At 65.2% G+C, this 56,199-nt stretch carries 55 protein-coding genes and 1 pseudogene; 14 read left to right on the forward strand and 42 right to left on the reverse strand.

Going from position 1 to position 56,199, the window contains the following annotated elements; all coding sequences use genetic code 11:
• Window positions 1-9: 9 nt before the first annotated feature.
• The 20 genes and pseudogenes from MTR62_RS00175 to MTR62_RS00270 all read right to left on the reverse strand — a co-directional run bounded on the left by MTR62_RS00175 (window position 10) and on the right by MTR62_RS00270 (window position 18,411).
• Window positions 10-297: a DUF1467 family protein gene (locus MTR62_RS00175; protein ID WP_244016148.1), complete on the reverse strand. Its 288-nt coding sequence runs from the start codon at window positions 295-297 to the stop codon at window positions 10-12.
• An 82-nt stretch (window positions 298-379) separates the two neighbouring features.
• Entirely contained in the window at window positions 380-2,011 is a 1,632-nt protein-coding gene (locus MTR62_RS00180; protein WP_244016150.1) for a ribonuclease J, read from the reverse strand.
• Window positions 2,008-2,787 (reverse strand): type III pantothenate kinase, encoded by a 780-nt coding sequence (locus MTR62_RS00185; RefSeq protein WP_244016152.1) that lies wholly within the window; start codon window positions 2,785-2,787, stop codon window positions 2,008-2,010. The genes MTR62_RS00180 and MTR62_RS00185 overlap by 4 nt, the downstream gene beginning before the upstream one ends.
• Window positions 2,788-2,805: 18 nt before the next feature.
• Window positions 2,806-3,543, reverse strand: a complete 738-nt coding sequence (locus MTR62_RS00190) for a biotin--[acetyl-CoA-carboxylase] ligase (RefSeq protein WP_244016154.1) — start codon at window positions 3,541-3,543, stop codon at window positions 2,806-2,808.
• Window positions 3,544-3,556: 13 nt separating this feature from the next.
• Window positions 3,557-5,020: an NADH-quinone oxidoreductase subunit NuoN gene (gene nuoN / locus MTR62_RS00195; protein WP_244016156.1), complete on the reverse strand. Its 1,464-nt coding sequence runs from the start codon at window positions 5,018-5,020 to the stop codon at window positions 3,557-3,559.
• Window positions 5,020-6,552, reverse strand: coding sequence for an NADH-quinone oxidoreductase subunit M (locus MTR62_RS00200; protein WP_244016378.1), 1,533 nt, complete (start codon window positions 6,550-6,552; stop codon window positions 5,020-5,022). The genes nuoN and MTR62_RS00200 overlap by 1 nt, the downstream gene beginning before the upstream one ends.
• 4 nt (window positions 6,553-6,556) lie before the next feature.
• Window positions 6,557-8,605 (reverse strand): NADH-quinone oxidoreductase subunit L, encoded by a 2,049-nt coding sequence (gene nuoL / locus MTR62_RS00205; protein WP_244016157.1) that lies wholly within the window; start codon window positions 8,603-8,605, stop codon window positions 6,557-6,559.
• A 4-nt stretch (window positions 8,606-8,609) separates the two neighbouring features.
• Window positions 8,610-8,915, reverse strand: coding sequence for an NADH-quinone oxidoreductase subunit NuoK (gene nuoK / locus MTR62_RS00210; protein ID WP_244016159.1), 306 nt, complete (start codon window positions 8,913-8,915; stop codon window positions 8,610-8,612).
• Entirely contained in the window at window positions 8,912-9,529 is a 618-nt protein-coding gene (locus MTR62_RS00215; RefSeq protein ID WP_244016162.1) for an NADH-quinone oxidoreductase subunit J, read from the reverse strand. Before MTR62_RS00215 ends, nuoK begins: the two co-directional genes overlap by 4 nt.
• A gap of 27 nt (window positions 9,530-9,556) precedes the next feature.
• Window positions 9,557-10,042 carry an NADH-quinone oxidoreductase subunit NuoI gene (nuoI, locus tag MTR62_RS00220; RefSeq protein WP_214200645.1) on the reverse strand — a complete coding sequence of 162 codons (486 nt, stop codon included), beginning with the start codon at window positions 10,040-10,042 and terminating at the stop codon, window positions 9,557-9,559.
• Window positions 10,042-11,085, reverse strand: coding sequence for an NADH-quinone oxidoreductase subunit NuoH (gene nuoH / locus MTR62_RS00225; RefSeq protein ID WP_244016164.1), 1,044 nt, complete (start codon window positions 11,083-11,085; stop codon window positions 10,042-10,044). Before nuoH ends, nuoI begins: the two co-directional genes overlap by 1 nt.
• A complete protein-coding gene (gene nuoG, locus MTR62_RS00230; protein ID WP_244016166.1) occupies window positions 11,082-13,100 on the reverse strand; it encodes an NADH-quinone oxidoreductase subunit NuoG in 2,019 nt (672 codons plus the stop codon). Before nuoG ends, nuoH begins: the two co-directional genes overlap by 4 nt.
• On the reverse strand, window positions 13,100-14,401 hold the full coding sequence (gene nuoF / locus MTR62_RS00235; RefSeq protein WP_244016168.1) for an NADH-quinone oxidoreductase subunit NuoF: 1,302 nt from the start codon (window positions 14,399-14,401) through the stop codon (window positions 13,100-13,102). The genes nuoG and nuoF overlap by 1 nt, the downstream gene beginning before the upstream one ends.
• 3 nt (window positions 14,402-14,404) lie before the next feature.
• The gene (nuoE, locus tag MTR62_RS00240; RefSeq protein WP_244016170.1) at window positions 14,405-15,073 is read right to left on the reverse strand and encodes an NADH-quinone oxidoreductase subunit NuoE; all 669 of its coding nucleotides are present in this window, start codon (window positions 15,071-15,073) and stop codon (window positions 14,405-14,407) included.
• On the reverse strand, window positions 15,066-15,266 hold the full coding sequence (locus tag MTR62_RS00245; RefSeq protein WP_244016172.1) for a hypothetical protein: 201 nt from the start codon (window positions 15,264-15,266) through the stop codon (window positions 15,066-15,068). Before MTR62_RS00245 ends, nuoE begins: the two co-directional genes overlap by 8 nt.
• The gene (locus tag MTR62_RS00250) at window positions 15,263-15,586 is read right to left on the reverse strand and encodes a nuclear transport factor 2 family protein (RefSeq protein ID WP_244016379.1); all 324 of its coding nucleotides are present in this window, start codon (window positions 15,584-15,586) and stop codon (window positions 15,263-15,265) included. Before MTR62_RS00250 ends, MTR62_RS00245 begins: the two co-directional genes overlap by 4 nt.
• 38 nt (window positions 15,587-15,624) lie before the next feature.
• Window positions 15,625-16,836, reverse strand: a complete 1,212-nt coding sequence (locus MTR62_RS00255; protein ID WP_244016174.1) for an NADH-quinone oxidoreductase subunit D — start codon at window positions 16,834-16,836, stop codon at window positions 15,625-15,627.
• 14 nt (window positions 16,837-16,850) lie between these two features.
• A pseudogene (locus tag MTR62_RS00260) lies at window positions 16,851-17,462 on the reverse strand (NADH-quinone oxidoreductase subunit C); the annotation flags it as partial.
• Window positions 17,463-17,476: 14 nt separating this feature from the next.
• Window positions 17,477-18,040, reverse strand: coding sequence for a NuoB/complex I 20 kDa subunit family protein (locus MTR62_RS00265; RefSeq protein WP_244016176.1), 564 nt, complete (start codon window positions 18,038-18,040; stop codon window positions 17,477-17,479).
• Complete coding sequence (locus MTR62_RS00270) at window positions 18,037-18,411, reverse strand: NADH-quinone oxidoreductase subunit A (RefSeq protein WP_244016178.1); 375 nt, start codon at window positions 18,409-18,411, stop codon at window positions 18,037-18,039. Before MTR62_RS00270 ends, MTR62_RS00265 begins: the two co-directional genes overlap by 4 nt.
• Before the next feature lie 695 nt (window positions 18,412-19,106).
• Between MTR62_RS00270 and MTR62_RS00275 the strand changes: the two genes are divergently transcribed.
• Window positions 19,107-20,300 carry an acetyl-CoA C-acyltransferase gene (locus tag MTR62_RS00275; protein WP_244016180.1) on the forward strand — a complete coding sequence of 398 codons (1,194 nt, stop codon included), beginning with the start codon at window positions 19,107-19,109 and terminating at the stop codon, window positions 20,298-20,300.
• A gap of 114 nt (window positions 20,301-20,414) precedes the next feature.
• Here the strand turns inward: MTR62_RS00275 and MTR62_RS00280 are convergent, their stop codons facing one another.
• On the reverse strand, window positions 20,415-20,888 hold the full coding sequence (locus MTR62_RS00280; RefSeq protein WP_244016182.1) for an SH3 domain-containing protein: 474 nt from the start codon (window positions 20,886-20,888) through the stop codon (window positions 20,415-20,417).
• Between the two features lie 83 nt (window positions 20,889-20,971).
• Here MTR62_RS00280 and MTR62_RS00285 point away from each other — a divergent pair, with 83 nt between their 5' ends.
• Both MTR62_RS00285 and MTR62_RS00290 read left to right on the forward strand, forming a co-directional pair.
• Window positions 20,972-21,985, forward strand: a complete 1,014-nt coding sequence (locus tag MTR62_RS00285) for a 2-hydroxyacid dehydrogenase (RefSeq protein ID WP_244016184.1) — start codon at window positions 20,972-20,974, stop codon at window positions 21,983-21,985.
• Window positions 21,986-22,205: 220 nt separating this feature from the next.
• On the forward strand, window positions 22,206-23,474 hold the full coding sequence (locus MTR62_RS00290; RefSeq protein ID WP_244016380.1) for an ammonium transporter: 1,269 nt from the start codon (window positions 22,206-22,208) through the stop codon (window positions 23,472-23,474).
• 119 nt (window positions 23,475-23,593) lie between these two features.
• Here MTR62_RS00290 and MTR62_RS00295 read toward each other — a convergent pair whose 3' ends face one another.
• The 4 genes from MTR62_RS00295 to MTR62_RS00310 all read right to left on the reverse strand — a co-directional run bounded on the left by MTR62_RS00295 (window position 23,594) and on the right by MTR62_RS00310 (window position 27,786).
• Entirely contained in the window at window positions 23,594-25,000 is a 1,407-nt protein-coding gene (locus MTR62_RS00295) for an NAD(P)H-dependent flavin oxidoreductase (protein ID WP_244016186.1), read from the reverse strand.
• 110 nt (window positions 25,001-25,110) lie between these two features.
• Window positions 25,111-25,653, reverse strand: coding sequence for a class I SAM-dependent methyltransferase (locus MTR62_RS00300; RefSeq protein WP_327194361.1), 543 nt, complete (start codon window positions 25,651-25,653; stop codon window positions 25,111-25,113).
• A gap of 230 nt (window positions 25,654-25,883) precedes the next feature.
• A complete protein-coding gene (gene prfB, locus MTR62_RS00305; protein ID WP_244016187.1) occupies window positions 25,884-27,011 on the reverse strand; it encodes a peptide chain release factor 2 in 1,128 nt (375 codons plus the stop codon).
• 232 nt (window positions 27,012-27,243) lie between these two features.
• Window positions 27,244-27,786 (reverse strand): peroxiredoxin, encoded by a 543-nt coding sequence (locus MTR62_RS00310; RefSeq protein ID WP_244016189.1) that lies wholly within the window; start codon window positions 27,784-27,786, stop codon window positions 27,244-27,246.
• A gap of 381 nt (window positions 27,787-28,167) precedes the next feature.
• Here MTR62_RS00310 and MTR62_RS00315 point away from each other — a divergent pair, with 381 nt between their 5' ends.
• The 5 genes from MTR62_RS00315 to MTR62_RS00335 all read left to right on the forward strand — a co-directional run bounded on the left by MTR62_RS00315 (window position 28,168) and on the right by MTR62_RS00335 (window position 34,775).
• A complete protein-coding gene (locus tag MTR62_RS00315; RefSeq protein WP_244016190.1) occupies window positions 28,168-29,082 on the forward strand; it encodes an HpcH/HpaI aldolase/citrate lyase family protein in 915 nt (304 codons plus the stop codon).
• A 149-nt stretch (window positions 29,083-29,231) separates the two neighbouring features.
• A complete protein-coding gene (ettA, locus tag MTR62_RS00320) occupies window positions 29,232-30,911 on the forward strand; it encodes an energy-dependent translational throttle protein EttA (protein WP_244016191.1) in 1,680 nt (559 codons plus the stop codon).
• A 283-nt stretch (window positions 30,912-31,194) separates the two neighbouring features.
• Window positions 31,195-32,040, forward strand: a complete 846-nt coding sequence (locus MTR62_RS00325) for an RcnB family protein (protein WP_244016192.1) — start codon at window positions 31,195-31,197, stop codon at window positions 32,038-32,040.
• Between the two features lie 117 nt (window positions 32,041-32,157).
• Window positions 32,158-32,823, forward strand: a complete 666-nt coding sequence (locus MTR62_RS00330; protein WP_244016193.1) for a 2OG-Fe(II) oxygenase — start codon at window positions 32,158-32,160, stop codon at window positions 32,821-32,823.
• Between the two features lie 11 nt (window positions 32,824-32,834).
• Window positions 32,835-34,775 carry a DUF885 domain-containing protein gene (locus MTR62_RS00335; RefSeq protein ID WP_244016194.1) on the forward strand — a complete coding sequence of 647 codons (1,941 nt, stop codon included), beginning with the start codon at window positions 32,835-32,837 and terminating at the stop codon, window positions 34,773-34,775.
• Here the strand turns inward: MTR62_RS00335 and MTR62_RS00340 are convergent.
• Window positions 34,718-35,248, reverse strand: a complete 531-nt coding sequence (locus MTR62_RS00340; RefSeq protein WP_244016195.1) for a DUF1003 domain-containing protein — start codon at window positions 35,246-35,248, stop codon at window positions 34,718-34,720. The genes MTR62_RS00335 and MTR62_RS00340 overlap by 58 nt on opposite strands.
• On the reverse strand, window positions 35,223-36,863 hold the full coding sequence (locus MTR62_RS00345; protein WP_244016196.1) for a lysine--tRNA ligase: 1,641 nt from the start codon (window positions 36,861-36,863) through the stop codon (window positions 35,223-35,225). Before MTR62_RS00345 ends, MTR62_RS00340 begins: the two co-directional genes overlap by 26 nt.
• Window positions 36,864-36,986: 123 nt before the next feature.
• Here MTR62_RS00345 and MTR62_RS00350 point away from each other — a divergent pair, with 123 nt between their 5' ends.
• Window positions 36,987-37,868, forward strand: coding sequence for a mechanosensitive ion channel family protein (locus tag MTR62_RS00350; RefSeq protein ID WP_244016198.1), 882 nt, complete (start codon window positions 36,987-36,989; stop codon window positions 37,866-37,868).
• A gap of 94 nt (window positions 37,869-37,962) precedes the next feature.
• On the opposite strand, the gene MTR62_RS00355 is transcribed toward MTR62_RS00350, so the two are convergent.
• A complete protein-coding gene (locus MTR62_RS00355) occupies window positions 37,963-38,262 on the reverse strand; it encodes a DUF2218 domain-containing protein (protein WP_244016200.1) in 300 nt (99 codons plus the stop codon).
• Window positions 38,259-39,107 carry a PadR family transcriptional regulator gene (locus MTR62_RS00360; protein ID WP_268739574.1) on the reverse strand — a complete coding sequence of 283 codons (849 nt, stop codon included), beginning with the start codon at window positions 39,105-39,107 and terminating at the stop codon, window positions 38,259-38,261. The genes MTR62_RS00355 and MTR62_RS00360 overlap by 4 nt, the downstream gene beginning before the upstream one ends.
• Window positions 39,108-39,255: 148 nt before the next feature.
• Here MTR62_RS00360 and MTR62_RS00365 point away from each other — a divergent pair, with 148 nt between their 5' ends.
• Complete coding sequence (locus tag MTR62_RS00365; RefSeq protein WP_244016202.1) at window positions 39,256-42,018, forward strand: ATP-dependent DNA helicase; 2,763 nt, start codon at window positions 39,256-39,258, stop codon at window positions 42,016-42,018.
• A 15-nt stretch (window positions 42,019-42,033) separates the two neighbouring features.
• On the forward strand, window positions 42,034-42,591 hold the full coding sequence (locus MTR62_RS00370; protein ID WP_244016204.1) for a SixA phosphatase family protein: 558 nt from the start codon (window positions 42,034-42,036) through the stop codon (window positions 42,589-42,591).
• Between the two features lie 390 nt (window positions 42,592-42,981).
• Here the strand turns inward: MTR62_RS00370 and MTR62_RS00375 are convergent, their stop codons facing one another.
• The 5 genes from MTR62_RS00375 to rpmF all read right to left on the reverse strand — a co-directional run bounded on the left by MTR62_RS00375 (window position 42,982) and on the right by rpmF (window position 46,056).
• A complete protein-coding gene (locus MTR62_RS00375; RefSeq protein ID WP_244016205.1) occupies window positions 42,982-43,353 on the reverse strand; it encodes a MerR family transcriptional regulator in 372 nt (123 codons plus the stop codon).
• Window positions 43,354-43,409: 56 nt separating this feature from the next.
• On the reverse strand, window positions 43,410-43,706 hold the full coding sequence (locus MTR62_RS00380) for an integration host factor subunit alpha (protein ID WP_244016207.1): 297 nt from the start codon (window positions 43,704-43,706) through the stop codon (window positions 43,410-43,412).
• 110 nt (window positions 43,707-43,816) lie between these two features.
• Window positions 43,817-44,788 carry a beta-ketoacyl-ACP synthase III gene (locus MTR62_RS00385; RefSeq protein WP_244016209.1) on the reverse strand — a complete coding sequence of 324 codons (972 nt, stop codon included), beginning with the start codon at window positions 44,786-44,788 and terminating at the stop codon, window positions 43,817-43,819.
• A complete protein-coding gene (gene plsX, locus MTR62_RS00390) occupies window positions 44,788-45,849 on the reverse strand; it encodes a phosphate acyltransferase PlsX (protein ID WP_244016211.1) in 1,062 nt (353 codons plus the stop codon). Before plsX ends, MTR62_RS00385 begins: the two co-directional genes overlap by 1 nt.
• Window positions 45,850-45,876: 27 nt before the next feature.
• Window positions 45,877-46,056 carry a 50S ribosomal protein L32 gene (rpmF, locus tag MTR62_RS00395; RefSeq protein WP_013833797.1) on the reverse strand — a complete coding sequence of 60 codons (180 nt, stop codon included), beginning with the start codon at window positions 46,054-46,056 and terminating at the stop codon, window positions 45,877-45,879.
• A gap of 195 nt (window positions 46,057-46,251) precedes the next feature.
• Here rpmF and MTR62_RS00400 point away from each other — a divergent pair, with 195 nt between their 5' ends.
• On the forward strand, window positions 46,252-46,644 hold the full coding sequence (locus tag MTR62_RS00400) for an MAPEG family protein (RefSeq protein ID WP_244016213.1): 393 nt from the start codon (window positions 46,252-46,254) through the stop codon (window positions 46,642-46,644).
• Window positions 46,645-46,814: 170 nt separating this feature from the next.
• Here the strand turns inward: MTR62_RS00400 and MTR62_RS00405 are convergent, their stop codons facing one another.
• A complete protein-coding gene (locus MTR62_RS00405) occupies window positions 46,815-47,495 on the reverse strand; it encodes an MBL fold metallo-hydrolase (protein WP_327194362.1) in 681 nt (226 codons plus the stop codon).
• A 73-nt stretch (window positions 47,496-47,568) separates the two neighbouring features.
• Window positions 47,569-48,231: a S24 family peptidase gene (locus MTR62_RS00410; RefSeq protein ID WP_244016383.1), complete on the reverse strand. Its 663-nt coding sequence runs from the start codon at window positions 48,229-48,231 to the stop codon at window positions 47,569-47,571.
• Between the two features lie 102 nt (window positions 48,232-48,333).
• Between MTR62_RS00410 and MTR62_RS00415 the strand changes: the two genes are divergently transcribed.
• Together MTR62_RS00415 and MTR62_RS00420 are read left to right on the forward strand one after the other, a co-directional pair.
• The gene (locus MTR62_RS00415; RefSeq protein WP_244016218.1) at window positions 48,334-48,534 is read left to right on the forward strand and encodes a hypothetical protein; all 201 of its coding nucleotides are present in this window, start codon (window positions 48,334-48,336) and stop codon (window positions 48,532-48,534) included.
• The gene (locus MTR62_RS00420; protein WP_244016220.1) at window positions 48,524-48,940 is read left to right on the forward strand and encodes a hypothetical protein; all 417 of its coding nucleotides are present in this window, start codon (window positions 48,524-48,526) and stop codon (window positions 48,938-48,940) included. The genes MTR62_RS00415 and MTR62_RS00420 overlap by 11 nt, the downstream gene beginning before the upstream one ends.
• Window positions 48,941-49,160: 220 nt before the next feature.
• Here the strand turns inward: MTR62_RS00420 and MTR62_RS00425 are convergent, their stop codons facing one another.
• From MTR62_RS00425 to MTR62_RS00450, 6 genes are all read right to left on the reverse strand, one after another.
• Complete coding sequence (locus tag MTR62_RS00425) at window positions 49,161-50,111, reverse strand: D-2-hydroxyacid dehydrogenase (protein ID WP_244016222.1); 951 nt, start codon at window positions 50,109-50,111, stop codon at window positions 49,161-49,163.
• A gap of 134 nt (window positions 50,112-50,245) precedes the next feature.
• Window positions 50,246-50,944, reverse strand: a complete 699-nt coding sequence (locus MTR62_RS00430; RefSeq protein ID WP_244016224.1) for an aspartate/glutamate racemase family protein — start codon at window positions 50,942-50,944, stop codon at window positions 50,246-50,248.
• Window positions 50,945-50,986: 42 nt separating this feature from the next.
• Entirely contained in the window at window positions 50,987-52,438 is a 1,452-nt protein-coding gene (gene cysS, locus MTR62_RS00435) for a cysteine--tRNA ligase (RefSeq protein WP_244016226.1), read from the reverse strand.
• A gap of 117 nt (window positions 52,439-52,555) precedes the next feature.
• A complete protein-coding gene (locus tag MTR62_RS00440; protein ID WP_244016228.1) occupies window positions 52,556-53,461 on the reverse strand; it encodes an EamA family transporter in 906 nt (301 codons plus the stop codon).
• 167 nt (window positions 53,462-53,628) lie between these two features.
• Window positions 53,629-55,443, reverse strand: coding sequence for a cobaltochelatase subunit CobT (gene cobT / locus MTR62_RS00445; protein ID WP_244016230.1), 1,815 nt, complete (start codon window positions 55,441-55,443; stop codon window positions 53,629-53,631).
• 224 nt (window positions 55,444-55,667) lie between these two features.
• Window positions 55,668-55,952: a hypothetical protein gene (locus MTR62_RS00450; RefSeq protein WP_244016232.1), complete on the reverse strand. Its 285-nt coding sequence runs from the start codon at window positions 55,950-55,952 to the stop codon at window positions 55,668-55,670.
• Window positions 55,953-56,199: the final 247 nt, after the last annotated feature.

Raw genomic sequence — 56,199 nt, forward strand, 5'->3', positions numbered from 1 at the left:
AAGACCGCTCTAGTAGCCCAGATCGACCGGCGCACCACCGAAGAAGGTGAATGTCTGGCGCGTGATCCAGCCCTGGGTCCAGTTGAGGTAGAACAAACCACACAGCCCCGCCGCGAGGATCGTTGCGCGCAGCGCGATGCGACCGGGGCGGAAATTAACCGGCGCGGAATCCGCGTGGCCCTTCTCGACGGTGTAATCGTCCACCTCATCGGGTGTGCGCAGGCCGATCGGCATGACGATGAAGGCGCTGAGCACCCAGAGCAGGCCGTAGATCGCGACCATCGATGTCCACTTCATGGCGCTCGCCTCTCCTCGCCTGGGGCCGGTCGGGCTTCACACCCTGCCCTTGCAGGTACGCGAAGCCCAGGCCCATCTCTGTTTACCTATCCTGATCGAACAGCAGCACCTGAACCTGCGGCTTCTTGCCCGACCAGCGTGTCGCGGCCCGGCGCGCGGCAAGGCGCACAGCTTCACGGCGATCATCGGGCAAGGCCTTGCGCGAACGGGCCAGCGCGTTGGCAACGTCCTGCTCGGCCTCGGCCACGAAATCCTCGTAGTCTTCGTCGAGCGGCAGGCCGATCGCACCGACCTTGACCTTGCCATCCAGCGTGGCTGCCACCGAGACAACGCCCTGATAGGAAATTCGCCGACGCATGACCATCGCCTCGCCGTCGGCTGGCGCGATAATGTCGCCATCGAGGATCAGGCGCCCGGCCCGCGCCTCGCCGAACTTGCCCGGATGCCCCGGCGCGAGGCGGACAAGGTCGCCGTTCTTCTGAAACACCGCGCGCGGGATACCGCAGGACAGGCCAAGCTTGGCCTGCTCCTTCATGTGGCGCACTTCGCCGTGCACCGGCATCAGGATTTCAGGACGGATCCAGCTGTAGAGCGCCTCGAGCTCGGGCCGCCCCGGATGGCCCGAGACGTGGATCATGCTCTGGCGATCCGTCACGACCTGAACGCCCGCTTCCGCGAGACGGTTCTGGATACGGCCGATGGGAATTTCGTTACCGGGGATCTGACGGCTCGAGAACAGGACGACATCGCCCTTCTCCAGCTTGATCGCGTGGTTGCCATCGGCAATGCGGGCAAGCGCCGCGCGTGCCTCACCCTGGCCGCCGGTCGCGATGATGAGCACATCGTCACGCGGCAGTTCCATCGCCTCTTCCGCGTCGATAATTTCGGGAAAGTCATCGAGATAACCGCACGACTTGGCGACCGCGATGATCCGGTCGAGCGACCGCCCGGCCACGCACAGCTGGCGCCCGGTGCGCCGCGCGACATCGCCCAGCGTCTTGAGCCGCGCCACGTTCGAGGCAAAGGTCGTGACCAGCACGCGGCGCCCTTCGTAGCGAGACACTTCGGCCAGAAGCCCTTCGTAGACCTCCCCTTCCGAACCCGAGGCGGCAGGATTGAACACGTTCGTCGAATCGCAAACGAGCGCCAGCACGCCCTCGTCGCCAATCGCGGTCAATTCGTCCTTGGTCGCCGGAACCCCGATCTGCGGCTCGTCGTCGAGCTTCCAGTCGCCGGTGTGAAAGATGCGGCCGTAGGGGGTATCGATCAGCAGCGCGTTGCCTTCGGCGATCGAATGCGCCAGCGGAACGTAGCGCATACCGAACGGCCCGAGTTCGAAGCGATCGAGATCCTCGACCACCACCAGCTCGACATCGCCCAGGATGCCCGCTTCCTCAAGCTTGGCCGCCACCAGCTTGGCGGTGAACGGCGTTGCGTAGAGCGGGACACCCAGATCGGCCGCGAAATAGGGAACCGCGCCGATATGATCCTCATGCGCGTGGGTCAGCACGATGCCCAGCAGGTTCTCGCGCTCGGCCTCGATGAATTCGAGGTCGGCGAAGACCAGATCGACACCCGGATATTCGTTCATGCCGAAGGTCATACCCAGATCGACCATCAGCCACTTGCCGTGACAGCCGTAGAGATTGACGTTCATGCCAATCTCGCCCGACCCGCCCAGCGCGCAGAAAATCAGTTCCTTACCCGGAATCACGTGTTCGAAGCCCTCTCAGCCAGCAGCGCGAGACCATCGAGCGTCAAATCCGCCTCGACGGCATCGAAAATATCGGTCGCCTTGTCGAACAGCACGGCCAGGCCGCCGGTCGCGATGACCTTGGCCGGGCGCCCGATCTCGGCGCGCATACGGGCGATGAGGCCTTCCATCATCGCCACATAACCCCAGAACACGCCAATCAGCATCTGGTCCTCGGTGTTGCGCCCGATCACCGAATTGACCCGCGGCACCTCGATCGCGATGCGCGGCAGCTTGGCGGTGTTGCCCACCAGCGCATCGAGCGAGAGGTTGATCCCCGGCGCGATGATCCCGCCCTTGTAGGCGCCGTTGTAGTCGATCACGTCGAACGTCGTTGCGGTTCCGAAATCGACGACGATGAGATCGCCTTCGTAGCGCGCATGCGCGGCGATCGCGTTGACCGCACGATCCGCCCCCAGCGAACGCGGATGATCGACGTCGATCTCGATATCGAACGCCGCCTTGCCGACGCCCGCCACAAGCGGCTCGACCTCGAAATAATGGCGGCACAGGATTTCGAGATTGTGCAAGGCGCGCGGCACCACCGTCGAAATGATGACGGTGTCGATCTCGGTCTGCGCGATGCCCCGAATGGCCAGCAACTGCATCAGCCAGACCGCGTATTCGTCTCCGGTGCGCCGGGCGTCGGTGGCGATGCGCCAGCGTCCGCGAACCGTGCGCCCCTCGAACAGGGCGAACACGACGTTCGTGTTCCCGACATCAATGGCAAGTAGCATTTCCAGCCAACCTCTCACTCACCCTGCGTTGGAACGCAGGAAAACATCCCCGGCATGGATCAGCCGCACCGTTCCATCGCTGGTCTCAAGGCGCAAGTTGCCATCGTCCGACAGCCCTGCGAACGTGCCCTGAACCGGGCCTTCACCGGGCGGATGCACGACAAGCGCGGTCCCTTCGGGATGCGCGGCACTCTGCCAGCGGCGTAACATGGGGGCAAGGCCTGCCCCGCGCCAACGCGCCAGCTCGCGATCGAGCGTTGCGGCAAGCCGCTCGGCGAAGACATCACGCGGCACGGCAACGCCAATATCCGACAGAGCCACCGTCTCGCGCCCCCCGATCACCGGCGCGTGCCGCAGATTGACTCCGATCCCCACGATCACCACACCCGCCACCATTTCCAGCAGGATGCCCGAAAGCTTCGCGCCATCGAGCAGAAGATCGTTGGGCCACTTGAGCCGCAGATCGCCCTGCCCGGCCAGCGCGTGCCCCGACAGCAACGGTGCGACCGCCTCGTAAACGGCAAGCCCCACGACCAACGCCAACGTTGCAGGAGGTGGCTGTCCCTCGCTCCAGCGAACGAGGCACGAGCCCATGAAATTGCCCGAACCATCAAACCAGTGACGGCCGAGGCGTCCCCGCCCGGCCGTCTGGCGATCCGCGACGAGCCATTCCCCTTCGGGAACGAACGCGCCTGCCTTCAACCGGCTCGCCAAATCGGCGTTGGTCGAGCCGGTTTCCTCGACGTAATGGATCAATTCAAGGTGCGGATCACAGCGCTGCGAGCAGCGCCGTGGTCGCCTTTTCGGCGTTCGCGCCCAGCCACCCGGTCAGCAGGTAGCCGAAGGGCGAGATGAACAGGCACGAGAACACCAGGATGATCTTATGCCACACATCGCTCTCGCCGGTCACCACATCAGCGGGTTCGTCAAAGTAGAGCACCTTGACGACCTTGAGGTAATAGAACGCGCCGATTACCGAAGCCGCGATACCGATCGCCGCAAGCGCGAGCATGTCGGCCTGGACGGCGGCCTGGAACACCACGAACTTGCCCCAGAAACCGAGCAGCGGCGGGATACCGGCAAGGCTGAACATGACCATCGCCAGCGCCAGGGCGAGGCCCGGACGGGTTCGCGAAAGACCGGCCAGCTTGGCGATTTCCTCAACGTAGTTGCCGTCGGCATCCTTGAGCATGAGGATCGCGGTGAAACCGGCAACCGACATGGCGACGTAGATGGTCAGGTAAACGAGCATGCCCGTTGCCCCTGCCTGCGTCGTGGTGGCCAGGCCCACCAGGATGAACCCGACGTTGTTGATCGACGAATAGGCCATCAGACGCTTGATGTTGGTCTGACCGATGGCGCCAAGGGCACCCACCACGATCGAGGCCAGCGCGATGAACACGATGATCTGCTGCCACGCCGCCGACTGCCCACCGAACGCATCGAGCAGGACACGCATGAGCAGACCGAAGCCCGCCACCTTGGGCGCCGTCGCGAAGAAGGTGGTCACCGGCGTCGGCGCGCCTTCGTAGACGTCGGGCGTCCACATGTGGAGCGGAACCGCGCTGATCTTGAAAGCAAGACCGATGAGCATGAACACGATGCCGAACAGCGCGCCGGTGGGCAGGCCATTGGCAAGCGCGGCGTTGATCAGCGGGAACGAAGTCGACCCCGTGAAGCCGTAGGTCAGGCTCATGCCAAAGAGCAGGATGCCCGAAGCCAGCGCGCCCAGCACGAAGTACTTGAGGCCCGCTTCGGCCGAACGCCCGTCGTTGCGCAGGAACGCAGCAAGGACATACGAGGCCAGCGACATCATCTCAAGCCCGATGTAGAGCGTCAGAAGATCGCCTGCCGAAACCATCATGCCCATGCCGATCGAGGCGAAAATCACCAGGATCGGGTATTCCGCGCGCATCGAATTGAAACGCTCGAAATAGCTGGGCGCCAGAACCAGCGTGATCGCGGCCGAACCGTAGATCAGGATCTTGGCGAAGCTCGAAAAGGCGTCGGCGTGGAACTGGCCGAAGAAGGCCGAAGTATCCGGCCCCATCGCCCCGCCACACAGGGCCGGAGCGACAAGCGCCATGGCCGCGACAAGCGCCGCAACCGACAGGATCGAGATCAGACGGCTTGCCTTGTCACCGCCCCAGGCGGCGACAAGGAGCAGGACCAGGCCTGCAATGCTCAGTGTTTCTTCCGGCGCGATCAGGCGCAGCGACTGCGACCAGTCCATCAGTGTGCCCCCTCGTGCGCAGTTTCGATATGCGCAGGCTTTTCAGTGCCTGCCGTCACCTTGGCGTCACCCGCCGGAGCCGCACGCGCGATCCGGGCGTTGAGCGCGGCAATGTCGCTGCGCATCGGAGCAAGGAAGCTCTCAGGGTAGACGCCCATCCACAGAACCGAGAGACCCAGCACGAGAACCATCAGGATCTCACGCGCGTCCAGGTCCAGCATGGCGGCGGCATCGGCGTTCTTCTGGGGGCCAAAGACCACCCGGCGATAAAGATAGAGCATGTAGGCAGCGCCCAGGATGATGCCGGTGGTGCAGATCAGCGCCGTCCAGCTCGAAGCCTGGTAGATACCTGCAAGGCTCAGGAATTCGCCGACGAAACCGCTGGTGCCCGGAAGGCCGATCGAGGCCATCGTGAAGAGCAGGAAGAACAGCGAGTAACGCGGCATGTTGATGGCAAGACCGCCGTAACGGCTGATCTCACGGGTGTGCAGGCGTTCGTAGATGATGCCAACGCACAGGAACAGCGCGCCCGAGACGAGGCCGTGGCTGAGCATGACCATCATCGAGCCTTCAAGCCCTTGCGTGTTGAAGGCGAACAGGCCGACCGTCACGATCGCCATGTGGGCAACCGAGGAGTAGGCGATCAGCTTCTTCATGTCGTCCTGCACCAGCGCGATGAGCGAGGTGATGACGACAGCGGCCATCGACAGGCCCCAGATCATCGGCGCGAAGTACGCCGACGCTTCGGGGAACATCGGCAACGAGAAGCGGATGAAGCCGTAACCACCCATCTTGAGCAGCACGCCGGCCAAGATGACCGACCCTGCGGTCGGCGCCTGCACGTGTGCGGCGGGAAGCCAGGTGTGGACCGGCCACATCGGCATCTTGACCGCGAAGCTCGCGAAGAAGGCCAGCCACAGCCAGGTCTGCGCCTGCGGCGAGAAATCGTAGGCCATGAGCGTGGGGATGTAGGTGGTCCCCGCCGTGTTCACCATCCACAGCATCGCGATGAGCATGAGGACCGAGCCAAGCAGCGTGTACAGGAAGAACTTGTACGAGGCGTAGATACGGTCCGCACCGCCCCAGATGCCGATGATGAGGTACATCGGGATCAGGCCAGCTTCGAAGAAGATGTAGAACAGGAACAGGTCCTGCGCCATGAACACGCCCAGAAGCAGCGCTTCGGTGACGAGGAAGGCGCACATGTACTCGCTCACCCGCTTCTCGACCGACTTCCAGCTCGCGCCGATACAGACCGGCATGAGGAAGACGGTGAGCAGGATCAGCAGCAAGGCAATGCCGTCGATACCCAGCGCGTAGCTGAAGCCCGAGAAGAGCGCATGGCTCTCCTGGAACTGCCACTGGGCACCGCCCACATCGAAGTTCAGCCAGAGGGCCACGCCAAGGACAAAGTCCACCAGCGTTGCGGCGAGCGCGAGCCAGCGCGCTCCCTTGGCATCAAGGTAAAGACACACCAGTGCCGCCGCGAGCGGCACCAGGAGCATCAGACTGAGGATCGGAAAACCACTCATCATCTTATCCCGCGATCACCCAGCTGATGGCGCCGACAAGGCCCAGCAGCATGACAAGAGCGTAGCTGTACAGGTAGCCCGACTGGACCTTCTGTGCGTAAGTCGAACCCTTGGCGACAACCCAGGCCGCGCCGTCGGGACCGAACCGGTCGATTATTTTGATATCCAGAACCTTCCAGAACAGCTTGCCGAACGTGAAGGCACCCTTGACGAACAGGAAGTTGTACAGTTCGTCGAACATCCACTTGCGGTAGACGAAGGTGTAGACCGGACCGATCTGCTCCGCGACCTTGGCCGGGAAGCTGGTGTTCTTGATGTAGCCGTACCAGGCGATCACAAAACCGATCACCATCACGATGAAGGGCATGTACTTGATGATGCCAGACACGCCGTGCATCGCGTGGATCAGGTGTTCGTTGAACACGAGGCCCCCCTTCCAGAACGCACCCGTACCTTCGCTGACGAACCAATGTTCGAACACGAAACCGGCGGCGATGGCCCCGACCGACAGCAGGATCAGCGGCAAGGTCATGACCAGCGGGCTTTCATGCGGCTGATAGCCGCCCGTACCGTCACCATGATCGCCATGCGCGTGATCGTCGTGGCCGTGGGCGTCATGGCCGTGGCCATGGTCGCCATGACCGTGCGCATCGTGCAGCGCGTGCTGGATATGCTCCGACTGCGCCCAGCGGGGCTTGCCGAAGAAGGTGAGGAACACCAGACGCCACGAGTAGAAGCTCGTCATCAGCGCCGCGGCAATGCCCATCCAGTACGCGAAGTGGCCCATGCCGGTGCCGCTTGCATAGGCGGCCTCGATGATCGAGTCCTTCGAATAGTAGCCGGCAAAACCGACCCCGAAGAGACCCACACCGGTGATTGCCAGCGTACCGAAGGTCATCGCCCAGAAGGTGATCGGGATCTTCTTCCACAGGTTGCCGTAGTAGCGCATGTCCTGTTCGTGGTGCATCGCGTGGATGACCGAACCGGCGCACAGGAACAGCAGGGCCTTGAAGAAGGCGTGCGTGAAGAGGTGGAACATCGCCGAGCCAAAGGCACCGACACCGATCGCGAAGAACATGTAGCCCAGCTGCGAACAGGTCGAATAGGCGATGACGCGCTTGATGTCCCACTGCGTGCAGCCAACGGTGGCGGCAAAGAAGCAGGTGGCAGCGCCCACGAAGGTGATGACCGTCATCGTCGTCTCGGACGCAGCGAACATCGGCGAAAGGCGGCAGCACATGAAGACACCGGCGGTGACCATGGTCGCCGCGTGGATCAGCGCCGACACAGGCGTCGGGCCCTCCATCGCGTCGGGCAGCCAGGTGTGGAGACCAAGCTGGGCCGACTTACCCATCGCGCCGATGAACAGCAGCAGGGTGATGACCGTCATGGTGTCGAACCGGAAACCGATGAAGCCGATGGTCGATCCCGCGACGCCGGGCACCGCGGCCAGGATGTCGGGGATCGAAACCGTCCCGAACACCAGATAGGTCGCGAATATGCCGAGCATGAAGCCAAGGTCACCAACGCGGTTGACGACGAAGGCCTTGATCGCGGCGGCACCGGCCGAAGGCTTGCGCAGGTAGAAGCCGATGAGCAGGTACGAAGCCAGGCCCACGCCTTCCCAGCCAAAGAACATCTGGACCAGGTTGTTCGCGGTCACCAGCATGAGCATCATGAAGGTGAACAGCGAGAGGTAGGCGAAGAAGCGCGGCTTGTCCGGCTCGTCGTCCATGTACCCCCACGAGTAGAGGTGCACGAGCGAGGAGACCGAGGTCACGACCACCAGCATGATGGCGGTCAGCGTGTCGACCCGCAGCGTCCAGTCGAACGCGAACGAGCCCGAGGCCACCCACTTGAGGACCGGCACGACCTGGGTCTGCGCGGTTTCGGTCAGGTACGGGATGAACTCGTACCACGACAGGGCGGCGGAGACGAACAGGCACAGCGTCGTGATGAGCTTGGCCGGCCCGCCTCCCAGGTCCTTGTTGCCAAGGCCGGTGACGATCGCTGCCAGAAGCGGCAGGAATACGATGATCAGGATCGGGTGCAAGGCCTTATCCCTTCATCCGGTTGACGTCGTCGACGGCGATGGTGCCACGGCCACGGAAGTAGATAACGAGAATCGCCAGACCAGTCGCAGCCTCGCCGGCTGCCACGGTCAGAACGAACATGGCGAAGATCTGGCCGGTCAGATCGCCCATGAAGGCGCTGAAGGCGACAAGATTGATGTTCACCGAAAGAAGGATCAGTTCGATCGCCATGAGGACGACGATGACGTTCTTGCGGTTGAGGAAAATGCCGAGGACGCCGAGCACGAACAAGATCGAGCTCACCACGACATAGTGTTCGACGCCGATCACAGCGTTACCCCCTTGCCCACTTCGGGCTTCACGTTGACCGTCGCCTCATCGGGACGGCGTGCGTTCTGCTTGCTGATCTTCTGGCCACGGGTATCGCCACGCTGACGGTGGGTCAGCACGATGGCACCGATCATGGCGACAAGCAGGATGATGCCGGCCGCTTCGAACAGGAAGAGGTAACGGCTGTAGAGAAGAGCGCCGATCGCAGCGGTGTTCGAGACACCCGCGGCGGTGCTGGCGGTTCCCGACGGCGTGCCGAGCTGGATCCCACCGGCGTGGTAGGCACCGATGCCCAGGACCATTTCGGCCAGCAGCACCACGGCAACCAGCGCGCCGAGCGGGAAGTAGCGCACGAAGCCGGCGCGCAGTTCGGCAAAATCGATGTCGAGCATCATCACGACGAACAGGAACAGCACCGCGACCGCGCCGACGTAGACGATGACCAGCAGCATCGCGATGAATTCAGCGCCGGCCAGGACCATCAGGCCCGCCGCGTTGAAGAACGCGAGGATCAGCCACAGGACCGAATGGACCGGGTTGCGCGAGAGGATCGTGATCGCTCCCGAGCCCACGGTCATCACCGCGAACAGGTAAAAGGCTATAATGTGGATCATGAGACCATGTTTCCCCTCAACGAGCCCCTACCGGTAGGGCGCATCGGCTTCAAGATTGGCAGCGATCGCGCGCTCCCACTTGTCACCGTTCGCCAGCAGCTTGGCCTTGTCATAGAGCAGTTCCTCACGCGTTTCGGTCGCGTATTCGAAGTTCGGCCCCTCGACGATGGCATCCACGGGGCAGGCTTCCTGGCAGAAACCGCAGTAGATGCACTTCGTCATGTCGATGTCGTAGCGCGTGGTGCGGCGCGAACCGTCCTCGCGCGGCGCGGCCTCGATCGTGATCGCCTGGGCCGGGCAGATCGCCTCGCACAGCTTGCAGGCGATGCAGCGCTCTTCGCCGTTGGGATAACGGCGCAGCGCGTGCTCGCCGCGGAAGCGGGGCGAGAGCGGATTCTTCTCGAAGGGGTAGTTGATCGTCGCCTTGGGCTTGAAGAAGTACTTCAAGGTCAGGGCGTGTGCCTTCACGAACTCGTAGAGCGTGAAGGATTTTACGAGTTGAGCGACGCTCATCAGGAATACCTCGTCAGCATCAGGTAGCCCGAGACCAGGACCACGAAGAGAAGCGATGTCGGCAGGAAGATCTTCCAGCCAAGACGCATGAGCTGGTCGTAGCGATAGCGGGGCACGGTCGCCTTCACCCAAGAGAAGACGAAGAAGAAGAAACCGACCTTGAGCAGGAACCAGATGAAGCCCGGAACAAGGTACAGCACCGGAATGTCGAGCGGGGGCAGCCAGCCACCGAAGAACAGCGTCGTGTTGAGCGCGCACATCAGCAGGACGTTCGCGTATTCACCCAGCCAGTAAGCGGCAAAGGCCATCGACGAGTATTCGGTCTGGTAGCCCGCGACGAGCTCGGATTCCGCTTCGGTAAGGTCAAACGGAGCGCGCTGCGTTTCGGCGAGCGAGGAGATCAGGAACATGACCCACATCGGGAACAGCAGCGGATTGAACACGAAGCCGTTAAAGATGCCGAGCACATGGCCCTTCTGTGCGATCACGATCTGGTTAAGGTTGAACGTGTCGGCCCACAGGACCACGCACACGATGATGAAACCGATCGAAACTTCGTAGGAGATCATCTGCGCCGAGGCGCGCATCGCCGAGAAGAACGGGTACTTCGAGTTCGACGCCCAGCCCGCCATGATCGTGCCGTAGACCCCGAGCGAACTGATCGCGAGGATGTAGAGCAGACCGACGTTGATGTTGGCGAGGATCGCGCCCGAGTTGAACGGGATCACCGCCCAGGCCATCAGCGCCACGGTGAAGGTCACCACCGGCGCGATGAGGAAGATGCCCTTGTTCGCCGCCGAAGGAACGATGGTTTCCTGAAGGAAGACCTTGAGACCGTCGGCGAAGGACTGGAGGAGACCGAAGGGGCCGACCACGTTCGGGCCACGGCGCAGCGCCATGGCCGCCCAGATCTTGCGGTCGACGTAGATGATCATGGCCACCGCCAGCATCAGCGGCAGCGCGATCAGCAGGATGCCGCAGATGGTCGAGACGAACCACGCCCAATCGTGCGACATGCCCAGGGACTGGAAGAAAGCGGTCATTCCGCGGCCTCCGCGATCTCACCCGCGTGAAGCAGCTCTGCCGAGCACTGCTGCATCACCGCGCTCGCCCGCGCGATCGGGTTGGTCAGATAGAAATCCTTGATCGGATAAGCGATCAGGCCCGATGCCGCGCCGCCACCGGCGGGCAGGTCCTGGCCATAGTCGGCCAGACCTTCGGTTCCAAGTGCGGGAACCTCAGCCGCCATTGCGCTGCGCAGGTCCTCGAAACTGTCGAAACCGACCGACACGCCGAAAGCATCGGCCATCGCGCGAAGGATCGTCCAGTCCTCGCGCGCGTCGCCGGGCGCGAAGACGGCCTTGTCCGACCACTGCACGCGCCCTTCGGTGTTGACGTAAGTGCCGTTCTTTTCGGTGTAGGCTGCGGCCGGGAGGATGACGTCGGCCGCGTGGGCGCCCTTGTCACCGTGGTGGCCGATGTAGACCACCATCGAGTTCGCGAACTTGGCGAAATCGACTTCGTCCGCGCCCAGCGCGAGCAGGACCTTGGGGCTCGCCGCGACGAGGTCGGCAATGCCGCCCTTCTGCGCGAAGCCGAGCATCAGGCCGCCCATGCGCGCAGCCGACAGGTGCAGCACATTGAAGCCGTTCCAGACCGTACCATCCTCGAGCGTGCGCACGAAGTTGAGCTGGCTGGCGATCGAGAGCGACGCCTCGAGACCGCCACGACCAATCCCGGCGCCGCCGACGATCACCGCCGGACGCTTGGCGTTCGACAGAGCTTCCCAGACATGCTGCGGAAGCGCGTTGAGGACCGAGAGATCCTCGCCGAGGAACTCGCCGCCGAAGGTGGTTTCCCACTCCGGCCCGACCAGGAACACCTTGGCGCCGCGCTTGACGGCCTTGCGCAGGCGCACGTTGACAAGCGGGGCTTCGGTGCGCACCTGGCTGCCCACGATCAGGATCGCGTCGGCCGTCTCGATGCCCGAGAAACCCGAGTTGAAGTTGACCGCAGCCAGGCTCGAACAATCGTAGTCCATGCCCGTCTGGCGCCCTTCGAGGAGCGTCGAGCCCAGCGCGCCGAGCAGCTTCTTGGCCGCGAACATGGTCTCACAATCGAGCATGTCGCCAGCCACCGCCGCGATCGAGTTGCCGGGGTTGAGCGTGGCGATCGCCGCGAAGGCTTCGGACCAGCTGACCGGAACCAGCTTGCCGTCCTTGCGCAGGAACGGCTTGTCGAGGCGGCGCTTGGTCAGGCCATCGACCTGATAGCGCGCCTTGTCCGAGATCCACTCCTCGTTGACGTCGTCGTTGACGCGCGGAAGCACGCGAAGGACTTCGCGGCCGCGGCTGTCGATGCGGATGTTGGCGCCGGTCGCGTCCGAAACGTCGATGCCGAGCGTCTTCTTCAGCTCCCAGGGACGCGCCTCGAAGGCGTAGGGACGCGAAGTCAGCGCACCGACCGGGCACAGGTCGATGACGTTGGCCGACATCTCGTGCGTCGCGGCCTTTTCAAGGTAGGTCGTGATCTGCATGTTCTCGCCGCGATAGATCGCGCCGATTTCGTCCACGCCGGCGATCTCTTCCGAGAAGCGCACGCAGCGGGTGCAGTGAATGCAGCGCGTCATCGTGGTCTTGATGAGCGGGCCCATGTTCTTTGAGGTGACCGCGCGCTTGCTTTCGTCATAGCGCGAGCCGCCACGGCCATAGGCCACCGACTGGTCCTGAAGGTCGCATTCGCCGCCCTGATCGCAGATCGGGCAATCGAGCGGGTGGTTGATCAGGAGGAACTCCATCACGCCCTCGCGCGCCTTCTTGACCATTTCGGAATCCGTACGGATTTCCTGGCCTTCGGCGGCGGGCAGCGCGCAGGAAGCCTGCGGCTTGGGCGGTCCGGGCTTCACCTCGACCAGGCACATGCGGCAATTGCCGGCAATGCTCAGGCGCTCGTGGTAGCAAAAGCGCGGGATTTCCTTACCGGCGAGTTCGCAGGCCTGCAGGACGGTAGCGCCTGCCGGAACCTCGATTTCTACGCCGTCTACTTTGACCTTGGGCATTACTCGGCAGCCTCCGGCATGTTTTCGGCAATCCGGCGTTCCAGCTCGGGGCGGAAATGACGGATCAGACCCTGGATCGGCCAGGCAGCGGCGTCACCCAGGGCGCAGATGGTGTGGCCTTCGACCTGCTTGGTCACCTGGTAGAGCATGTCGATTTCCTCGACCTCGGCATCCCCGGTGCGCAGACGTTCCATCACGCGCCACATCCAGCCCGTGCCTTCGCGGCAGGGCGTGCACTGGCCGCAGCTCTCGTGCTTGTAGAAGTGCGAGATGCGGCTGATGGCGCGAACGATGTCGGTCGACTTGTCCATGACGATGATCGCGGCCGTGCCGAGGCCCGAACCGACCTTCTTGAGGCCGTCGTAATCCATCGGACAGTCGATGATGTCGGCAGCGGGAACCAGCGGGACCGACGAACCGCCCGGAATTACCGCCAGCAGGTTGTCCCACCCGCCGGTGATGCCGCCGCAGTGGGTCTCGATCAGTTCGCGGAACGAGATCGACATCTCCTCTTCCACGACGCACGGCTTGTTCACGTGGCCCGAGATCTGGAACAGCTTGGTGCCGCGGTTGTTCTCGTTGCCGAAGCTGGAGAACCAGGCCGCGCCGCGCCGCATGATGGTGGGCGCCACCGCGATCGATTCCACGTTGTTGACCGTGGTCGGGCAGCCGTACAGGCCCGCACCGGCCGGGAACGGCGGCTTGAGGCGGGGCTGGCCCTTCTTGCCTTCCAGGCTCTCGATCATCGCGGTTTCCTCACCGCAGATGTAGGCGCCCGCACCGCGGTGGACGAAGACGTCGAAGTCGTAGCCCGAACCGCAGGCGTTCTTGCCCAGCAGGCCCGCCGCGTAGGCTTCCTCGCGCGCGGCGAAGAGCACTTCGGCCTCGCGGATGTATTCGCCGCGAATGTAGATGTAGGCCGCACGCGCGCCCATCGCGAAACCGGCCACCAGCGCGCCTTCGAACAGAAGGTGCGGATCGTGGCGCATGATCTCGCGGTCCTTGCACGAGCCGGGCTCGGATTCGTCCGCGTTGATGACCAGGAAGCTGGGCTTGGGGTTGCCGTTCTGGTCAACCGGCGGCTGCTTGGGCATGAACGACCACTTGAGGCCGGTCGGGAAGCCTGCACCACCACGGCCACGAAGGCCCGACGCCTTCATTTCCTCGATGATGGCTTCCTTGCCCTTGGCGAGGATATCCTTGGTGCCATCCCACGCGCCGCGCGCCATGGCTTCCTTCAGGTTCCAGGGCTGGAACCCGTAAAGGTTGGTGAAGATACGATCCTTGTCAGCGAGTGCCATGACTTACCACTCCCCTCGGTAATCGTGATTTTCGGTCACCATCGCCTTGAGCGAGGTCGGACCGCCCGAAGGCTCGACCGTGTGGCGACCTGGCTCCTGCGTGCCAGCCTTGGGCGTTTCGCCGCGCGCCAGCGCATCGAGCACGACATCGAGACGCTCCGGCGTGAGGTCCTCGTAGTTGTCGTCGTTGATCTGGACCATCGGCGCCGAGGCGCAGTTGCCCATGCACTCGACCTCGGTGAACGACCACAGGCCGTCATCCGAGATGTGCCCGGCCTTCATGCCACGCTTCTTGCAGGCCGCGATAATTCCGTCCGACCCACGCAGCATGCAGGGCGTCGTACCGCAGACCTGCACGTGGAACCGGCCGATCGGCGCGATGTTGTACATCGTGTAGAAGGTCGCAACCTCGACCACGCGGATGATCGGCATGTCGAGGTAGGCGGCCACGTATTCCATCACCGGGATGGGGAGCCAGCCTTGCGTGTTTTCTTCGGCGCCGACCTGGCGCTGGGCCAGATCGAGCAGCGGCATCACCGCCGAGCGCTGGCGCCCTTCGGGATAGCGCGAGAGCACGTCCTTGGCCTTTTCGGCGTTTTCGGGCGTCCAGGCAAAATTACCCCAACGCGCCCGCAGTTCCGGCGAATCCGGTTCGATATAGCGGTCAGCCATGCTTACCCCTGCGCTTCAGCCACTGTTCCTGGCCGAAAAAGAAAATTTCAAAACCACCGATCGCGGTCGCCAGCATCACCACGGTCTGCGACGGGACACCGCCCACCGACAGCACGCCGAAATAGAAGGCCACGAGGCACAGGCCGGTCAGCCCCGCCCACACGCGGATCATCTGCACGGACGAGAGGTTCATCGAATGAACTCCACCCGGCTGCACTTGTCGCCCTCGAAGCTGTAGACCGCGAGAACGTCGAACGGCTCGACCAGATCGGAACCATCGCTGGCGGGCCCGCGCGTCACGTGTTCGCGAAACACCACGTAGTTGTCGGTCACCTCTTCGGAGACGACGTGCGCCGTGTTCTGCGGCCACTTGGCGAACGCAGCCTTGAGCCCCGATCGCGTGCCTTCCTTACCCTCACGCACCACCGCGCCGCGGTAGTTCGCCTCGCAGGCCTCGTCGGTCATGTACGAGACGTAAAGGTCGGCGTCCTGCGCGTTGTAGGCCGCGATCATCGCCTTGGCCGTTTCCAGCCTGGAAAGCGCCACCGCGATCACCGGTCGCACTCCCCGAACACGATGTCGAGCGCGCCCAGAATGGCGGTCGCGTCGGGCAGCATGTGCCCCTTGCACATGAAGTCCATCGCCTGGAGGTGGCTGAACGCGGTCGGGCGGATCTTGCAGCGGTACGGCTTGTTCGAGCCGTCCGAGACGAGATAGACGCCGAACTCACCCTTGGGGCTTTCCGTCGCAACGTAGACTTCACCTTCAGGAACGTGAAAGCCTTCGGTGTAGAGCTTGAAGTGATGGATCAGCGATTCCATCGAGCTCTTCATTTCGCCGCGCTTGGGCGGACCAACCTTGCGATCGGTCGTCATGATCGGGCCTTCGGGCATCTGCGCGAGGCACTGCTTCATGATCTTGGCCGACTGGCGCACTTCCTCCACGCGGACCATGAAGCGACCATAGCAGTCGGATTCAGTGGCGACCGGAACGTCGAACTCCATGCGATCGTAGACGTCGTAGGGCTGGCTCTTACGGATGTCCCAGGGGATGCCCGTGGCGCGGATCATCGGACCCGAGAAGCCCCAGGCCAGCGCGTCCTCGCGGCTGACCTGCGCGATGTCGACGTTGCGTTGCTTGAAGATGCGGTTGTCGACAACGAGGCTCATGGCGTCCTCGAACAGTTCGGGCAGGCGCGTGTCGAGCCATTCGCCGATGTCGGCGAGCAGCTTGAGCGGCACGTCCTGGTGCACGCCGCCGGGACGGAACCAGGCCGAGTGCATGCGCGCGCCCGAAGCACGTTCGAAGAAGTTGAGGCAGTCCTCGCGAATTTCGAACAGCCACAGGTTCGGCGTCATCGCGCCGACGTCCATGATGTGGCTGCCGATGTTCATCATGTGGTTCGAGATGCGGGTCAGTTCCGCGAAGAGCACGCGCAGGTACTGCGCACGCAGCGGCACCTCGACGTTGAGCATCTTCTCGATCGCCAGGACGTAGCTGTATTCCATGCCGAGCGGCGAGCAGTAGTCGAGCCGGTCGAAGTAGGGCAACGCCTGGAGATAGGTCTTGTTCTCGATCAGCTTTTCGGTGCCGCGGTGGAGCAGGCCGACGTGCGGATCGATACGTTCGATGATTTCGCCGTCGAGCTCCATGACCATGCGCAGAACGCCGTGCGCCGCGGGGTGCTGGGGACCGAAGTTGATCGTGTAGTTGGTGATGACTTCATCGCCGGTGGTCGGCGACTGCTCGAGCTGCATGCTCATTTCGCGTCTCCTTCGGCCTTTTCGTCACCGGGCAGGATGTAGTCCGATCCCTCCCACGGGCTCATGTAGTCGAAGGTGCGGAAATCCTGCGCCAGCTTGACCGGCTCGTAGACCACGCGCTTGTCTTCCTGCGAATAGCGCAGTTCGACATAGCCGGTGAGCGGGAAGTCCTTGCGGAAGGGATGCCCTTCGAAGCCGTAGTCGGTGAGGATGCGGCGCAGGTCCTTGTGCCCTGCGAAGATCACGCCGTACATGTCGAACACTTCGCGTTCCAGCCAGCCGGCGTTGTGCCACAGCGTCGTCACGGTCGGCACCGGGGTGTGTTCGGCCGCGGTGCACTTGACCAGCAGACGGTGGTTCTTGGTCACCGAAAGCAGCATGTAGACGACTTCGAAGCGCTCAGGGCGCGAGGGATAGTCGACCCCCGCCATTTCCATGAGCTGCTGGTATTCGTGCTCGTCGCGCAGCAGGCGCAGCGCGTTCTCGATCTCGCCGCGCGCGACGGTCAGGACGACCTCGCCGTGCTGCTCCTTGGCCGAAACGAGCATCGCGCCGAGCGCGGTGCCCAGTGTTTCGATGACACCTTCGTTCGATGCGAACTTGGGAGCGGAATGAAGAATGGCCATGTCCGGTTCCTCCCTCAGCGCTCGACCGTGCCGGAACGGCGGATCTTACGCTGCAGCTGCATGATGCCGTAGAGCAGGGCTTCGGCAGTCGGCGGGCAACCGGGGACGTAGATGTCCACGGGCACGATGCGGTCGCAGCCACGCACGACGCTGTAGCTGTAGTGGTAGTAACCACCGCCGTTCGCGCACGAGCCCATCGAGATGACGTACTTGGGCTCCGACATCTGGTCGTAGACCTTGCGCAGAGCCGGCGCCATCTTGTTGCACAGCGTGCCTGCGACGATCATCACGTCCGACTGGCGCGGCGACGCGCGCGGCGCGGCGCCGAAGCGTTCCATGTCGTAGCGCGGCATGTTGACGTGGATCATCTCGACCGCGCAGCACGCAAGACCGAACGTCATCCACCACAGCGAGCCGGTGCGGGCCCACTGGAACAGATCCTCGGTAGAGGTAACGAGGAAGCCCTTATCGGACACTTCCTGGGTGAGATCGTTGAAAAACGCCTGGTCGGGCGGGGTCACCTGCGTGCCCTGCCCCGCTCCAAGCGGCTGTCCGGATGCGTTCACGAGCGTACTCATTCCCAGTCCAGAGCTCCCTTCTTCCATGCATAGGCAAGGCCAATGGCCAGCTCGCCCAGGAACACCATCATCGTCGTCCAACCGGCCCAACCGGTCATCTTGAGCGAGACGGCCCAGGGGAACAGGAACGCCGCTTCAAGATCGAACACGATGAACAGGATCGCGACGAGATAGAAGCGAACGTCGAACTGGCTGCGCGGATCTTCAAAGGCGGGAAAGCCGCATTCGTATTCGCTGAGCTTGTCGGCGTTCGGCTTGGCCGCACCGGTCAGGCGCGCCACGCTCATCGGCAGGAACACGATCACCGAGGACAGGCCTACGGCGATCACGAGGAAAATGAGTATCGGCAGATATTGCGACAGATCAGTCAATGGTCTCTGGCCTCTTACCGGGTGCGGCGGTGCGCCGTTGCACCGCTATGGTTTTCTGGGCGTTGTGCGGGTCCTTAGGCCAGCCCTTGGCGCATCGCAAGGTGTCCCACAGGATTATTCCGCCTTCGCCCATTGCATTGCAACAAAACAGGGCAAATCCGCAGACGCGTGCGGTGCCGAGCGATATTATCGGCCTGCCAGAGGGAAACAATCTGCAATAATGCGCACCCAAAATTGAGCTTATTGCAACGTTCAAACGGCACGAGTCGCGTTCATTTCGGTGCGATTTGCCTTTTATTTTTGCTAATGCGACTAATTCGCATTTATTTATGGCCAGTGCCGTCGCAATTCCCGAAATCGCGCCCGGTGCCGTCATCCCCGCCGCCAAGGTCGCAACGAAGCCTTATCCCGACGCGGCCATGGCCGCAAAGCACAGCGCCATCCCGACGCGGCCATGGCCGCAAAGCACAGCGCCGGCAAATCGCTCGCATCGGCTGTCAGCAAAGCGTCACCTGGCCAGGGCAGGATAGCCGCGGGCCTGGAACCCGACACCCCATTCAACCCTCTCCAGCCCCGTTCCGCCGCCCGCTCCGGCTTTGGTCCGCAGCGGCGTTGCAAATGGCGCATCGCGCCATTATCCCTTCTTGCGACACCCACGCATGCGGGCTCGATGCGCCCGCAAGGAAAGGCCAAGCATGACCCAGATTTCAGCTTCCGATCCCATCGTCGTTCTCTCTTATGCGCGGACCCCGATGGGCGGATTGCAGGGCGCTCTTGCCGCTGTCGATGCGACCGAACTGGGCGCGACTGCGGTCAAGGCCGCCGTCGAACGCGCCGGCATCGCCGCCGAGGACATCGAGCGCATCTACATGGGCTGCGTGCTGCCCGCAGGCCTTGGCCAGGCACCGGCCCGCCAGGCCGCGCTCAAGGCCGGCCTGCCCCAGTCGGTCCAGGCCACCACGGTCAACAAGGTCTGCGGTTCGGGCATGCAGACGGTCATCATGGGCAGCGAGGCGCTCGCTTCGGGATCGATCGACATGATTGTGGCGGGCGGCATGGAATCGATGACCAACGCGCCCTACCTCTCCAAGAAGCACCGCTCGGGTGCGCGCGCGGGCCACGACACGCTCTACGATCACATGTTCCTCGACGGGCTCGAGGACGCCTACGAAGGCGCCTCGATGGGCTCGTTCGCGCAGGTCACCGCCGACGAGTACCAGCTCACCCGCGAAATGCAGGACGAATTCTCGATTGAGTCACTGCGCCGCGCCAACGCCGCGATCACCTCGGGCGCCTTCGCCGACGAGGTTGTCCCCGTCACGGTCAAGACCCGCAAGGGCGATGTCATCGTCGATACCGACGAACAGCCGCCCAAGGGCAATCCCGACAAGATCAAGACGCTGCGCCCCGCGTTCGCCAAGGATGGCACGATCACTGCAGCATCCTCCAGCTCGATCTCGGACGGCGCCGCCGCGCTGGTGCTGACCCGCAAGAGCGTGGCCGAGACCAAGGGCGCGACCCCGCTCGCCACGATCGTCGGCGTCGAAGCCCACGCGCACGACCCCAAGCTGTTCACCACCGCGCCGGTGGGCGCGATCTCCAAGCTGGTGAAGAAGATCGGCTGGACGCTCGACGAGGTCGACCTGTTCGAGGTCAACGAGGCTTTCGCCTGCGTCGCGATGTTCGCGATCAAGGACCTGGGCATCCCGCACGACAAGGTCAACGTGAACGGCGGGGCGACCGCGCTGGGTCACCCGATCGGCGCCTCGGGCTCGCGCATCCTCGTCACGCTCATCAACGCGCTCAAGGCCAAGGGGCTCAAGAAGGGCGTGGCCTCGCTGTGCATCGGCGGCGGCGAGGCGACGGCGGTCGCGGTCGAAATCGCCTGATCGGCGCGGACACGGGCGTTTGGCCCGCGGTCCTGCAAAAAGCCCCTCGTCCAACCCGGACGAGGGGCTTTTTCGTTACCGAAACGCGCCTTATGCGGCGCCCGGTTCAGGACATCACAGGTTCTGCGCGCCCCACAGCCGGTCCTGTTCGACAAAGCCCTTGTGCCCTGCGACCTCGAAAGCGCACCAGCCCTTGTCGCATTCGCCGAGCAGGCCCACCACACCCGGTTCCACCTTCCACAGCACGGGGGAGCCGCTGGCGCCCGCCTGATGCATCTCGACCAGACCGTCGGCGCGCACCATCGCGCCGCGCTGGCGCGAGAGCAGAACGTCCCGAATCCACCCGCGCGCACCGTCGGGGTCCTCGACCTGACGCCAGGGGCCTTCGCGGCGAAGGACCTTCACCGGCAGGTGGAGCCGCCGATAGACCCAGTCGATCCGGAAGGTGTTGCCCGGCCCTACGCGCATGTTGGCAACGTCGGTATCGATCGACGCCCAGTAAGGAACCTTGTCCTCGTCGGCCGAGAACGCCGGAGATCCGATGAGCGCCAGGCCAAGGGCCGCCGCAAGGAAGTATCTGCACCGCATGGTGCGCGGTTTACCGCTGCAAGGCCCCTCCCATCAAGACGTCTTGACCGCGAGCCTGTGGACGGCGATAGCCCTAAGACGCCATGTCCAACACGAACGCTTCCACTCAGGATCGCCCGGACCGCGTCCGCCCGCGCGTCGTCGTGACCCGGCGCCTGCCCGCTGGCGTCGAAAGCCGCATGAGCGAGCTGTTCGACACCGTGTTCAACCCGAGCGACACTCCGATGAGCCGCGAGGCGCTCCGCGCCGCGCTGGCGGCCTGCGACGTGCTGGTCCCCACGGTGACCGACACGATCGATCGCGACCTGCTTGAAAGCGCGGGACAACGTCTTGGTCTCATCGCCAATTTCGGCGCCGGGACCGAGCATATCGACCTGCGGGCCGCGCGTGAGCGGCATATCCTGGTGACCAACACGCCGGGCGTGTTCACCGACGATACCGCCGACCTCGCCTTCGCGCTGCTGATCCTGGCCATGCGCCGCTTCGTGCCCGGCGCCCGCGCGCTTCTCGATGGCGCCTGGCAAGGCTGGGCGCCGACCGCGATGCTCGGGCAGAGCCTGGCGGGCAAGACGCTGGCGATCGTGGGGATGGGGCGAATCGGGCAGGCCGTCGCACACCGCGCGCGCGCGTTCGGGATGCGCGTCCATTACCACAACCGCCATCGCCTGCCGCAAGCGCTCGAGAACATCCTCTCGGCGCATTACGAGCCCGATCTGGAGCGGCTGTTCGCGACCGCCGACGCGCTTACCTTGCATTGCCCACTGGCCGCCTCCACGCGCCATCTGGTGAACGCTGAACGTCTTGCGCTGATGAAGCCGAGCGCGTGCATCATCAACACCGGACGCGGCGATCTGGTGGACGAGGAGGCGCTGGTCGCCGCGCTCGAGACCGGGCGGATCGCAGGCGCCGGGCTCGACGTCTTCGCGCACGAACCGAACATCGACCCGCGCCTTCTCGCCGCACCCAACCTCGTCGCCCTGCCCCACCTTGGCAGCGCGACTTTCGAGGGGCGCGAGACCGCGGGCGAAAAGATCATCGCGAACATCCGCTTCTGGGCCGATGGCCACCGCCCGCCCGATCAGGTCCTGCCCGAATAGCACTGGCCCGGACGCGCGCCCCGGCATCGCCGAACCCGAGCCTGTGGCCGGTCCGATCCACCTGCGATGGCTTACGAAACCATCCAAACGCTTGTCTTTAAGCATTTTCGTGTTCTAACCCTCGCCTGCGGTTAAGAATTACCCTGGCGGGAGTGGAACGTTCGCGATGTCTAGCTGGTTTGGCCCGGTCCTGCGGCGCCCTCTTCGAACCTCTTTGGCGGTGCTTTTTATGGCGCTGGCGGCGATGGCCAGCCCGGCCTTCGCGCAGGACGGTGCGCTCGACCTGTCCGACGGGGGCGACACCGCCTGGGTGCTCGGCGCGACGTTGCTCGGTTTTCTCGCGACACTGCCCGGCCTCGTGCTGTTCACGCTGCCGCAGGCGCGCGGGCGCAACTACGCGACCTATCTCTATCAGTGCGGCGCGGTGGCGCTGCTGGCGTGCCTGCTGTGGATCGTAACCGGCTATACCCTCGCCTTCGGCACGGTCACGCATGGCTGGCTGGGCAGCGGTAACGCCTGGATGCTGATCGAGCTTGGCAATCTGCGCGCCGGGACCGGACTGCCCGAAAGCGCTTTCGTGCTGTGCGAGATGGCCTGCGCCGCGCTGGCTCCGACGCTTGTCGTGGGCGCGCTCATCGGACGCGCGAACACCGCCTGGCTGCTGGTGTTCACCGGGTTGTGGTCACTCGTGGTCTACGCCCCGATCGCCCACTGGGTCTGGGGCGGAGGCTGGCTGGCCGCATCGGTCAGGGTCGAGGACTGGGGCGGGGGAATCGTGATCGAGACCACCGCCGGGCTCACCGCGCTCACGCTCGCCGCGATCATCGGCCCACGCCGCCAGCCGACGGCGGCCCCGGTGCCGCTCGGCGCGCTGCTCTCGCTGCTTGGCGCCTTCTTCTTCCTGATCGGGCGCACCGCGCAAGGTGGCGCCCTCGCCCTCACCGCCAACGACGATGCGGCCGCGGCGATGATCGCGACCTTCGCGGCGGCGGCGAGCGGTGGCCTTACCTGCGTGCTCCTTGGCCATTGGGGGCCGCGCGGGTCGGGGCTGTTCCAACTGGGGCGCGGCATGATCGCGGGTCTTGCCGCCATCGCGCCCGCAGCGGGCCTGATATCGCCCGGCGCGGCGATCGTGCTGGGCATTCTCGGCGCGCTCGCCGCGCGCGCGGCGGCGGGCATCCGGCGCAGCGGCACGATCGACGATGCGGGCGATGTCTTTGCGCTCTTTGCCACGGGTGGCATCGTCGGCACGCTGGCGCTCGGCCTGTTGCTCTCACCCGCGCTTGGCGGCGTGGGCTACGCCGCGCGCACGACGATGACCGGCCAGGTCCTCGCCCAGGCCATCGGTCTTGCCGTCTGCGGTGTCTGGACGCTGTTCGGCACGGTCGTGCTGGCGACGATGACCTCGCTCGTCCTGCCCATGCGCGTTTCGCTCGAACGCGAGCAGGCCGGGCTCGATGCGCTGTCCGATCCCGGCCCGCAGGGCTGAACCTTTGCTCCCGCGCGCGTTGCGCCGCGGCCATAGAAAAAGGCCCCGCTGGACGATCGCCTCAGGTGGGCGCGTCCGGCCGGGCCTTTTTCGTTTTCGGGGCTCACGCCTTGCGGCGATCAGTCGCCGGTCAGGATGCGATCGACCAGTTCCTTCACCGTCGGCGTGAAGCCGTTCGAGTAGAACGGGTCCCGCTTGAAGTGATAGGCCGCGTGGCCTGCGAACATGAGGTTGTCATCCACCGGGCCGCCGTGCGCGATGTCCTGCAACGTCTTCTGGATGCAGAAGCTGCGCGGATCGGCGAGCCGGCCGGTGGTGTAGTCGTCATGGTCCTTCCACGAGGAGAACCCGCAGTGCGACAGGCAACCCATGCAGTCCGCCTGGTCCTTGCGGATCATGTCGCGCTCGGTCGGCGTGACGAAGACGATCGTGTCGTCGGGCGTGCGCAGGCCATCGGTAAAGCCTTCGTAGGACCAGCCGCGCGCGCGCTCGAGGTCCTTGGGCGTTACCCAGAAGTTCTTGCCCTTGACGCCCACGTCGAGCTTCACGGTATGCTCGCCCGCTTCGACCTTCGAATAGGGAATCTGGCGGTCCGAGCGCGCCTCGAGGCTGCGCAGGAAAGGGTTGCGCACGGCCGAGGAGTAGAACCCCGTCGGCGAGAAACGGTGCAGCAGCACGTCGCCCGGTTCCAGATCGCGCAGCGCGTCCTTCCACGCCTGCGGGATCGGACTTTCCTTGGTGAGCAGCGGACGCGTGCCGTACTGGAAGGCGATCGAACCCAGTTCGGGGTTGTCGATCCAGTCTTCCCAGTCGCGCAGGTACCACACGCCGCCGGCCATCACGATCGGCACCTCGTCCGAGATGCCTTCCTTGCGCATCACGTCGCGCAGCGCCTTGACGCGCGGAAACGGATCTTCGGGCTTGAGCGGGTCTTCCGCGTTCGACAGGCCATTGTGGCCGCCAGCCAGCCAGGGGTCCTCGTAGACCACCGCAGCCATGAGATCCGACACCTTGTGGTAGGCCCGCTTCCACAGCGCGCGGAAGGCGCGGCCCGAACTGACGATCGGCAGGTAGCTGACGTTGAAACGCGCCGCGATCTCGGACAGCTTGTAGGGCATGCCCGCGCCGCAGGTAACGCCCGTCACCATGCCACGCGTCTTGTCCAGCACGCCTTCAAGCACCTGCTGCGCGCCGCCCATTTCCCACAGCACGTTGATGTTGATCGCGCCCTTGCCGCTGGCGATGTCGTAGGCGCGGCGCACCTGCTCGACCGCGCCGTCGATGGCGTAGCGGATCAGTTCCTCGTGGCGCTCCTTGCGCGTGAGCGCGTTGTAGACCTGCGGTACGATCTTGCCTTCAGCATCGTAGCTGTCGGCGTTGACCGCGCTGACCGTGCCGATGCCGCCCGCCGCGGCCCATGCACCCGAACTCATATGATTGGTCGCCGAAACGCCCTTGCCGCCTTCGATAAGCGGCCAGACTTCGCGTCCACCATAGTTAATCGGCTTTAAACCCTTGAAACCCATCGTAACTCTTGTCTTTCCCCCTCGGCGCCAAATTCCCGACTTAAGAACCCGGCCATGGCATTCAACGCCTGTGAATGGAATTTTTCCGCCCGAACCCGCTAGCCCAGTCTTTATGTTTCTTCCGCCCTGCTCGCCATACGGCAGGGTACGATGTCCTGAGGCCGGGCCCTTGCCCCCGTGGCCTCGAACTGAGCGTAGTAACCTTGCAACGCGGGCTTACGAACAAATTGGCTCAAACGGAAGCCTAGCGCTGAAAATTCGCAAAACAGCAACGCGGGCGGGATGCCGTGCGTGTCGCTTGCGCGATCCGCATCGACCACGATAACCTTGCCACCCTCGCGCAGCGCCGGCCGCAATCGCCACAGGAACGCATAAGGCTCATCCACTTCATGGTACACGTGGGCAAGGAAAATGCGATCGAAACTGCCTTGCGGCAAGCGCGGATCGTCGGAAGCCCCCAGCTTGATCGCAGTGTTCTGGAGGTTTTCACGCTCAACCCGAAGGCCCAGCCGCTCGACCACCTCGGGCACGACATCCTCCCCCAGGACACGCCCCCTGGGGCCGACGCGCCGGGCCAGGCGCACCGTATAGTACCCTGCCCCCGCACCGAGGTCCGCCACCGTCATGCCCGAACGCACGTCGGCAAGGTCCATGACCAGCGTGGCTTCCTGCGCCTGGTCGCGCTGGTCCTCGGCCGCGTAGTCAGTCGGCCCGCCGCGCGAGACGGGGCGGTCGGCCCGAGGGAAGGCCCGCGCACTGGCCGGACGATCCCGATTCGCATCGTCGTGCAGCGTGCACCCCCCCGCCGCCAGGAGAAGCGCCGAACCGACCAGCGGTAGCCAGCGCGAACGCCTCCCGCCTGCAGCAGCCCCGTTCAAAACGATCAGTCCACGTCCTCGATTTCGACCTTTTCGCCCGTCACGCGCTGCGAGAGTGCCGCGGCCATGAACGGATCGAGCTCGCCGTCGAGCACGTCGTCGGGCGAGGTCGAGACCACGCCGGTGCGCAAGTCCTTGACCTGCTGGTAGGGCTGAAGAACGTAGGAGCGAATCTGGTGGCCCCAGCCGATGTCGCTCTTGCTCGCGTGCTCGGCGCTGGCGGCTTCCTCGCGCTTGCGCATTTCTTCCTCGAACAGGCGCGACTTGAGCATGCCCATCGCGATTTCACGGTTCTTGTGCTGCGAACGGTCGATCTGACTGGCCACCACGATGCCCGAGGGCTGGTGGGTGATGCGCACGGCCGAGTCCGTCGTGTTGACGTGCTGGCCGCCCGCACCCGAGGCGCGGTAGGTATCGATGCGCAGATCGGCGGGGTTGATCTCGATCTCGAAGCTGTCGTCGATCACCGGGTAGACCCAGACCGAGGAGAAGCTGGTGTGACGCCGCGCCGAGCTGTCGTAGGGGCTGATGCGGACCAGACGGTGGACACCGCTTTCGGTCTTGGCCCAGCCGTAGGCGTTCTCGCCCTTGAGCAGCAGCGTGCAGCTTTTGATGCCCGCCGCTTCGCCCGCGTGGTATTCGACCAGCTCGACCTTGAAGCCCTTGCGCTCACCCCAGCGCATGTACATGCGCTGCAGCATCTCGGCCCAGTCCTGGCTTTCCGTGCCGCCCGCACCAGCGTGGACTTCAAGATAGGTGTCGTTGGCGTCGGCTTCCCCCGAAAGCAGCGCCTGGACCTTGTCGCGATCGGCGCGTTCGGCAAGCGCGGCAAGCGCGGCAAGACCTTCGTTGATGGTCTCCTCGTCGCTTTCCATCTCCCCCAGTTCGACGAATTCGACCGCGTCGTTCATCTCGGCCGTGATCTGGTTGACCGCGCCGATCGACGCCTCGAGCCGCCGACGTTCGCGCATGACCGCTTCGGCTTCCTTGGGCTTGTCCCACAGCGTGGGGTCCTCGACGCGGGCGTTCAGCTCGTCGAATCGGCGCAGGGCACGATCCCAGTCGAGCGACTTGCGCACGAGCGCGAGCGCCTTTTCGATGCGGTCAATATGGGCCTGCCCCTCGGCACGCATGGCGGATTACTCCAAAAAACGGCGACGACCCGCCCTTGCCGGACGGGCCTTGCGATGTCGGGTGCCGGCGCACGCAGCGCCCGCTTCAAACTGCGCCCCATATCCGGTTATGGGAACAGGGTTCAAGCCCTGTCGCACGCCAGCGCGGCTTGACGCGCAACGCACGCGGTCCGGCGCCGGTCACGGCCCGGTTCAGGCACGGGTGGGCGCAGACGCGCTGCGCTCGCAAGGGTTACTTCTTGCGCAGCGCCTTGACCGCTTCGAGCGCAAGCGTGACGTGATCGCGGTAATCGGGATCGGAGTGGACTTCCACGATCTTTCCACTTTGCGCGATGACGTAGCTGACGCGCGCGGTCACCCCATCGGGCACGCCGGGGCGGTTCATCGCCGCATCGTAGCCCTTGACCACGGCCGGCGAGGCGGTGGCCACCGCGAACTTGTCACGGCATTCCTCGGTCGAGAATTTCTGCAGCGTGGGCAGGTCGTCGGCCGACATGCCCACCACCGTCGCGCCCAGCCTGGCGAATTCGGGCGTGGCTTCGGCGAAGGCATGCGCCTCGAGCGTGCAGCCTTGCGTGAAGGCCTTGGGGTAGAAGTAGAGCACGACCGGCCCCTTCTTCAGCGCGGCGGCGAGATCGAAATCCATCACCTTGCCCGCCTTGGCCCCCTTGGTCTTGAACAGCGGCGCCTTCGCGCCGACCGGCAGGGCCGCATGCGCCGCCAGCGGCAGGGAGGTCAGCCCGAGGGCGGCGAGCGTGAGGAATGTCTTGCGCATGGGCCGCAGTGTTACCCGGCACGGCGCGCGTGTCCAGACGGCTTGGAGCGCACACCCGAGAAAAATCTGAAGGGCAAAAGCCGCCGTCAAAAGAAAAACCGCCCCGCCGGCCATCGCATTGCTTGCGATCCGATCGGAGCGGCCGGTACGACCCGAAGAGTTCCCCGTGCCGAGTAGGAGAGAGAGTGTGTGAGAGAGACCACGGCACGGGATACATCGTTTTCTTTTCGGACGCCTCGGAGGCTTGGCGTCGACAAGGACTCCTCTAGCACCCGGTTCAAACGATTGCACTGAGACTTTGGAACAATGCCCCGCCGCCCCGCGCGCTTGACCGAGCCTCCCCCCGGACGCAAGGAAGCGTGCAATCAGGAGATGACCGCCATGCCCGCCCCCCTGCCTATTTCGACGCCCATTTCGACGCCCGCATCCACGCCGATCCGTCCGCGCCGCAGCGCGCTCTATCTGCCCGCCTCGAACCCACGCGCGATCGAAAAAGCGCGCACCCTGCCCTGCGACATCGTCGTGCTCGATCTTGAGGATGCGGTGGCGCCCGAGGCCAAGGACGAGGCCCGTGCGGCCGCCATCGGAGCGATCGCGCAAGGCGGCTTCGGCCCGCGCGAAGTGGCGGTGCGCACCAACGGGATCGACACCGAATGGGGCGCGGCCGACCTCGCGGCCCTTGCGGACTCGAAGGCCGACGCGGTGCTGGTGCCCAAGATAGGCTGCACGCAGGACATCGGCCGCTACGAGGAAGCGCTCGAGCGCGCGCCGGCCAGCCTTCAGCTCTGGGCGATGATCGAGACGTGCGAGGCGGTGTTCAACCTGCCCGCCCTCGCCGCGATGGCGCGCACGACGCGCCTTTCCCTGTGGATCATGGGCACCAACGATCTTGCCAAGGAAATGCGCGCGCAGCTCACCCCGGCGCGCACGCCCTTCCTGCCGTTCCTTGCCCAGGCGGTCGCCGCCGCGCGCCTCCACGGCCTCACCATCCTCGACGGGGTGTGCAACGAGTTTCGCGATCTCGACGCCTTCACCGCCGAAGCGCGCCAGGGGCTTGAATTCGGCTTTGACGGCAAGAGCCTGATCCACCCCGCGCAGATCGAGGCGTGCAACGCGGTGTTCAGCCCCGATGCACAGACCATTGCCTGGGCGCGCAGCGTCATCGCGGCCTTCGCCCTTCCCGAAAACCAGGGCAAGGGGGCGATCCGCGTCGAGGGCAAGATGACCGAGCTGCTCCACCGCGATCAGGCCGAGCAGATCCTCGCCGTCGCGCAGAGCATCGCCGAACTGGCCTGAGGCCGCCCTCCCACCCCGGCCAGGCTCACGTTTGCCCCGCACATGCCGCGCGTTTGCCCCGTGGCAGGTACGGCGCCGCTTGCAGCCGCTCGGCCGGGTCTGTAAGGGCCAAGATCAATTTCCGCATCGAACAAGATTTAGAGGACCGCATGGCCGCCCAATACGCCTTCGTCATGAAGGACATGACCAAGACCTTCCCCGGCGCTCCCAAGCCGGTGCTTTCCAACATCAACCTGCAGTTCTACCAGGGCGCCAAGATCGGCATCGTGGGCCCGAACGGCGCGGGCAAGTCGACGCTCATGAAGATCATGGCGGGCATCGACAAGGACATCACGGGCGAAGCCTGGCCGGGTGAGAACATCACCGTGGGCTATCTCCCGCAGGAACCCCAGCTCGACGAGAGCAAGACGGTGCTCGAAAACGTCAAGGACGGCGCGCGCGAAGTGGCCGACATGGTCGACCGCTTCAACGCGATCTCGGCCGAGATGGGCGATCCGCAGGACGACACCGATTTCGACGCGCTCATGGAGGAAATGGGCACGCTGCAGGACAAGATCGACGCGGTCGATGGCTGGACGCTCGACAACCAGCTCGAAGTGGCGATGGAAGCGCTGCGCTGCCCGCCCAGCGACTGGGAGGTCAAGAGCCTGTCGGGCGGTGAAAAGCGCCGCATCGCGCTGACCCGCCTGCTGATCCAGAAGCCGGACATCCTGCTGCTCGACGAACCGACCAACCACCTCGATGCCGAAAGCGTCGACTGGCTGGAAAACCACCTCAAGGAATACCACGGCGCGGTGCTGATGATCACCCACGACCGCTACTTCCTCGACAACGTGGTGGGCTGGATCCTCGAGATCGACCGCGGCAAGTACTTCCCGTACGAAGGCAACTACTCGACCTACCTCGAGAAGAAGGCCAAGCGTCTCGAACAGGAAGACCGCGAGGCGACCGGCCGCCAGAAGGCGCTCAAGGACGAGCTCGAGTGGATCCGCGCCGGTGTCAAGGGCCGCCAGACCAAGTCCAAGGCGCGTATCCGCAAGTTCGAGGAACTGCAGAACGCCCAGGACCAGCGCACCCCCGGCAAGGCCCAGATCGTCATCCAGGTGCCCGAGCGCCTGGGCGGCAAGGTCATCGAAGCCAAGGGCATTTCGAAGGCGTTCGGCGACAAGCTGCTGTTCGAGGACCTCTCGTTCATCCTTCCGCCGGGCGGCATCGTGGGTGTCATCGGCCCCAACGGTGCGGGTAAGTCGACGCTGTTCAAGCTGCTCACCGGGCAGGAACAGCCCGACACCGGCACCATCGAAATCGGCCAGACGGTCCACTTGGGCTACGTCGATCAGAACCGTAACCACCTCAACGACAAGCACAACGTCTGGGAAGAAATCTCCGACGGGCTCGACTACATGAAGGTCAACGGGCACGACACCTCGACCCGTGCCTACGTCGGTGCGTTCAACTTCAAGGGCCAGGACCAGCAGAAGAACGTCGGCAAGCTCTCGGGCGGTGAACGCAACCGCGTTCACCTCGCCAAGATGCTCAAGCAGGGCGGCAACGTGCTGCTGCTCGACGAACCGACCAACGACCTCGACGTCGAAACGCTCGGCGCGCTCGAAGAGGCGATCGAGAACTTCGCAGGCTGCGCGGTGGTCATCAGCCACGACCGCTTCTTCCTCGACCGTCTCGCCACACATATCCTCGCCTTCGAGGGCAACAGCCACGTCGAATGGTTCGAAGGCAACTTCGAAGCCTACGAAGAAGACAAGCGCCGCCGCCTGGGCGATGCGGCCGACCGTCCGACCGCACTGGCCTACAAGAAGCTCACCCGCTGAGCGCTACGCCAACGGCGTCGAGAAGACGGCCCGCCTTCGCGCGGGCCGTTTTTGCTTGGGTGGATGCCCCGCCGATGGACGCGCCGCGCCATCGCCGCAATCAGGCCGACGGTCGTTCATGTAAAATTTGGTAAAGCTGAACGAAGCGACACCAAGCAATTCATATTCCCGTCAGTTGCCACGGCGTAACGTGATGACACATCATGAAACAACTCCGGGTGAAGACCCGGCCGAAAGGGTCGATGGCGGATCCCGATCGGGACAGGAAAAGGGTTCGGCGACTATGACACGCAAGCTTTTGAGAACCGGCACCTGGGGTGCCATGCTGCTGGCGACCACCGGCATGATCGCGCCCGATATCGCCAGTGCGCAACAGCGATCGCATCAGGAAGGCGGCCAGCGCCAGAGCCGCGCCGAGCGCGTGCACGGTGACAACCAGCCGCGTGAGCAGCGTTCTTCTGCCCGGCCCCAGCAGCGGCCCCAGTCCCAATCGCGCCCCCAACAGCGCACGTTTGCACAATCGGGCGACCAGCGCGGCAACAATGCCGGACGCGACATGCGCGCCCCATCACCGCGCGGCGACGCCCGCCCGGACAGCAGGGGCCCGGACCGCCCTGGCGCGGGTGATCGCACGCAGGGACGCAACGATCGCTCGGGAGACAACCGGCAGGGCAACCGCCGGGACCATCGCGACGATAATCGAAACGACGGGCGGAACGGCGGCCGCAACGATGCGCGCAACAACGGCTGGAACGGCGGACGAAACGGCGGGCGCGATGATCGACGCGACGAACGTCGGTTCGCCCGTTCGGACGGTCGCTGGGATCGCAACGAATGGCGCCGTGACAACCGTTACGACTGGCGCGATTTTCGGGCCCACAACCGTTCGACCTACCGGCTCGGACGCTACTATTCGCCCTACCGCGGCTACGCCTACCGCCGTCTGGATACCGGCTTCTTCCTCAGTTCGCTGTTCTACGGAAGCCGTTACTGGATCAACGACCCCTGGGCCTATCGCCTGCCCGACGTCTATGGCCCCTACCGCTGGGTGCGTTACTACGACGACGTCCTGCTGGTGAATGTCTATACCGGCGAAGTCGTCGACGTGATCTACGACTTCTTCTGGTAAGCATCGCGGCCATGCCGGCCTGTAAAACGCCCCGTAGCGCCCTCGCGCTGCGGGGCGTTTTACAGGCCGGCAAAATGCGCGATTGATCCGACGCGCCTGCGCTGTAGTCTGAGGGGCATGGATTCAACGGGCAACTGCGATTGCGACGTGCTCGCCCGGCTCGGGTCGCGCGTGCGCACCCGGCTCGACGCGGTGTTCGACGCGCGCCGCCTCAACGATCCGCGCGCCGAGATCTATTGCATCGACCGTTTTCTCGGCCCGGCTCACTGCCGCCACCTGATCGACCTGATCGACACCGTGGCCGAGCCATCCTGCCTCGTCGACGACAGCGACCAGACCCGAACCCGGACCAGCTACTCGAGCGACATCGACCCCGACGATCGCCTCGTGCGCCGGCTCGACGCACGCCTCTGCGCGCTGACCGGCATCGCCGCCTCGCGCAGCGAAGCGCTGCAAGGGCAGCGCTACGAACGCGGCCAGTTCTTCCAGGAGCATTGCGACTGGTTCGACACCCAGGCCGCCTACTGGCCGCGCGAGCGGCGCTGCGGGGGCCAGCGCAGCTGGACGGCCATGATCTACCTCAACGCGGTCGACGAAGGCGGGACCACCGATTTCACCCGCCTGGCGCTTAGCGTCACCCCGTGGACCGGCGGTCTTCTGTTGTGGAACAACGCCTTGCCAGACGGGCGCCCCAATCCCTACACGATGCACGCGGCGCGCCCGGTGGTGCGCGGCGTGAAGTACATCATCACCAAATGGTTCCGGACGCACGACTGGCAATGACATTTCGCACCGTGCGAGCGTTCCCTCCGACGCCGCGCCACGCCGCGCGCGCGGCCCTCGCGGCAAGCCTGCTGGCGCTCACCTTCAACGCGCCCCTGCCCGCCCGCGCGGCCACTCTGGCGCGCTGCGATCCAGCGCTTTCCGTGCCCCCGGCACGCCGCAACTCGGCGACCGCCGCGCTCACCGCCCTGTTCGATGAGGATGCCGAACGCGAGGATGCGCTCGATCCACTGAGCGCGCTCTATCGCGGCGACGTGACGCACGACACCGCGCTGGCGCGCATCTTCACCGACGCCCTCGAACGCGACCGGCTCGCCTCGGCACGCCGCAGCCTCGAGCACCTGGCGCAGATCCCCGCCTGCGATCTCGTCCCCGCGCTGCAACTGTCCGACACCCTGTTCGCCTGGCGCAAGGAGCGCGAAGTCGCCGACTTGCGCCCCGAAGTGCGCGCCTTCGAAGGCGTGCGTCCGTTCAACCACTTCGGTGGCATCGCGCTCGACTTTCCCTCGCTCATCGCGCCGGGCGGCGCCTTCGCCTACCGCACGCCCGACGATTACGCGCGCGCGCTGATCGCGCTTCACGCCTTTCCCACGGTGATCGACAACGCCATCGCGCGGTTCCGGCAAGGCATCGCGCAAGGCCAGGTCGAGCCACGCGTCACGGTCGAGCACATGATCGCGCAAACCGATGCGCTGCTCGCCCAGACGCGCGCCGCCTCGCCGTTTCTCGAACCGATCGCCGACATGCCCGCCGACATGCCCGCCGACCAGCGCGCGCACTACACGGCGGCGATCGAGTCCAGTGCCGCGCACGATGTCCTGCCCGCCTACGCCCGCCTGCGCGCCTTTCTCCACGACACCTACCTGCCTGCGGCACGCTCCAGCATCGGCCTTTGCGACACGCCCGGCGGCGACGGGCTCTACCGCACGCTCATCACGCGCGAGACGACGCTTACGCTCGATCCCGCGGACATCCATGCGCTGGGCCTGCGCGAAGTCGCCCGGATCGAAGCGGAAATGACCGAGGTCGCCCGCCAGCTGGGGCATACCGGTTCGCTTGCCAGCTTCTTCGAGGCCATCCGCAGCGATCCGCGCTTCCACCCGACAAGCGCGCAGGACCTCCAGCACCGTTTCGAACTGGTGGCCGACACCGTCGATGCGCTCCTGCCCGACTATTTCGCGAAGCTGCCGGAGACGCCGCTGGTGCTCGCCCCCTACCCCGGCTACCGCGCGCGCTATGAAGCGGGCGGCTCCTACGCCGAGGCCAGCGACGAGGACGGCAGCCCGGCGACGTTCTTCTACAACACCTACGATCTCAAGCACCGCTTCATCTCGGGCATCACCACGCTTTACCTGCACGAAGGAATGCCGGGGCACCACCTGCAGATCAGCCTGGCCCGCGAAAACGCCCAGCTGCCCGCCTTCCAGCGCTATTCGGACAACGATGCCTTCGTCGAAGGCTGGGCGCTCTACGCCGAGACGCTGGGCTACCCCATGGGGCTCTACAAGGACCCGCTCCAGCACTGGGGCAATCTGGATGACGAGATGCTGCGCGCGATGCGTCTCGTCGTCGATACCGGCATTCACGCCCAGCACTGGACGCGCCAGCAGGCGATCGACTACATGCTGGCGCATTCGGGCATGGGGCGCACCGACGCCGAGACCGAGGTCGATCGCTACATCGCAATGCCCGCGCAGGCGCTGTCCTACAAGATCGGCGCGCTGACCATCGAGCGGCTGCGCCACGAGGCCGAGACCGCGCTCGGCCCGCGCTTCGACATCAAGGCCTTCCACGAGCAAGTCATCGGATCGGGCGCGATGCCGCTGGGCATCCTGCAGGAGCGGGTCGCGCGCTGGATCGCGGCACGGCAGAGCCTGCCGCAGCCGGCGCGCGTTCAGGCCTCCTCGCCGGCCTCCGCGCTCTTTCGCGCCTCAAGCGTTTCGAGCAGGTAGTCCATGCGCCGGTGCAGGCGCAGGATCTCCAGCTGGGTGCGCAGGTTCACCTCGTAATCGTGGCGCGCGGCGATGCGGTCCTTGTCGGACTGGCGGTTCTGGCTCATCATGATGACCGGCGCCTGGATCGCCGCCAGCATCGAGAGCATCAGGTTGAGAAAGATGTAGGGATAGGCGTCAAAGGGATGGACGCCGAAGTATTCGAGCACCCGGCTGTTGACCAGCATCCAGACCACAAGCACCAGCCCGAAGCCGATGATGAAGCCCCACGAGCCGCCGATCGCGGCCACGCGGTCCGCCAGCCGGTCCCCGACCGAGGCGCGCGAGGCGGCCAGTTCGTCGGCGTCCTGGCCGATCACCGTGCCCGAGGCGATCCGCCCCAGGACGCGCTGTTCCTCCGCATCGAGATCCTCGAAGCGGCGCCCCAGCAGGTCCTGGGCGAGCTGCTCAGGCGTTCGCGGCGTCGTGAGCACCCAGCGCCTCGGCAATCAGCGTGCGGGTTTCGGCAACACCGTAAAGCGCGATGAAGCTGCCCATGCGCGGCCCGGCTGAGGAGCCGAGCAGCGTTTCGTACTGCGCGCGGAACCAGTCGCGCAGGGTCTCGAAGCCGTAGCGTTCGTCCTTGCCGATCTCGTAGACGATGTTCTGGAGATCCTCGGCGCTGGCATCGGCGGGCACTTTGGCGAGCTGCGCGTCGAGTTCGGTGAGCGCGGCCACCTCGCCGCCCACCGGCGCGCGGCGCCGGAGCGTGGGAGCGATGTAGTCGCGGTTGTAATTGAGCGCGCAGGCCACCATCGCATCGAGCGCGGGGTGCGCCGCCGGATCGGCGTTCGCGACGTAGTTTTCAAGGTACGACCAGACCTGTTCGCGCGTGGCGTTGGCACCCAGTACGCCGACGAGATTGAGCAGCAGCGCGAACGTCACCGGCGGAACCGGCGTCTGCGTGTCCGCTTCGCCGTTGGTGCGCAGCAGGTGCCAGACCGGGTTGCCCAGTTGCTTGTCGAGCGCCTGCCCCGGCAGGTTGCCGTAGAATTGCCAGTACTCGTCCACCGCCTTGGGGATCACGCCGATGTGCAGCTGCTTGGCGCTCTTGGGCTCACGGAAGAGATAGAACCCCAGCGATTCCTCGGTGCCGTAAGTCAGCCACTGCTCGATCGTCAGGCCGTTGCCCTTGGACTTGGAGATCTTTTCGCCGTTCTCATCGAGGAACAGCTCATAGATCAGGCCTTCAGGGCGGCGGCCGCCCAGGATCTTGGCGATCTTGCCCGACTGGGTGCCCGAATCGGTCAGGTCCTTGCCGTACATCTCGTAATCGACGCCAAGCGCCACCCAGCGCATCGCCCAGTCGACCTTCCACTGAAGCTTCGCCTGTCCGCCGAACGCGCTCTGTTCGACCACCGAGCCATCCTCGTCGGTGAAGCGGATGAGCCCCGTCGCCGGGTCAAGCACCTCGACCGGGACCTGGAGCACGACGCCGCTGGTCGGCGAGACGGGAAGCACGGGCGAATAGGTCTGGCGCCGCTCTTCGCGCAGCGTTGGCAGCATCACGCCCATGATCGCATCGTACTGCGTCAGAACGCCTTCCAGCGCCTTGTCGAACTGGCCCGAATTGTAGCGGTCGCTCGCCGCCACGAATTCGTAGTCGAACCCGAAACGGTTGAGGAAATCGCGCAGCATCGCGTTGTTATGATGCGCAAAACTTTCGAACTTGCCGAACGGATCGGGAATTCGGCTGAGCGGCTTGCCAAGGTTCGCGGCCAGCAGATCGGCCTGCGGCACGTTATCGGGAACCTTGCGCAGCCCGTCCATGTCGTCCGAGAAGGCGATCAGCCGCGTCGCGCCGTCACCCGGCTTCGCGCCAATCAGCGCTTCATAGGCGCGGCGCACCAGCGTGGTGCGCAGCACTTCCTGGAAGGTGCCGATATGCGGCAGGCCCGAGGGACCGTATCCCGTTTCGAACAGGATCGGCTCTGGAGAACCATCCGCACCGCTCTTGCCATTTGGATAGCGCTTGAGCAGTTTCTGGGCCTCCTGGAAGGGCCAGGCCTTGGACACACGGGCGGCTTCGGTCAGGGCATTTTCAGTCATGCGCGCGCTCATCTGCGATCCCGCGCGATTTCGCAAGCGCCTTCGGGCGGTTTGCCCAACATGGAACCTGCCTCACGCCTCGGCAGTTAGGTGCAAAAGGCACCGGAAGGACGGATTTTCTTCGTGAATTATATTGATACGCTGAGCAAAGAACTGGAGAGCATGGGCAAGGGCTTCATGCAGATGTTGCCCTCGCTGGTCATTGCCCTGCTCATCATGCTCGTCACCCGCGTGGTGGTGGGGATCGTGCTGCGCATCGTCGGGCGCGTGACCAAACGCGCGAACCTGCGCACCGATCTGCAACAACTGTTCGAGACGATCACCCGGCTGGTGGTGTGGATCATCGGCACGCTGATCGCGCTCACCGTCGCAATCCCCAGCTTCACGCCCGCCGGGGCCTTCGCCAGCCTTGGCGTCGGCGCTCTGGCCGTGGGCTTTGCGTTTCAGGACATCTTCGAGAATTTCCTCGCCGGCGTGCTCATCATGCTGCGCGAGAAGATGAACATCGGCGATGCGATCGAGTGCAACGGCATTACCGGCTCGGTCGAACGCATCACGCTGCGCGAGACTTACGTGCGCCAGTTCTCGGGCGAACTGACCGTGGTGCCCAACTCGATGCTGTTCAAGAATCCGGTCGACATCTTCAACGACCAGCACCTGCGCCGCGATCAGGTGGTCATCGGCGTGTCCTACGACAGCGATCTCGAACAATCCGAAGGCGTGATCAAGCAAGCGGTCGAAGCCCTCCCCGCGATCGACGAGGGCAAGGGCGTGCTCGTCTTCGCACAGGAATTCGGCGCCAGCTCAGTCGATTTCCTGGTCCTGTGGTGGAGCGATACCGCCGCGCAGGACAAGCGCCTGACCAAGAGCCAGGTCGTCAAGGCCATCAAGGCCGCGCTCGACGAGGCGGGAATCGAGATCCCCTTCCCCTACGTCACCAACACCTTCAAGGAACCACTCCGGATCGCGCGCGCGCAGCCGCTCAAGGAGAACAGCCCGGCGTGAGTGCGGGCGAGCGACGAACTGGGCCTTGGGCATGACGCAAGTTTTCCTTCGAGGTGAACGCTGACGGACGACGAAACGCGGACAACCGGCGGCCTCAGGCCGCCGGTTCGACCCATTCCCAACGGTAGGTCAACGGCGCCTCGCGAAAGGCGAAGCGATCGATGTGCCGCGCGACGACATCGCCCAGCGGTTCGACCGCCGCCCTGTCCTCCCCCGAGATCGTGATGACGATCGCCTCGGGCCCGGCGGCAAGCACGGCCGTAGCCGAGGGGAACGTGACCGTGCCAACGTCCCCCTCCACTTTGGTGTCGAGCTTGTGGCTCCAGTGCTTGCACAGCTGGCGCATGTACTTGCCAGCGTTCGGCGTGGCGACGGTTGCCGTGAGCGCGCTCATTGCCCGGTCCCCTTGGCCTGTGCCCCTGCCTCAAGACGCTCGACGGTGCGCGTCGCCTCATCGAGCGTATCGGCAATGGCGAGAACGAGGTCACGATCCGCCCCGTCCTGCGACAGCCGGTCGATGACCGCGGTGCGCAGGGCGTGGAGCGCGCGGCGAACCGGCGCGGGGTCAAGCCGGCCGCGCACGTCTCCCAGCGCGACCAGCCGCTTGCGGATCGCTTCGGCCTTGGACGCATCCTGCGCGACGCGGGCCTTGCCCTCTTCGGTCACCGCGAAAGACTTGCGCGCGCCGTCTTCCTGGACAGCCGCGATCAACCCGGCCTCTTCCATGTAGGTGAGCGCGGGATAGACCACACCGGGGCTTGGCGCGTATTCGCCGTTGGTCATGCTCTCGATCTCGCGGATGAGATCGTAGCCGTGGCGCGGGGTTTCAGCGATCAGTTCGAGCAGGACGATCTGCAGTTCGCTCTGGTCCATCACCCGGCGACGGCGTCCACCGCCGCCCGGCCCGCGACCACCGCCGCGACCGCCGCCGAAGCCAGCCCCGAAATCGTCGTCGAAGCCCCTTGGCCCCATCGCGAAGCCGCGCGAACCGCGGCCACCGTCCCGGTGCCCTCCGGGGAAACCGCCGCCAAAGCCCCCCGCCATGGCGCCGCGCTCGTCGAACGTCCGGCGACCTTCGTCGCCCGCCCGCCCGTGCCCGAAACCAAAGGCGTGGCCACGGCGACCACCGGGACGTTCACCTCGAGCGAAATCGCCGTCAAAGTCGCCACCGCGCCGTTCGAAACGGGGATCGCCGAAAGGATTTGCGCCACCGTGACGCTTGTGATTCTTGTTACGCATTGCGTGTTCCATATTCTTCATGATTGTCTCTAGATATATCTTAGAAGGATTTTCGCAAGCGCAAAAGTGTATCAGTCGGTCACATCGAACGCGGAAAAGCCGCGCCCGGCACATTTCCAAATCGCTCCTCACGTTCTAGGACAAGGCCATGCCCGCGCTGTCCCTCCCTGCCCTCCACGCCAGCCACGGCGGCTGCTGGCTGGGCGATGCCAGCGGAAATTCGCGCGCAATTTCCAAGGGCCAGGCGGTCACCGCCGCAGCCGATACGCCGCACCTCATCCTCAACGCGCCGCTGCTGGCAACCCGGCTGGGCTACCCCGACCTTGCCGGTCTCGACCTGCTCGAGCTCTACGCCTTCATCCATCCGGCCCGCTTCGTGGTCCCCACCCCCAAAGGCCTCGCCGAGGCGCTGGGGCTCGATCGGGCGGAAAACGAAGCCGACGTTCCGCGGCTTTTGCAAAGCGCCGCAGCGCGCCTGCTGGAAACCTGCGCGGCGCCCGATTGGGCCGAGCGCGAGGGCGCGTGGACCTCGCTCCAGTCGCTCATCAAGCTGCGCTGGCCCTGGGCCACCCTGCTCGGCGCCCGCATCCCCAAGCCCCAGCGCGCCGAACGCTGGATTTTCACCCGCCTGCCCGAATGGGAGGAAAGCCCCGAGGCCCCGCAGCCCCGCCAGATCGACCTTGCCGAAGGCGACGTTCTGGCCCGCCTCGCTGCCTTGACCGGCGCAGAGGCAGAGGACCGCGCGGGCCAGAAGGGCTATGCCGTGGCCGCTGCCGCCGCCTTCGCCCCGCGCCGGGCGGCCGGTCAGCCGCATCTGGTTCTGGCGCAGGCGGGAACGGGCGTCGGCAAGACGCTCGGCTACCTCGCCCCGGCCTCGCTGTGGAGCCAGCGGAGCGGCGGCACCGTCTGGGTTTCGACGTATACCAAGGCCCTGCAGCGCCAGCTGCGCAAGGAAAGCCGCCGCGCCTGGCCCGAGCATCGGCCCGATGGCAGCCAGCCCGTCGTCGTGCGCAAGGGGCGCGAGAACTACTTGTGCCTGCTCAATCTCGAAGACGCGCTGCAAGGCGGCTTTGCCGGGCGCGGCGCGGTTCTGGCCCACCTCGTCGGGCGCTGGGCGGCCTATTCGCAGGATGGCGACATGATCGGCGGCGACCTGCCCGGCTGGCTCGGCACGCTGTTTCCCAAGCGGGGCATCGCGGCCCTCACCGACCAGCGCGGCGAATGCGTCTATGCGGGCTGCCCGCATTACCGCAAGTGCTTCATCGAACGCGCGAGCCGCGCCAGCGTGGGCGCAGACCTGGTGATCGGCAACCACGCGCTGGTCATGATCAACGCCGCACGCGGGCGCGACACCGCCTCACGCCCGACGCGCATCGTGTTCGATGAAGGCCACCATGTCTTCGATGCCGCCGACTCGACCTTTGCCGCCGCGCTCACCGGGACCGAGATGATCGAGCTGCGCCGCTGGGTAATCGGCCCGGAAAAGAAATCGCGCGGCCGCCGCCGGGGCCTCGCCGCGCGCCTCGCCGATGTCGCCAGCTACGACGATGCAGGCGACAAGGCGATCCTTACCGCACTCTCCGCCGCCGAAGCCCTGCCGAGCGAGGGCTGGATGCAGCGCATCGCCGACAACGCGCCGTCGGGGCCGCTTGAAGAGCTGCTCGCCGCGGTGCGCGCCACGGTCTACGCGCGCGACGAAAGCGGCGGACAGGAAGCGGGCTACGGGCTCGAAACCGAGGCCGCCGGGCTCGACGGCCCCTTCGTCGAAGCCGCGCAAGCCGCGCGCCTGGCGCTGAGCGACCTGCGCCAGCCACTGATCCAGCTCGGCCTGCGGCTCGAAGCCCTCCTCGAGGACGGGCCCGACTGGCTCGACGGACAGGGCCGCGCGCGGATCGAGGGCGCACGCCATTCGCTTTCGTGGCGAATCGATACGCTCACCGCCTGGGAAGCGCTGCTCGCCCGCATGGGCGGCCCCGCCGACCCCGAATTCGTCGACTGGCTCGCGCTCGACCGGTCCGAGGCGCGCGAATACGACATCGGCATCCACCGCCACTGGCTCGACCCGATGAAGCCCTTCGCGCGCACCGTGCTCGAACCGGCGCACGGGGTCATCATGACCTCGGCGACTTTGCGCGACGGCGACGACTGGGCGCGCGCCATCGCGCGATCGGGCGCACCGCATATCGAGGTCGCTCCCGAACTCTCGCTCAGCCCCAGCCCGTTCGACTACGCCAACCAGGCCGAAGTGCTGATCGTGCGCGACGTACCGCGCGGTGACATTGCCGCGCTCGCCGCCGCCTATGGCCGCCTGATCGAGGCCTCGCAGGGCGGCGTACTGGGCCTGTTCACCGCAATCCGGCGGCTGCGCGTGGTGCACGGCCGCGTGGCCGACCGGCTCGCGCGCGCCGGACTGCCGATCTTCTCACAGCACGTCGACCCGATCGACACCGGTACGCTGGTCGACATCTTCCGCGACGATCCGCGCGCCTCGCTGCTGGGCACCGACGCCCTGCGCGACGGGGTGGACGTGCCCGGCCACTCGCTGCGCACGGTCATCATGGAGCAAGTGCCCTGGCCGCGCCCGACGATCCTGCACCGCGCACGGCGCCTCGCCGGCGGCGGGAGCGCCTACGACGACAGCATCATCCGGGCGCGGCTGGCGCAGGCGTTCGGGCGGCTCATCCGCAGCAAGGAAGACAGCGGGCACTTCATCGTGCTCTCCTCCGCCTTCCCCACAAGGTTGCTCGACGCCTTCCCCGAAGGCACCCCTGTCCGGCGAATTTCGCTCGACGAGGCTTTACAGCGCGTCGCCGGTCATGCTTCAGGACAAACGGTATCGGGTGAAGGAGATCGGGCCGCGCGTGACGGATCGCGCAGCGCCCCGCACGACACGCCCACAAGGCAGATGTAGGAAGCGGCCCAGCCCATGAAGACCCTCGGAATCTTTCGCCACGCCAAATCGGACTGGAACGATGCGCGCCTGCGCGATTTCGACCGACCGCTGAACCCGCGCGGCCGCAAGGGCGCGGCCCTCATGGGCCTGCACATCCGTGACCATGCCGTGCCCTGGGAGCGTATCCTTGCCTCCCCGGCGGTGCGCGTGACGCAGACGGTGGAACTGGCCTGCGAAGCGGCTGGCATGACCCCTTCGATCACCTGGGATCGGCGGATCTATCTTGCGAGTTCGGCCACGCTGATCGACGTGCTGCGCGAGCAGGAAGGCGATCCCGCCGCGATCATGATGATCGGTCACAATCCGGGCCTTGAAGATCTGATCTTCGATCTCGTGCCCGACGACGGCAATTCGCCCTTGCGCGACATCGTAGAGGAAAAGCTTCCCACGGCAGCCTACGCCGTGCTCGACCTTGCGATCGACAGCTGGGACCAGATCGACCTCAACTGCGCGACCATCACCCACCTCCAGCGCCCGCGCGATCTCGACCCGGCACTGGGACCGGACCTGGGCCCCGATTCTTTTCGCTGATTGCGCAGGCGTGGTTGCAAGTACGGTTCGACCGCTCGCGCCCCATGGCAGACGAAGAAGGAAGGGGTTGAAGCAGGGGGCCATCGCCCCCTGCACCCCCGAAAACTGGCGGGGGTGCGCTTCACCTCAACGTTGCGCTCGGGTTCGTCGGGATACCTTTTTGTGCCTGCGGCGCCATTCGTGCCGGACGTATGGGTCGTGCCCAAACATCGACATTTCGGGGGTCCGGGGGATCATCCCCCGGAAAATCTTGTCTGTTCTTTTACACTCCCGCCCGGCGGCTTCCCACCCAATTCAGCCGTTCCGATCACCGCCACATTTGTCCACGCGGCCTACCTTGACGCCTTCCTCGACACATGTGCCAGAATGAGGCGCTCTACCTGGCCGGTGTCACAGGGAATCGAGTGCCCGCGCCACTTTAGCGCGCAGGTTCTTGAGCGATTCGTGAAGGGTGAGTGGCTCTTTTGGAGCCGCTACAGCGCGTGTCCGCGGCGCAGGGCCTCCCTTGGCAGCGCTCGCGCGGTGCTCGAGAAAGTGACGGGCACCGCGTAACGTATACCCCTCGCCCTGAACCAGTCGGACGATTTCACCCAGAAGCTCGACGTCCTCGGGTCGGTAATAGCGCCGAGCGCCACTGCGTTTGACCGGGCGCAACATCGGAAACTGGGTTTCCCAGTAGCGCAGCACATGGTGCTTGATGCCGAGCGCCTGGCTCACTTCGCCGATCGTGCGCAAGGCACCCGGCCGCTTTTCGCTGGTCACGGCAATTCTTCGCTTGGGAGTATCAGGAAAGCCCAGAAAAACCGCTCCTTACGCCATCAAACGCTGGAAATGCGGTCCTTGAGCATTTGGCTTGCCCGGAAGGTCAGCACGCGCCGCGGTGTGATCGGCACTTCGACCCCGGTCTTGGGATTGCGGCCCATGCGTTCCCCCTTGTCGCGAAGCAGGAAGGTGCCGAAACCCGAAATCTTCACATTTTCGCCGCTGCTCAGCGCGCCGACCATGTGCTGAAGGATCGATTCCACCATGGTCAAGGACTCCGCCCGCGACAGACCGAGCTGCCGATGGATGGAATCCGCCAATTCCGCTCGGGTCAATGTATCCACTGACTGCATCAATCCTTCATCCCTCTTGTGCGTTATGCCTTAGGGGATGATATGAAAAAGTACAAAAAAAGCAATGGCGCCGCGAATAGCGGACGCAACCGAAATGCACTTTACCGAATTCAGACGCGCAACAGGCTCGCACCCCAGGTGAATCCGCCGCCCATAGCTTCCAGAACGACCAGATCGCCGCGGCCGATACGCCCGTCACGAACCGCCTGATCGAGTGCCAGCGGCACCGATGCGGCCGAAGTATTGGCGTGCTCGCCCACCGTCTTGACGACTTTCGCCGGGTCCAGTGCAAGCTTCTTGGCCGTACCATCGAGAATGCGCGCATTGGCCTGATGCGGGACCAGCCAATCGATGTCGGCTGTGGCCAACCCTTCGCTTTCGAGCACTTCGTTGAGCACTTCGGCCAGGTTCACCACCGCATGGCGAAACACTTCGCGGCCCTTCATGCGCAGCTTGCCCACAGTGCCGGTGGTCGAGGGGCCGCCATCAACAAACAGCAACTGGTTGTGCGTGCCATCGGCGTGCAGCTTGGTGGCCAGAACGCCGCGGGCGGGTTCGCCTTCGGCCTGCTCCTGCGCTTCGAGCACGATCGCGCCCGCGCCATCGCCGAACAACACGCAGGTGGTGCGGTCTTCCCAGTCGAGAATACGGCTGAAGGTTTCCGCACCGATCACCAGCGCGCGCTCGGCCATGCCGGCGCGCAGCATCGAATCCGCGACGCCCAGAGCGTAGAGGAAGCCCGAGCACACCGCCGCGACGTCGAACGCGATGCCCCCGGTGCAGCCCAGGTTGTGCTGCACGATCGTGGCGGTCGCGGGGAAGGTCTGGTCCGGCGTTGCCGTCGCCAGCACGATCAGCCCGATCGAGGACGCCTCGATCCCGGCCGCTTCCAGGGCGCGGCGCGCCGCATCGGTGGCCAGGCTCGCGGTGGTCTCGTCGGGACCGGCGATATAGCGCTGGGTGATGCCCGTGCGCTCGACGATCCATTCATCGCTGGTGTCGACGCGCTCGGCAAGTTCGCTGTTGGTGACGACCGTTTCGGGCAGCGCGGAACCGGTGCCCAGAAGAACCGAACGGCGCATCAGGCGCGCTCTTCCTGCACACCCGGCATGCGCAGCGAGGATTCGCCCACACGCGCCAGATCGGCGCTGATTCGCTCGGTCACACGCTCCTCCAGAAGACGCGCCGTCACGGCAACCGCGTTGGCCACGCCCGCAGCGCTGGCTCCACCGTGGCTTTTAACGACAATGCCGTTCAGCCCCAGGAAAACCGCACCGTTATGGTTGTTGGGATCAAGATGGTGCTTGAGCAGCTCGGTAGCCGGGCGCGAGATCAGGAATCCGATCTTCGAACGCAGCGAGCTGGAGAAGCTTCGGCGCAGAAGGTCCGCCACGAAACGCGCCGTGCCTTCGACGGCCTTGAGCGCGATATTGCCCGAGAAACCATCGGTAACGACGACATCGATGTTGCCGTGCGCCATCTTGTCGGCTTCCGTGAATCCATCGAACGAAAGCGCGAGCTCCTTTTCCGCTTCGCGCAGAATGGCCGAAGCCTCGCGCAGCAGTTCGGTGCCCTTGATTTCCTCGGTACCGATATTGAGCAAGCGCACGCGCGGCTCGGCACGTCCCGAAACGACACGCGCATAAGCTGCGCCCATCACCGCGAACTGCACCAGATTGCGACTGTCGCATTCGGTGTTCGCGCCGAGGTCGAGCATCACCAGATCGGTGTCGCCCAGCGTCGGGAGAAGCGCGGCGAGCGCTGGCCTGTCGATCCCCGGCATGGTGCGCAGGGTCAACTTGGAAATCGCCATCAGCGCCCCGGTGTTGCCACCGCTGACCGCCGCACCGGCATCCCCGGCCTTTACCGCCTCGATAGCCCGGCCCATCGACGTACCCTTGGCACGCCGCAGGACCTGACTGGGCTTGTCTTCGCCGCTGATCACCCCATCAGTGTGGATGATCTCGGAGGAAGCGTGCAGATTCGGATGATCCTGCAGGGCGTCCTTGATCTTCTGCTCGTCGCCGACGAGCAGAAACTTGAACTGGTCATGACGACGGCGCGCAAGTGCAGCGCCCTCGATCATGACGCGCACCCCCTCGTCGCCGCCCATCGCATCGATGGCGATACGCGGCAAACTCATGGACAATCTCCGAATTCGTACGAGGTCTTAGATTTCGACCGCGACGATCTCACGGCCGTTGTAATGGCCGCAAGCATTGCAAAGATTGTGCGGGCGCTTCAGCTCACCACAGTTAGGGCACTCGTGGAAGGCTTCGACCTTCAGAGCGTCATGGCTGCGGCGCATGCCCCGGCGCGAAGGGGTCGTTTTTCTTTTGGGGACTGCCATTTCGGCACCTGTTCCTGCAAAATGCGTTAATGTAAAAAAGGCCGCCTGGAACCGACATCCGGACCGGCGGCTTGCGAAGGCGGGCCTATACCCGATTTCTGGAGAGTTGCAAGTCGTTCCTCGAGACAACATGAACAAACTCACACCACACCGACTGCAAACAGCAGGCCACCAGCAAATCGAGCGCCACCGACCATGATCCTGCAGACAACCCTCAGTCTTAGCGCCGCAGCCGTGGCAATCAACCTCTGGTTGGGCACGCGCATTGCCGCTGTCCGCAACAAAGACAAGATCTGGCACGGCGACGGCGACAATCCCCTGCTCATGCGCCGGATGCGCGCACAGGCTAATTTCATCGAGAACACCCCCTTCCTGCTCATCCTCGCCGCCGCGATCGAGCTGAGCGGTGCTGGCGGCACCTGGCTATGGGTGGCTGGCGGCGCCTACATGCTCGCGCGGATCGCCCACGCACTGGGCATGGACGCGGCAACGCCGAACCCGGCCCGCGGGCTGGGATTTGGCGCCGGGCTGCTGGTCTCGCTAGGGCTGGCGGCGGTAGCGGTGCTGGTCGCCGTCGGGCGGTTCTAGGGCGGTCGATCCGACTGCATCGGATCGACCGCCCTAGACCTTTGTTTTGACGCATTTTCCGAACCGTCAGGAGATTCCGCCTGACTGAAAATGCTCTAGCGACGTGATTTCGGCATCTGCCCCCCCCCCGGCCACAGGGTGTAAAATGGCAGAACCGAACCACGAGCCCCTCAGGCCATCGGCATACCGCGTTCGAGCGCCTTGTCGCTGACGTAGGGGTTGGAGCGGCGCTCATCGCCAAAGGTGCTCACCGCGCCGTGACCGGGCACAAAGGTCACATCGTCCCCCAGCGGCCACAACCGTCCGGTGATCGAGTGCACCAGATCCTCAAGATTTCCGCGCGGAAAATCCCAGCGCCCGATCGCGCCCTTGAACAGCACGTCCCCCACGAAGGCGAACCGGCTCGGCGCATGGTGGAACACGACATGGCCCGGCGTGTGACCGGGACAGTGCACCACATCCAGCTCCAGTTCGCCCACGGTGACGGTATCACCGTGCTCGAGCCAGCGATCGGGCTCGAAGGTGTGCGCTTCCATGTTCCAGCGCGGACCATCGTCATCGAGCTTGGCGATCCAGAAGCGGTCTTCCTCCTGCGGCCCCTCGATCGGTACGCCCATTTCCTTGGCGAGGACGCCCGCCTGACCGCAATGGTCGAGATGCCCGTGCGTGACGAGGATCTTTTCCAGCGTCACCCCGGTCTTTTCGAGCGCCTGCTTGAGCTTGGGCAAGTCACCGCCGGGATCGACGAGCGCGCCGCGCATCGTGCGCGTGCACCAGACGAGCGAGCAATTCTGCTGAAGCGGCGTGACGGGAATGATGCCGACGCGCATGGGCTGTTCTGCTTGGGTCATGCACCGGACATGGCGCGCGCACCGCGCGATTGCAACCGGGCACGGCAGCGCCCACCCTTGCGCGAAGCCCCCGTCAGATCCGCCCGCTCTTCCACACCACGCGGCCGATTACCGCCAGATCCCCCGCCGCGCATTCGATCACGCCATAGGCCGGATTGTCGCTGCGCAGCGTCACGTGGCCGGGATGGCCGGTCTCCACCCGCTTGACCAGCAAGACCCCATCGAGGCGGACGACGTGGATTCCGTCGCGCAGCGCCTTTTGCCGCTGATCGACGAGAATTTCGTCCCCGTCGCGCAAGGTCGGCTCCATCGAATCGCCAGCGACGGTGATCGTGGCCAGATGGCCCGGCTGAAGCCCCATCGCGCGCAGCCAGCGCACCGAAAAACGGATCGAATCGAACGCCGTCTCGTCCTGATCGAGCCCCCCCGGTCCGGCCGAGGCACCGAGCACCAGCCGCGCGATCGCCACCCATTCCTCGCTTGCGCCAACAGCAGCGGAATCGCCGGACCTGGTGGAGGAAATTTCTTCCGGTCGCCCCAACTCCTCCTCGCTCACCCGGAAAAACCGGGCGAGTTTCGCACGATCCGTCTCCTCCAGCTTCCTGGGGCTGCCTTTGCGGACAAATTGCTGAAGATAGCTCGCGTTTTTGCCCAACAGCCGCGACAGCGCAGCCAGGCTCACCCCCCGCGCATCGGCGAGGTGAAGGAGACGGGCTCGGACAGGATCGCTTACCATAATGTAATCCATATCTGAAAGAAATTTCCTAGACAAGTAGGATTTCAATTGGAACATATCATGAACACACGCTAACCAACAAGAGAAAGGATACGGTGCGACATGCTGATCTCCCAGATCGAGCGCTTCCTGAATGCGACCAACATGCCGCGAACCACATTCGGACGCCTGGCGGCCGGCGATCCGCGCTTCGTCGAGGACCTGCGCAACGGGCGTGAGCCGCGCGAGGCCATGACCCGGCGGATCGAAGCCTTCATGAGCGGATACCGCACCACCGGCGAGGAGACCGCCCATGCACGCTGATCTTGTCGCGGCTCCGGCCGACCGCACCGCCCCAACCGGGTCCACGCCGCTCGGCGCCCATCCGGCGCCCGGCCTGCGCCCGACACGCACGCAGCGCGGTCCCTGGCTGCAACTGCTGACGCAAGTGCTCCATCTCGCCGGACCGCGCGCCGAGTTCCTGCGCCACGCCGAGCGCCCCTGGGCCAGCGCGACGTTCTCAGGCACGCGCCACACGATCGCGCTCGCCTTCACGGGCGCTGCGGCGCAGGACGACGGTGAACAGTTCGTGGAGGCCCTGCCCGAGCACGACTTCACCATTCCCGGCCACCTCGTCGCCGATGCGGCCCTGCGCGGGCTCGATCAGGACAACACCGGCGAGCCGCGCATGGAGCTTGAAATCGAAGTGCTGCTGCTCGACGATCTGTGAACGCAAGCCAGACGGACCGCGTGCTCCAGGTTCAAATCCCAACCGGATGATGTTGAGGATGAAGGCCCTTCAGGCGGTCATCCCCCTTGATCCCGGACGGACGACCGCACCCAGCATGGCGCGACAGCGGTGCGGTCGTCCGTCCAGCGCACGAGGGCGATAACCCTCGAGACAAATCCTTTGGGCTTCCCGTTCCACGACGCGGCGCCCAAGCCTGCGGTCAGTACCCGCGCGCGTAATCTACTTCATGGACCAGCGGCTCGCCCGCCACATAGCGTTCGAGGTTGCCCGCAAAACGCTGCGCCGCGCGGCGGATGAGGCTGTCCTGCGCGAGCCCGGCCGCGTGCATCGAAATCTCGACATTGGGGCACGACCACAAGGCGTGGTCGGCGGGAAGCGGTTCAGGATCGGTCACGTCGAGGTAGGCCCGGCCGAGCTGGCCCGAGCGCAGCGCCGCGATCAGCGCGTCCTGGTCGACCACGTCGCCGCGCGCGACATTGACCAGCCCGGCGCCCGGCTTCATCGCCCCGAGTTCGGCCGCGCCGAACATACCGCGCGTCTCGCTCGTCGAGGGGACGATCAGGATCACCCAGTCGAACCGGCCCAGCGCGCTGCGCCATTCGCCGTTACCAAGGTCTCCCGCGCGCGGCGTACGCCGGGCCATCGTGACGCGCGCGTCGAACGCTTCGAGAATGGTGCGGATGCGCTGGCCGATCTCGCCTGCGCCGATCACCAGCACCTCAGCCTCCAGCAGCTCGCCGCGTCCGGGCGGCTGCGCCAGCCATTCGTGCCGGTCCTGCGCGCGCAGCAACGTCCCCCAGCCCTTGCCCAGCGACAGCATCCCCAGCACCGCGAATTCGGCGACCGAATGGGCGTGGAGGCCCGCACCGTTGGTCAGCCGCACGCCGTGCGCCTTGAACTGCTCGAGCGGCAACCAGTCGACACCCGAGGACATCACGCTGCACCACGTGAGCGCGTTGGCGCGCTGCATGGCCTCACCAACGGCGGCCTTGACCGAATTCTTGATCGTGAAGTCGGGCCAGATGATCTCGGCCCCGTCCATGCCTTCGCGAAAGCCTTCCGCGTTATCATACCACACCGGCGTAACAGCGGCAGGCATCGAGGGCTCGAGGAAGGGGCGAAAACGCGAATGCAGCAGGGCGCGGGTCACAGGCATAGTCCATCTGGCTGATAATTGCTTTGCCAGCCAAGGTATGGATGCAAAACGATTTGTCGACGCCCGGCAGGACAAGGCTGCCGTGCATCTATCGCGCCCGGACTTCAGGATAACGCAAGCGCTTGTCCTCAGTCCCCGTCCCATAGCACGAAATCGACCAGCGCCTGCGCGTGTAAGGCCGTGGTGTCGAACAGCGGCACCGCGCTGTCCCTGGGCCCCACCAGCAGCATGATTTCGGTACAGCCGAGCACGATCGCCTCGCAGCCCTGCTCGACAAGACGCGCGATGACCTCGCGGTAGAGCGCGCGGCTGGCCGGTTCGATCCGCCCGGCAACGAGTTCCTCGTAAATCACGCGGTGGACGACGGCGCGGTCGGCCGCGCCGGGCACGCGCACCTCCAGGCCATGGCTTTCGAGCCGTCCGCGATAGAAGTCCTGCTCCATCGTGAAGGCCGTGCCGAGCAGCCCGACACGGGTCAGACCAGCGGCCCGGATCGCGCGCGCGGCCGGGTCGGCAATATGGACGAGCGGGATGGCCACCGCCTGTTCGACCTCGCCAGCCATGCGGTGCATGGTGTTGGTGCAGATCGCCAAGCCTTGCGCGCCGGCCGCTTCCAGCCGCCGCGCCGCCTCGACCATCCTGCCGGTCAGCGCGTCCCAGTCGCCCGAGGCCTGAAGCGCCTCGATTTCGGCAAAGTCGAACGACCACAACAGGCACGGCGCCGAAACGGTCGGGCCGGTGCGATCGCGCACGCCTTCGTTGATCAGGCGGTAGTACTGCGCCGAGCTTTCCCAGCTCATCCCGCCCAGCAATCCGATCATCCGCATGGCGTGCGCCCCTGTTCCGAGATGGGCCTGACGGTCAGGCCCCTAACCCAGCTTCCATTCCCAGCCGAGCGGATCGCCGTCCATCACCTCGACCCCCTGCGCGGCAAGATCGTCGCGCAGCGCGTCCGAGGTCGCAAAGTCCTTGCCGATGCGGGCCTGCTTGCGGCGCACCAGCACCTCCTCGATCGCCTCTTCGGCGATGTCGGCGGTCTTGGGACGCAGGCGTAGATCGGCGCGGGTCAGCGTGAAGAGGCCCAGACCCAGCACCGCGTCCATCCGCTCGACCACCGCGCGCTTGATCGCCGGATCGACCTTCTTGGCCGCCAGCGCATCCTCGAGCGCGGTCAGCGCGACCGCGGTATTGAGATCCTCGGCCATGGCCTTCTCGAAGGTTTCGACCATCGGCGCGAGCTTGGGATGGCTGCCCTCAGCGGCCTCGGCATCCCTGAGCCGCTCGGCCGCCATCAGCATCCGCTTGAGACGGGTGAGCGCGGCGCCCAGCCCTTCCCACGAAAACTCCAGCTCCGATCGGTAATGCGCCTGCAGGCACATCATGCGGTAGCCCAGCGGGTGGTAACCCTTGTCGATCAGCAGTTGCAGGCGCAGGAACTCGCCCGAAGATTTGCTCATCTTGCCCGAACGTTCAACCAGGAAGTTGTTGTGCATCCATATCCGCGCGCCCGAATTGGCGGGCACGTCGAGCCCGTTGGTGCAGCAAAAGGCCTGGTTCTGCGCGATCTCGTTGGGGTGGTGGATCTCGCGGTGATCGATCCCGCCGGTGTGGATGTCGAACGGAAAGCCGAGCAGCTTGCCCGACATGACCGAGCATTCCAGATGCCAGCCCGGCGCGCCCTTGCCCCAGGGCGAATCCCATTCCATCTGGCGCGTCTCGCCAGCGGGGGTCTTGCGCCAGATCGCGAAATCGGCCGCGTTGCGCTTGCCCGCCACCGCCTCGATCCGCCCTTCGCCCTCTTCGGTCACCGCACGCGCGAGACGGCCGTAATCCGAGACGGTCGACACGTCGAAGTAAAGCCCGCTGTCCAGCTCATAGCAGTGGCGTGGGGCGATCTCCTTGGCAAAGTCGATCATCGCATCGATGTAGTCGGTCGCGATCGACCAGTGCGCGGGCTGGCGGATGTTGAGCGCCTTGATATCCGCCCAATAGGCCTGCGTGTAATGCTGCGCGATGTCCCAGATCGACTGCGCCTTTTGCGCCGCCATCTTCTCCATCTTGTCCTCGCCGGCATCGCCATCGTCGGTCAGGTGGCCGACATCGGTGATGTTGATGACATGGGTCAGCCTCAGCCCGCGGTGGCTGAGCGTCCGGCCCAGGATGTCGGCGAAGACATAGGCGCGCATGTTGCCGATGTGGGGATAGTTGTAGACCGTCGGCCCGCAGGTATAGACCCGCGCTTCGCCTTCATGGACGGGCTCAAAGGGTTCCATCTGGCGGGTCAGGCTGTTGAACAGCGTGAGAGCGGGAAGGTCTGTCATGATGCAAGCGGCATTAGGCAGGCCGCGCCAAAGGTCAAGCCGCCGCGCGGAAGGGCCTGTCCCCGTAGCCCGCACCGGTTTTGCGTGCGAAGACCGGCAGCCCGCATGCCAGCGGTTTCAGCGATGCGCCAGCATCAGCACCAGAACGCCCAGCGTAATGAGCCCGAAGCCGTACCCTTCGCGCGCCGAAAGCCAGCGCCCTGACATCTGGCGCGAGACCAGCGCGACGATCGGCATCTCGATCAACGCCAGCGTGCGCACGTTGGCGGCCATGGTCAGCGAGAAGGCGATGAACCAGTTGGCCGACGCGAAGGCACCGAGCGCCCCGGCCGGGACACTCAGCCGCCACTCACGCCAGGACTGCGTGAACGCCCGCGAATCGCGAAAGACGAACCAGGCGCTCATCACCCCGGTCTGGATCGCCAGCGAGACGACCAGGATCAGCAGAGCGCGCAGCATGAAGCTGCCTTCGCCCACCGCTTCGATCGAGGCGCGAAAACAGATCGAGGTAAGCCCGAACAACCCGCCGCTCGTCACTCCCACCACCAGCGACCTCCAGTCGGCCAGCGCGCCCGCTCCGTGCCCGGGCTTGAGCGAGGCGAGGATCACCCCGACCGTCACCACCAGCACCGCCAGCCAGCCCAACCCCGGCAGCCGGTCGCCGATGAGCACCAGCCCGAGCACCGCAACCGTGACCGGCTCGGTCTTGATATAGGCATAGGCAACGCCAAAATCGCGCTTGGCCATGACTACCAGCATCAGCGCCGTCGCCGCGATCTGGAGCACCCCGCCCAGCAGCGCCCAGCCCCAGGCCGCAGGCGAAGGCGTCGGAAGGCCCTGCCCGGTTACGCCCAGATAAAGCGCCAGCAGGACGATCGCGAACGGCAGTCCATAGACGAAGCGCACCTGCGTGCCGCCCGCGGTGCCGATCCGCGCGGTCAGGCGGGACTGCAGCGCGTTGCGGAACACCTGGCCAAGCGCGGCCGCCAGCGTGAAGGGCACCCAGAGATAACCGTGGGTCAAGGAAGGACACTTTCAGAACGCAGGGAACGGTCGAGCGGACCCGGTGCGAACCGGGGCGCTCCTGGCAAAGGCAGACGGCGCCCGGCGGAGGCGCACCAGTTGCGGCCAGGCCAGTTGCGAGAGGCCGGTTGTGGCAGGCGCGCCGCAGGGCCGCGCGCCCGGTTGGATCATTCCTCCTCGAACAGCCCGGCAAGCTGTTCGATCATCGTGCCGCCAAGCTGCTCAGCGTCCATGATGGTCACCGCGCGGCGGTAGTAGCGGGTCACGTCATGCCCGATGCCGATCGCCACGAGCTGGATCGGCGACTTGCTCTCGATCCATTCGATGACCCGGCGAAGATGCGCCTCGAGATAGCCGGCCGAGTTCACCGAAAGGGTCGAATCGTCGACCGGCGCGCCATCCGAAATCACCATCAGGATGCGCCGGTCCTCGGTCCGCGCCAGCAGGCGTTCGTGCGCCCAGAGCAGCGCCTCGCCGTCGATGTTCTCCTTGAGCAGACCTTCGCGCATCATCAGGCCCAGGTTCTTGCGCGCGCGGCGCCAGGGCTCGTCCGCCTTCTTGTAGACGATGTGACGCAAGTCGTTGAGCCGGCCGGGATGCGCGGGCTTGCCGTTGGCCAGCCAGTGCTCGCGGCTCTGCCCACCCTTCCACGCGCGCGTCGTGAAGCCCAGGATCTCGACCTTGACCCCGCAGCGCTCGAGCGTGCGCGCCATGACGTCCGCGCTGATCGCCGCGATCGAGATCGGCCGTCCACGCATCGAGCCCGAATTGTCGAGCAGGAGCGTGACCACCGTGTCCTTGAATTCGACGTCGCGCTCGATCTTGTAGGACAGCGACTGGCCGGGCGAGACCACCACCCGCGCCAGACGCGCGGCGTCGAGCAGGCCTTCCTCCTGGTCGAAATCCCACGACCGGTTCTGCTGCGCCATGAGCCGGCGCTGGAGACGGTTGGCAAGCCGGGTCACGACGCCCTGCAACCCCTTGAGCTGGGCATCGAGATAAGCGCGCAGGCGCGTCAGTTCGGCATCGTCGCACAGATCCGCCGCGCCAACGACCTCGTCGTAGGCGCTGGTGAAGACCTCGTAGTCGAAATCGGCGGGGATGTCGGTCCAGGGACGGTTGGGGCGCACGGGCATCATGCCCTCCTCGCCCTCGTCGCCGTCCTGGCCTTCCTCCATGTCGTCCGAAGCGTCGCCCTCGGCCTCGCTCTCGCCTTCGTTTTCACCGCGCTGGGGCTCAGCGGCCATTTCGGACGGCTGGGGCTGCTCGCCCTGGTCCTCGCCGTCCTGCTCTTCCTCGGTCTGCTCGTCGCCGGGATTGTCGTCCATGTCCTCGGGCGGCATCTCGGTCGGCTCGAGTTTGGTCAGTTCCAGGTGCTGGAGCATGTCGAGCGAAAGCGACTGGAAGGCGCGCTGATCCTCGATCGAACCGGCCAGCGCGTCGAAATCGCGCGCGGCCTTGCTCTCGATCCAGTTGCGCACCATCTCGACGCCCGGCCGGGCCACTTCGGGCACCGGGTCGCCGGTCAGCCGCTCGCGCAGCAGCAGCGCCAGCGCCGAGGAAATCGGCACTTCGTCGGGCGCCTCGGCCCGCGCGATGGGATCGGTGGCGATCCGCGCCTCGAGCGCGGCATCGAGATTGGCGCGCATACCCGGATAGGCGTTGGCCCCCAGCGCTTCGTACCGCACCGTCTCGATCGCATCGAAGCAGGCGCGCGCCACCGGTTCGCTCGGCATCTCGTGCATGTGCGTCTTGTCGTTGTGATGGCGCAGCCGCAGCGCGAAACTGTCGGCCTGTCCCCGCGCGCGCATCGCCGCATCGCGCGGGACATTGCGTCCAGGCATGGGAATGCGGAACAGCGATCCCGTCGAACTGGGATTGTCGGCCGTCCAGTTGACCTCGACCTCGTTGTCCTGCGCGATGGCGCGCGAGGCGATGGCAAGGGCGGACTTGAAGCGATCTGCGGGGGATTCGTCGGACATGATGCACGACAGCTAGCGCATCACGCCAAGCGCCTCAATGCGATTGCCCGCCAGACAATTGACCTTAAGCGGCGCGGGCCGCACGGGCATGGACTTCAGCCCGTGCGGCGAGGCACGCCCGCAGCAGCCTTTCCGCCTCGCCCCCGCCAGGGCTGCGCGAACAGGTCGCCCCAGAGCCATGCCCGCTGATGTGCGGCCGGGGGTCAGCGCTCAGCCGTCAGCGGCTAGACGCACTTCTCGCCCGATCCCTGCCAGCGGCGACGATCGCTCGCGTCGATGACTTCGCCATCGATCGTGTCGCCGCGCACGCCAGTCAACCGGTCGTAGTCAGCAAAGGCCTTTTCGATGGCCTCGCGCTTTTCGAGGATGAGCGCGGCCACGCCGCTCGTCAAACCACCCTCATCGCCGACGCGACCCAGAATGGCGGCAATGTCGGCCACGATGGCCGTCGAGGCAGAAGTATGCAGATGCCCACGCTCATCGACGTAGGCCTCGATAATTCGAGCCATAGGATGTCTCCCCATGTGCCAAGCCGGGGTGTTCCCCGGCACCGATGTTCTGCGACTCAGCCTGAATGCAGGAACAAGACTAGCACAGGATTGCGCCGGACGGGGCCTATCGGAGCTAGGCTTTACACATCGAAATCGAAGCGAGTTCTCCAAGCGCGGATTTTTGGAAGCGCTTTTAATAGGTTGACGCGCGTAGGCGGGAATCCCCTGTGGCCATGAAACAACACAAGAGCGCCAAAGCCGGCCC

The organism is Novosphingobium organovorum (assembly GCF_022832435.1).
GTDB lineage: Bacteria > Pseudomonadota > Alphaproteobacteria > Sphingomonadales > Sphingomonadaceae > Novosphingobium > Novosphingobium organovorum.

What these genes read in the sequence shown, in the direction of transcription:
- MTR62_RS00175 (WP_244016148.1), bottom strand. Translation starts at nt 297, where the DNA reads ATGAAGTGGACATCGATGGTCGCGATCTACGGCCTGCTCTGGGTGCTC.
- MTR62_RS00185 (WP_244016152.1), bottom strand. Translation starts at nt 2,787, where the DNA reads ATGCTACTTGCCATTGATGTCGGGAACACGAACGTCGTGTTCGCCCTG.
- nuoN (WP_244016156.1), bottom strand. Translation starts at nt 5,020, where the DNA reads ATGGACTGGTCGCAGTCGCTGCGCCTGATCGCGCCGGAAGAAACACTG.
- MTR62_RS00200 (WP_244016378.1), bottom strand. Translation starts at nt 6,552, where the DNA reads ATGAGTGGTTTTCCGATCCTCAGTCTGATGCTCCTGGTGCCGCTCGCG.
- MTR62_RS00215 (WP_244016162.1), bottom strand. Translation starts at nt 9,529, where the DNA reads ATGATCCACATTATAGCCTTTTACCTGTTCGCGGTGATGACCGTGGGC.
- nuoI (WP_214200645.1), bottom strand. Translation starts at nt 10,042, where the DNA reads ATGAGCGTCGCTCAACTCGTAAAATCCTTCACGCTCTACGAGTTCGTG.
- nuoH (WP_244016164.1), bottom strand. Translation starts at nt 11,085, where the DNA reads ATGACCGCTTTCTTCCAGTCCCTGGGCATGTCGCACGATTGGGCGTGG.
- nuoG (WP_244016166.1), bottom strand. Translation starts at nt 13,100, where the DNA reads ATGCCCAAGGTCAAAGTAGACGGCGTAGAAATCGAGGTTCCGGCAGGC.
- nuoF (WP_244016168.1), bottom strand. Translation starts at nt 14,401, where the DNA reads ATGGCACTCGCTGACAAGGATCGTATCTTCACCAACCTTTACGGGTTC.
- nuoE (WP_244016170.1), bottom strand. Translation starts at nt 15,073, where the DNA reads ATGGCTGACCGCTATATCGAACCGGATTCGCCGGAACTGCGGGCGCGT.
- MTR62_RS00245 (WP_244016172.1), bottom strand. Translation starts at nt 15,266, where the DNA reads ATGAACCTCTCGTCCGTGCAGATGATCCGCGTGTGGGCGGGGCTGACC.
- MTR62_RS00250 (WP_244016379.1), bottom strand. Translation starts at nt 15,586, where the DNA reads ATGATCGCGGCCTACAACGCGCAGGACGCCGACCTTTACGTCTCGTAC.
- MTR62_RS00255 (WP_244016174.1), bottom strand. Translation starts at nt 16,836, where the DNA reads ATGAGCATGCAGCTCGAGCAGTCGCCGACCACCGGCGATGAAGTCATC.
- MTR62_RS00265 (WP_244016176.1), bottom strand. Translation starts at nt 18,040, where the DNA reads ATGAGTACGCTCGTGAACGCATCCGGACAGCCGCTTGGAGCGGGGCAG.
- MTR62_RS00275 (WP_244016180.1), top strand. Translation starts at nt 19,107, where the DNA reads ATGACCCAGATTTCAGCTTCCGATCCCATCGTCGTTCTCTCTTATGCG.
- MTR62_RS00280 (WP_244016182.1), bottom strand. Translation starts at nt 20,888, where the DNA reads ATGCGGTGCAGATACTTCCTTGCGGCGGCCCTTGGCCTGGCGCTCATC.
- MTR62_RS00285 (WP_244016184.1), top strand. Translation starts at nt 20,972, where the DNA reads ATGTCCAACACGAACGCTTCCACTCAGGATCGCCCGGACCGCGTCCGC.
- MTR62_RS00295 (WP_244016186.1), bottom strand. Translation starts at nt 25,000, where the DNA reads ATGGGTTTCAAGGGTTTAAAGCCGATTAACTATGGTGGACGCGAAGTC.
- MTR62_RS00300 (WP_327194361.1), bottom strand. Translation starts at nt 25,653, where the DNA reads ATGGACCTTGCCGACGTGCGTTCGGGCATGACGGTGGCGGACCTCGGT.
- prfB (WP_244016187.1), bottom strand. Translation starts at nt 27,011, where the DNA reads ATGCGTGCCGAGGGGCAGGCCCATATTGACCGCATCGAAAAGGCGCTC.
- MTR62_RS00310 (WP_244016189.1), bottom strand. Translation starts at nt 27,786, where the DNA reads ATGCGCAAGACATTCCTCACGCTCGCCGCCCTCGGGCTGACCTCCCTG.
- MTR62_RS00315 (WP_244016190.1), top strand. Translation starts at nt 28,168, where the DNA reads ATGCCCGCCCCCCTGCCTATTTCGACGCCCATTTCGACGCCCGCATCC.
- ettA (WP_244016191.1), top strand. Translation starts at nt 29,232, where the DNA reads ATGGCCGCCCAATACGCCTTCGTCATGAAGGACATGACCAAGACCTTC.
- MTR62_RS00325 (WP_244016192.1), top strand. Translation starts at nt 31,195, where the DNA reads ATGACACGCAAGCTTTTGAGAACCGGCACCTGGGGTGCCATGCTGCTG.
- MTR62_RS00330 (WP_244016193.1), top strand. Translation starts at nt 32,158, where the DNA reads ATGGATTCAACGGGCAACTGCGATTGCGACGTGCTCGCCCGGCTCGGG.
- MTR62_RS00345 (WP_244016196.1), bottom strand. Translation starts at nt 36,863, where the DNA reads ATGACTGAAAATGCCCTGACCGAAGCCGCCCGTGTGTCCAAGGCCTGG.
- MTR62_RS00355 (WP_244016200.1), bottom strand. Translation starts at nt 38,262, where the DNA reads ATGAGCGCGCTCACGGCAACCGTCGCCACGCCGAACGCTGGCAAGTAC.
- MTR62_RS00360 (WP_268739574.1), bottom strand. Translation starts at nt 39,107, where the DNA reads ATGCGTAACAAGAATCACAAGCGTCACGGTGGCGCAAATCCTTTCGGC.
- MTR62_RS00365 (WP_244016202.1), top strand. Translation starts at nt 39,256, where the DNA reads ATGCCCGCGCTGTCCCTCCCTGCCCTCCACGCCAGCCACGGCGGCTGC.
- MTR62_RS00370 (WP_244016204.1), top strand. Translation starts at nt 42,034, where the DNA reads ATGAAGACCCTCGGAATCTTTCGCCACGCCAAATCGGACTGGAACGAT.
- MTR62_RS00380 (WP_244016207.1), bottom strand. Translation starts at nt 43,706, where the DNA reads ATGCAGTCAGTGGATACATTGACCCGAGCGGAATTGGCGGATTCCATC.
- MTR62_RS00385 (WP_244016209.1), bottom strand. Translation starts at nt 44,788, where the DNA reads ATGCGCCGTTCGGTTCTTCTGGGCACCGGTTCCGCGCTGCCCGAAACG.
- plsX (WP_244016211.1), bottom strand. Translation starts at nt 45,849, where the DNA reads ATGAGTTTGCCGCGTATCGCCATCGATGCGATGGGCGGCGACGAGGGG.
- rpmF (WP_013833797.1), bottom strand. Translation starts at nt 46,056, where the DNA reads ATGGCAGTCCCCAAAAGAAAAACGACCCCTTCGCGCCGGGGCATGCGC.
- MTR62_RS00400 (WP_244016213.1), top strand. Translation starts at nt 46,252, where the DNA reads ATGATCCTGCAGACAACCCTCAGTCTTAGCGCCGCAGCCGTGGCAATC.
- MTR62_RS00405 (WP_327194362.1), bottom strand. Translation starts at nt 47,495, where the DNA reads ATGACCCAAGCAGAACAGCCCATGCGCGTCGGCATCATTCCCGTCACG.
- MTR62_RS00410 (WP_244016383.1), bottom strand. Translation starts at nt 48,231, where the DNA reads ATGGTAAGCGATCCTGTCCGAGCCCGTCTCCTTCACCTCGCCGATGCG.
- MTR62_RS00415 (WP_244016218.1), top strand. Translation starts at nt 48,334, where the DNA reads ATGCTGATCTCCCAGATCGAGCGCTTCCTGAATGCGACCAACATGCCG.
- MTR62_RS00420 (WP_244016220.1), top strand. Translation starts at nt 48,524, where the DNA reads ATGCACGCTGATCTTGTCGCGGCTCCGGCCGACCGCACCGCCCCAACC.
- MTR62_RS00430 (WP_244016224.1), bottom strand. Translation starts at nt 50,944, where the DNA reads ATGCGGATGATCGGATTGCTGGGCGGGATGAGCTGGGAAAGCTCGGCG.
- cysS (WP_244016226.1), bottom strand. Translation starts at nt 52,438, where the DNA reads ATGACAGACCTTCCCGCTCTCACGCTGTTCAACAGCCTGACCCGCCAG.
- cobT (WP_244016230.1), bottom strand. Translation starts at nt 55,443, where the DNA reads ATGTCCGACGAATCCCCCGCAGATCGCTTCAAGTCCGCCCTTGCCATC.
- MTR62_RS00450 (WP_244016232.1), bottom strand. Translation starts at nt 55,952, where the DNA reads ATGGCTCGAATTATCGAGGCCTACGTCGATGAGCGTGGGCATCTGCAT.